Genomic DNA, 57,473 nt, shown 5'->3' with positions numbered 1-57,473 from the left:
TCTGAATTGGTCGACCAATTTATATTAATTTGTTGATTTTCACAAATTAAAAATTGATAATTAACAAAATTATTGTTAAAAAAATAGAGAATTGATATTTTCAATTATGATTTTTGTTTAGTTAGTATTTATTAAAAATGGTGGTTATTCACCATTAATTTTTGCCATACTAATAAACGAAGAAGGGGGAATGTTTTTTTTGAAAATTGAGATGTTAGAACTACAGTGTACAGAAATAAACGGTGCGCATGGTATTGATGTGAGTCCTATATAAACAGATGCTTTTAAGAAGCTGAATATCCTTTGATTTTTTTGTTTGTTTTGATAAAGTCATTGATTTTGTAATACGTAATTATTTTCGAAACCTATTTTTGGGTAACCAATACATAAACTATAGAACACCTTTTTTATTGTTGTCCATTTATCAAAATCATTCATTGCGTACTATTTAATTTTTAATACTTTTTTTTGCCATATTCGTATTAATGCTAATTTTTACATAATAATTCACTGTGGTACAAAGTTTTTACTTAATATTGCAGTATTAGTTAACGAAAGGGGCTACGGCCGACGATTTAGAGTTACTATTATGAAAACGGCAACATTTATTTATTCGGAAGTTAAAGTTCAATCTTTGAACACATTAGGTAATATTTCAATTACTCCTGTACGCCGTTTCCGTCGCCCCTTGGGGGTTTAATTTTCTTCTGAAGTAGGTGCGCCCTACTTCCCCGAGAGACATCCAACTTGATTTTAGAACTGTAACAAAGGCTATATGCAATTATTAGTTTTTTGCACTTTTCTTTATCACTTCCTGGATACCAAAAATAAAATCAAAACTAATTATCAAACTTTTGATAAACGCAGCTTACGTTTATGCAAGAAGTACACATTACAATAGCAGACGAAAGTCATTTTCTATACGCTGAAGAAATTTGCAGTGTAATATCGGATTCCGCCAAGGTAAGAGGAACGGGTATCGCTAAGCGAACACCAGAGTATGTGCAAACCAAAATGAAAAATGGCGATGCAATCATTGCATTATGCGATGATCGTTTTGCCGGTTTTTGTTACATAGAAAGTTGGGGCCATGGCGAGTATGTTGCACATTCAGGTTTAATTGTGCATCCGGACTTTAGAAACCGCGGATTGGCAAAAAAGATTAAAGAATTTACGTTTAATCATTCCTTAAAAAAATACCCAACAGCCAAAGTATTCGGAATCACTACAGGTTTGGCAGTGATGAAAATTAATTCTGAATTGGGATATAAGCCGGTAACGTTCTCAGAATTAACGGATGATCCAAAGTTTTGGTCGGGTTGTAAGACATGTACAAACTATGAGATTTTGACTTCAAAGGATCATAAAATGTGTTTATGTACCGGAATGCTGTACGATCCGCTTCGAAAAAAGAAAAAGAAAGAGAAGTGGTTCAATCAAAAAGTATTAAAAAGATTAAAAAAGATCAAGCAAACCATGCTTGCAAATAATAAACCATTGTTATTATGGAAAAAGTAGTATTGGCATATAGTGGGGGACTAGATACCTCTTATTGTGTAAAATATTTAATTCATGAGAAAAATCTTGAAGTGCATACCATTTTGGTAAATACTGGAGGATTTTCGGAAACAGAATTAGAAGAAACCGGAAAAAGAGCTTACGAACTTGGAAGTTCATCTCATATCAATAAGACCATTGTTGAAGAATTTTACCAAAAAGCAATCAAATATTTGATTTATGGTAATGTCCTAAAAAACAATACCTATCCTTTGTCTGTAAGTGCAGAAAGAATCTTCCAGGCGATAGAGGTGATCAATTATGCAAAGCAAATTGGTGCAAAATATATAGCTCATGGAAGTACAGGAGCAGGGAATGACCAGATAAGATTTGATGTGATTTTTCAAACCCTGGCACCAGAAATTGAAATCATAACACCGATTAGAGATCTTAAACTTTCAAGACAAGAAGAGGTCGCTTACCTTCAAAGTCATGGAGTGCAGTACAGTTGGGAAAAGGCCCAATATTCCATCAATAAAGGGATTTGGGGAACTAGTGTAGGAGGTAAAGAAACGCTAACTTCTCAAAACCCGTTACCAGATGAAGCGTTCCCAAGCCAACTCCAAAAAGACAAAGAAGAAACCATTACGCTCAATTTTGAGAAAGGAGAACTCGTTGGTTTGGATGGCATAAAAGATACTCCAGTAAATAATATACTAAAGCTTGAAGAGCTGGCAAGCGCCTTTGCTATTGGTAGAGATATTCATGTAGGAGATACCATTATCGGAATAAAAGGAAGAGTTGGATTTGAAGCAGCGGCACCCATTGTGATTATAAAAGCACATCATCTGTTAGAAAAACATGTACTGACCAAATGGCAACAGTATTGGAAAGAACAATTGGCCAATTGGTATGGCATGCTATTACATGAAGGGAATTACCTGGATCCGGTAATGCGAAATATAGAGGTGTTTTTGGAAGATTCACAAAAATCAGTTACAGGAGAAGTAAAGGTGAAATTAAAACCGTATCACTTTATGTTAGAAGGAGTAGAATCAGATTTTGATATGATGAAATCCGATTTCGGACAGTATGGAGAGATGAATAATTCCTGGACTGCAGATGACGCCAAAGGTTTTATTAAGATTTATGGCAATGCCAATAAAATATATCACAACGTAAACCCAGATCAATCATGATAAAAGTTGGAATAATAGGAGGGTCAGGATATACTGCCGGAGAATTACTTAGGCTTTTGATACATCATCCAAAAGTGCAACTGGATTTTGTGTACAGTACTACCAATGCTGGAGTTTCAATACATAAGCAACACCCTGATCTGGTCGGAGAAATTGATTTAGAATTTACTGATACCGTAAACCCAAATGTGGATGTAGTGTTTTTGTGTTTAGGTCATGGGCGATCTCAAGCTTTTCTGAATGAACATAGTTTTTCTGAAACGACCAAAGTGATTGATCTTGGAAATGATTTCAGGTTGAACAAAGATAAAAGCTACCAAAACAGGGATTTTGTATATGGATTGCCTGAATTGCAAAAGGAAAAAATAGTAAAAGCAACAAACATTGCTAATCCGGGTTGTTTTGCTACAGCTATCCAATTGGCATTGTTACCATTGGCATCCATTGATCAATTGAATAGTGCTGTACATATCAACGCAACCACTGGAAGCACAGGAGCTGGTGTAATACCCGGTAGTACTACTCATTTTAGTTGGAGAGATAATAATTTTTCCAGTTATAAGGTATTTACCCATCAGCATCTAGACGAGATCCAGGAAAGTTTGGTGCAGTTACAACCCAATTTTGATAGTCCGTTGTTCTTTATTCCTAATCGAGGAAATTTCAGCAAGGGAATATACGTAACTCTTTATACCGAATTTGCTGGAAGTGAGGAAGAAGCCGTTCAACTGTATAAGGATTTTTATAAAGAAGCTCAGTTTACCGTAGTTTCAGATCAGGAAATTCACTTAAAACAAGTGGTCAATACCAACAAATGCATCCTTCATATTAGCAAGAAGAAAGGGATGTTACTCATTACATCTGTAATAGATAATTTGATCAAAGGAGCATCTGGGCAAGCTATTCATAACATGAATTTAATGTTTGGAATTGAAGAGAAAACAGGTTTAGAATTAAAAGCAAGTGCATTTTAGACATGAATAAGATAACCATTATAGGAGGAGGAAACTTAGGGAAATCCATTATTTCAGGATTGGCCAATAGCGACCTTTTTGAAGCAAAACATATTACGGTAGTCGATAAGTCAGAACATAATTTGACTGAAGTAAAAGAGAAATTGGGAGTGTCAACCTCTCAAAATATTGCAGAGGCTATTTCTGACGTGAAATGGGTGATCTTGTGTGTGCAACCCAGACAGTTGGATGCAGTTCTGGAAGAAATAAAAGAAGAACTCACCACCGATCAGATATTGATCTCGACCGTCACGGGAACGTCAATTGAAGAGATCAATGAAGTGGTTCCTCAAAACAAGGTGATTCGTGTAATGCCAAATACTGGAGCGTCAAAAAAATTATCGATGACCTGTATTTCTGCAAACGAGGACGTAAAAGAAGAGTTAACCTTTGTTCAAAAGATGTTTGATACTATCGGAAAAACGTTGATCATCGAAGAGCGACTTATGCAGGCAGCTACCGTATTAGGGGCAAGTGGGATTGCATTCTTTTTGAGGTTTCTTAGAGCAATGATTCAAGGAGGAATACAAATGGGATTTCACCCTCATGAGGCACAGATTATTGCAGTGCAAACAGCTATGGGGGCTGCAACTTTGGTTGCAAAAAATGGAACACATCCAGAACGTGAAATTGATAAGGTAACGACACCTCAGGGATGTACTATCGAAGGTCTAAATGAGATGGAACATCAAGGTCTTAGTTCTTCGGTCATAAAAGGGGTGATGGCCTCTTATGAAAAGATAAATACAATAAAATAAGGAGCACTAAAAAGAATATGAGTATGAAATTGTTTGATGTATATCCACTATATAATGTAGAACCAGTAAAGGCATTCAATAGCACCGTTATTGATAAAAATGGAGTAGAATATTTAGATTTGTACGGAGGTCACGGAGTAATTTCCATAGGGCATTCGCATCCTCACTATACCAAAAAAATAAAAGAGCAGATTGATAACATAGGATTTTATTCCAATGCGGTACAGAACAGTATGCAAACCGAATTGGCACAAAAGCTGGGAGCATTATCAGGATATGATACCTATCAATTGTTTTTGTGTAATTCTGGCGCAGAAGCCAATGAAAATGCGCTGAAACTAGCCTCTTTTCATACCGGTAAATCTCGTGTGATTGCTTTTGATAATGCATTTCATGGTAGAACGTCGGCAGCAGTTGCAGTAACAGATAATGCCAAAATTAACGCTCCGCTCAATAAGCAGCAAGAAGTAACTTTTCTGCCTTTGAATGATATTGATGCTGTGACCCAAGAATTAGAGAAAGGAGATGTATGCGCTGTAATCATTGAACCCATTCAAGGAGTAGGAGGTCTTGATCAACCGACCACTGGATTTTTTCAGGAATTACAATTGCTTTGCAAACAGAATAATGTGGTATTGATTGCCGACGAAATTCAATCTGGATATGGAAGAAGTGGAAAGTTCTTTGCGCATCAGCATCATGGCATTACCCCTGATATTATTTCTGTTGCCAAAGGGATGGGGAATGGTTTTCCTATCGGAGGTATACTAATAGCTCCACATATTCAACCTAGTTATGGATTGCTAGGAACTACGTTTGGAGGTAATCATTTAGCTTGTGCAGCAGCTCTTGCAGTACTTGAGGTAATTGAGACCGAAAATTTGGTAGATAATGCAGCGTCAATTGGGGAGTATTTCTTAACTAAAATTAAAGAACTACCAGGAATTAAAAAATGTAAAGGTAGAGGGCTCATGGTTGGTTTAGAATTTGACTACGAAGTAGGAGAATTACGTAAAAAGTTGATTTATGATGCGCATATTTTTACTGGTGGATCTATGAATAAAAAACTGTTAAGAATACTACCACCTCTTACAATCGATAAAAAAGAAATAGATCAGTTTGTAATGGCATTACAAAATATCTTAATCGCAGAAAAAGTGTAGCTATGGAAGCAGTACTGAACATAGAACAACGAAATGCAGTTTTGCTAAAGATGGCGGAGTTGATTGCTAAAAATAAGGAAACTTTGATCACGGCCAATCAAAAGGATCTGAACAGTTACTCTGGAGAGGATAAAGCAATGTACGACCGATTGAAGGTTGATAAGGCTAAAGTACAGGGGATGATTGATGCATTAGAACAATTGGCAAATCTAGAGGATCCTTTAGGAGTAGAACGTTTTCAATTTGAACACGAAAATGGAATGCATGTTTTTAATAAAACAGCTCCTTTTGGTACGGTACTTATCATCTACGAATCAAGACCAGATGTGACCGTCGAGGCTGCTGGAATTGCGTTCAAATCTGGAAATAAAATTTTACTAAAAGGAGGTAAGGAATCTCTAAACTCTAATCTGGAAATAGTGAAGTTATGGCATGAGGCACTAGCAAGTGTTGAAGCTACTATAGATTGGATTGCCTACTTGAATTATGATCGAGAGAAAACCCAGGAGTTTTTGGAACATCCAACGCAAAGAGTAGATCTTATTGTCCCTAGAGGAGGAGAAAAACTGATCGCATTTGTAAAGCAACATGCTACCTGCCCAGTGATCGTTAGTGGTCGAGGAAACAATTTTGTATATGTTCATGATGAAGCGGATAGCGCTCTGGCGCTGGATAATATCATCAACGGTAAAACCGATAAAATCTCTGCGTGTAATGCGGTTGATAAGGTTTTGATTGATAAAAACTTACCCAATAAAGAGGATTTTGTAAGAAACCTGATTACAGCACTCAAAGATTATGATGTAGAAATTATTGGAGATTCGTCTTTGGCTAAATATGAGGAGGTAAAGACCATCGAGAATGATAAGATCTGGTTTGAAGAGTTTTTGGATTACAAAATTGTAATTGGTGAAACCACGAATAACAAAGAAGCAATTGATAAGATTAATGAATATAGTGGAGGACATTCTGCGGCAATCATTACTAGAAATCAGCAGATTGCAGATCAGTTTATGATGTCGGTTGATTGTGCAGCAGTATATCATAATGCTTCCACTCGATTTACAGATGGGTTTCAGTTGGGATTAGGAGGAGAGCTGGCAATCAGTACAGATAAATTACATCAAAGAGGACCAATTGGTTTACAACATTTGGTAACCAACAAATGGTATATACATGGAGAAGGGCAGATCAGATAAGAAAAGAATTGTACTCAAAATAGGATCCAATACCTTGACCAAAGAAACGGATCAGATTTCGAGAGGAAAAATCGAAGATATCGGTAGGCAGATTGTAGCTCTACAGGATGGCTATGAGTTTGTGATTGTAAGCTCTGGTGCTATAGCTGTAGCCAAACAATTTGTGAATTTGGAGAGTAATGGTAAGGAAATCAATGTAAAACAAGCATTGGCATCCATTGGCCAGCCACACTTAATGCGAATTTTTCAAGAGAGTTTTAGAGATCTTGGTTTGTTGACATCTCAGTGTTTGTTGTCTTATTCGGATTTTGAAAGAGAGGAATCAAAACAAAATATTGTGAATACTATTAATGTGTTGGTTGCTAATAACTATATCCCGATCATCAATGAAAATGACACTGTGGCTACAGACGAAATCCAATTTGGAGATAATGATAAGTTAGCGGGGTTAACAGCAGTGTTGTTAGATGCAGATTTACTTGTCGTTGCTACCAATACCAATGGAATTTGTACAAAAGCATCCATTCAAAATAAGACCTACCAAACGATTACCGATGTAGTAGATGTAGAAGAGTTGGAACAAGAGATCGTGAGTGCAGTGTCTTCTCATGGTACTGGTGGGATGCGTTCAAAAATTGAAGCAGCAAAAATTGCCCAGGCTGCTGAGATAGAAACATGGATTGTAAATGGGCTTAACGATAATTTTATTACCGATGTAATTGAGGACAAGGTCCCTTTTACAAGAATAACAAAAGCAGTATATAATGAATAATTACTTTTCAATAGCAGATATAGATAATGTTGAAGATTGGGTGGATCAAGCTATAGCGTTAAAAAAGGAACCACTACAGGATAAAAAACTGGGAGAGGACAAAACCATAGGGTTGTTGTTTTTTAATCCCAGTCTACGTACTCGATTAAGCACACAAAAGGCTGCACTTAATCTGGGGATGAATGTGATGGTGATGAATTTTACAGGAGAAGGCTGGTCTTTAGAATATGGTGACGGTACCATCATGGATCAGGGAAATTCTGAACATGTTAAGGAAGCAGCACAAGTGGTTTCACAATATTGTGATATACTGGCCATTCGAGCATTTGCACATTTAAAAGATAAAGAAGAGGATTACAGCGAAAAGGTGTTAAAAAGCTTTATGGAATACGCGACCATTCCAGTAGTGAATATGGAAAGCGCTACAGGTCATCCATTACAAGCACTTACAGATGCAATTACTATTACCGAACATAAAAAAGAAGAAACCAAAGGTTGTATTATCATGGGCACCGCATCCAAAAGCTTTGCCCCAGGCTGTTGCCAACTCTTTTGTAGAGATGATGCAACGAATGGACGCGCATTTTGTAATTACCCATCCAAAGGGATATGAGTTAGCCAGTCAGATTACTAAAGAGGTGCCCATTGATTACAACCAGGAGAATGCGTTTAAAGATGCAGATTTTATTTACGTCAAAAACTGGAGTGCTTACCAGGACTACGGAAAAGTGCTATCAACCGATACTACTTGGAAAATTACTGAAGATAAAAATGAAGCTGACCAACCAGGCCAAATTTATGCATTGTTTACCAGTAAGACGAAATGTAGTCGTAGATGATGCAGTGATTGAAAGTAAAGATGCAATTGTAATTCAGCAGGCCAACAATAGAACCTATGCAGCACAATTGGTATTGAAAAAAATATTGAAAGGATTGAAGGGATCATGAAGCAGTTATTAGTAGCAAAAATAGGAGGCAATATTATTGAAGACAAAGATGCGCTAAATCAATTTTTGATGGACTTTTCAAAAATAGAAGGGCCTAAAATTTTGATTCATGGAGGCGGAAAGTCAGCAACACAGCTTTCAAAAAAACTTGGGATCAAAACCGAAATGATCGACGGCAGAAGAATAACCTCGGCAGCAAATTTGGATGTTGTTGTGATGACTTATGCTGGGTTAATCAATAAAAATATTGTTGCTGGGCTGCAAAAACATGGTAGTCCGGCACTAGGATTAACCGGTGCAGATGCAAATACAATTATGGCAACCAAAAGACCTGCACAATTTGTGAATTACGGTTTTGTAGGCGATGTAGAGAAGGTAAATGATAAGATGATAAAAGGGGTATTGGATATGGGGATCATTCCTGTGTTTTGTGCAATCACTCATGATGGAAATGGGCAATTGTTAAATACCAATGCCGATACGATAGCCTCAGAGATTGCCTCTGCAATGAGCGCTCATTTTGAAGTGTCCCTGTTCTACTGTTTTGAACTGAAAGGTGTTTTGGAAGATATCAATAATAAGGATTCTGTTATAGAACATATTAATTTAGAAAAATATGCAAAGCTTAGAGATGATGAGGTAATAGCCGATGGAATGCTCCCAAAATTACAGAATTGTTTTGATGCATTGCAAAAGAATGTAGCTAGCGTACATATTGCAAACACCGAATTTATAAAAGATAAAACCATAAAACATACTACCTTGAGTTTATAAATCAAGATAGATAAAAAAACATTCAATCATAAAATGAGTACTAGTCTACATAAAGAAGGGTTTACGGGTTTCGAGATTTCGACGCTTACAGATAATGCCATTGAGTTATTAAAAAAACTAATAGAAACCCCTTCTTTTTCTTCAGAAGAAGAGAACACTGCTTTGTTAATTGAAGAGTGGTTCGATACGCGTAAAATTCCTTTTGAAAGAGAGAATAACAATATATGGGCGTACAACATGCACTTTGATGCTGCAAAACCCACTATTCTTCTGAATTCTCATCACGATACTGTAAAACCAAATGGAAATTACACCAATGATCCTTTTCAAGCATTTGTTGAAGATGGAAAATTATTTGGTCTAGGAAGTAATGATGCTGGAGGTTGTCTGGTTTCGTTGCTGGCAACATTTACGTATTTCTATCATAAAGAAAACCTGGCCTACAATTTGGTAGTAGTTGCATCTGCCGAAGAAGAAAGTAGTGGTCCATTGGGTCTGAAAAGTGTGCTGAAACACCTTAAGAATGTTGAGTTTGCTGTGGTAGGAGAACCTACGCTCCTGCAATTGGCAGTAGCCGAAAAAGGATTGTTAGTTCTGGATGTTTCTGTGCAGGGAACATCAAGTCACGCTGCGCATCCCAATGATGATAATTCCATTTATAAGACCTTAGAAGTATTGCAATGGTTTAAAGATTTTACCTTCGAAAAAGAGTCAGAAACTCTAGGTAAAGTTAAAATGACTGTTACCCAAGTAAGTGCAGGGAACCAGCATAATGTGGTTCCTTCTCATTGTGATCTGGTAGTAGACATCCGGGTCAATGATAAATATAAGAACGAAGAAATTTTAGCAATGGTAAAAGAAAACATGCCACCTCATGTTACGGTAACACCAAGATCATTACACCTGGGATCTTCTTCCATACCCATGGATCATCCTATTGTAAAATCTGGGATTGCTCTGGGAAGAACAACTTATGGATCACCAACGCTATCTGATCAATCGGTATTGAGCTGTCCCTCGTTAAAGCTGGGCCCAGGCGATTCTACGCGATCGCATTCGGCAAATGAGTTTATTTATGTGGATGAGATAAAAGAAGGCGTAGCCTTGTATGTGAAAATTTTAGAGGGAATAATTTAAAGAAAAGAGAGAGATGAAATAAGCCATAACAAAAAAGTGAGATGCTCATTGATATGATGATATGGCTATTCCATCTGACAATTAAAAAACAATAAGTATAAACAGATGAAACTTTGGGACAAGGGATTACCCACAGACGAAAAAATAGATAGATTTACCGTAGGTAATGACAGGCAATTGGATTTAGTTATTGCCAAATATGATATACGTGCAACGTTGGCTCATGGTAAAATGTTACACAAGATCGGATTACTTTCAGAAACAGAAATTTCAAGTATAGAAAACGTATTGAATGAACTCAACAAACAAATAGATGAAGGATCCTTTACTATCGAAAATCAGTTTGAAGATGTGCATTCAAAAATAGAATACGAATTAACGCATCAGATAGGAGAAGCAGGTAAAAAAATACATACTGCACGATCTAGAAATGATCAGGTTTTGGTAGCTATGCATTTATACCTTAAAGATGAGTTACAACAAATAAAAAGTCAGGTCAAAGAACTTTCAAAAGTACTACTATCCAGAGCAAATGAGTTCAAGAATGTATTGCTTCCAGGATATACGCATTTACAGATTGCAATGCCTTCTTCTTTTGGATTGTGGTTCTCTGCCTATGCAGAGAGTTTTGTAGATGATTTGTTTTTTGTGAATGCTGCGTTACAAGTGGTGGATCAAAATCCGTTAGGGAGTGCTGCAGGTTATGGGAGCTCATTTCCGATCGATAGGGAGTTTACAACACAAGAGCTAGATTTTGCAAGCTTGAAATACAATGTAGTAGCTGCTCAAATGAGTAGAGGAAAATCAGAAAAGTCCGTTTCTTTTGCGATTAGTAGTGTAGCGGCAACATTGTCAAAGTTAGCGATGGATGTGTGTCTGTATATGAGTCAGAACTTTGATTTTATGAGCATCCCTTCAGAGTTAACTACGGGATCCAGTATTATGCCTCATAAAAAGAATCCGGATGTTTTTGAGTTGATTAGAGGGAAGTGTAATAAGATACAGGGACTTCCGTATGAGCTCACGTTACTAACGGCAAACCTTCCAAGTGGTTATCATAGAGATCTTCAATTACTAAAAGAGGGAATAGTTCCTGCTATTCAGGATCTAAAAGCTTCGCTGGAGATGTCTGTATATGCATTACAACAAGTAACGGTAAACGAAGGTATTTTGAAAGATCCAAAATATGATTACCTCTTTAGTGTAGATACCTTAAATGCATTGGTTATGCAGGGTATGACCTTTAGAGAGGCTTATGTGAAAATCGGAAAGGATATAGAAGAAGGGAATTATCATCCCGAAAAAAATACCACACATACTCATGTGGGTAGTATTAATAATTTATGTTTAAACCAAATAGAAGAGAAACTGGAGCGTGTTTAATTGAGTGTAAGTTGAGTTAGTTTAATTTTTTAGCTTCAGTCTAGACCCCCAAGGAGTTGTTAACCTATGGGGGTTGTTTTTTTGGTATACCAGTCTAAAAAAATTACCTTTAGAAAAGAAAATTCACACAAGTTTTCCTGATATGAGTAAGTTATTTTTTTGGTCTCTTACTGCGGCATTGGCTGGTTTTTTATTTGGATTTGATACGGTAGTGATTTCTGGGGCGGATCAAAGCTTACAGGAGTTATGGAGTACATCAGATGCATTTCATGGTTCTGTGGTAATGGCTATGGCTTTATGGGGAACGGTAATAGGAGCTATTTTTGGTGGGATCCCTACCAATCAATTGGGAAGAAAAAAGACCTTACTTTGGATAGGAGTATTTTATTTGATATCGGCAACAGGATCGGCATTGGTAAATGATCCTTGGACTTTTGCATTGTTTAGATTTTTGGGAGGGTTAGGTGTTGGAGCATCAACAATTGCTGGTCCAGCATACATTTCAGAAATGGCCCCAGCAAAAGATAGAGGTCGATTAGTAGCCTTATATCAGTTCAATATTGTAATGGGTATACTATTGGCTTTTGCCTCCAATTATTTTTTAAGTGCTATAGAAGAATCTGCCTGGCGTTGGATGTTGGGAGTAGAGGCAATACCAGCTTTGCTATACACACTTTTGGCATTTAAAATTCCTAAAAGCCCAAGATGGTTGATTTCAAAGGGAAAGATCAATGAAGCTCAGGAAACACTTCGCATTATTGACCCAGAAACCGATATAACATCCTTGATGGATGAATTGCAAATGAGTACTAAGCAAGTAATCTCTGAAGAACATATTTTTTGAAGAAATATCGTTTTCCGCTGCTATTGGCTTTTTTGATCGCGTTTTTTAATCAGTTTTCGGGGATTAATGCCTTTTTGTACTATGCTCCCAGGATTTTTGAAGAAGCAGGATTAGGAAAAAGTACAGCGTTATTGAGTAGCATTGGTATCGGGGTAACTAATTTGATTTTTACCCTTATCGGTGTGGTTCTTATTGATCGTTTGGGTAGAAAATCACTGATGTATATAGGATCTGCAGGATACATTATATCGTTGAGTTTGGTATCTATGGCCTTTTTCCTCGATTGGGGAGGGATGGCAGTTCCAATATTTTTGTTTGTTTTTATCGCATCGCATGCCATTGGGCAGGGAGCAGTTATTTGGGTATTTATTGCCGAAATTTTTCCAAATCATTTAAGAGCTTCAGGCCAGGCATTTGGCAGCTCTGTGCATTGGATACTAGCAGCAATTATTCCCTCATTAGTACCACTGCTATTTTCTACGATAGGTTCAGGGATGGTGTTTATGATTTTTGCTGTTATGATGATATTTCAGCTGCTGTTTGTGATCTTTTTAATGCCGGAAACTAAAGGAATTTCATTAGAAAATGTGAGTCAACAACTAATCAAAGAAAACTAATTACTTATGAAAATAACCTGTTTTGGAGAAGTATTATGGGATATATTTCCTACCCATCGAAAAATAGGTGGCGCTCCACTTAATGTAGCTTTACGATTGCATACTATGGGAATCAACACTTCCTTAATCACCAGAATAGGAAATGATGATTTGGGAAGCGATATCGTAGCGTATGTAGAAAAACAAGGTATGCGTAACAATATCTTTCAAGAAGATATTAAACATATTACTGGCGAAGTGCTAGTTACTTTGGATAGTGGTGGTACAGCATCTTACGAGATTAGTAAACCTGTAGCCTGGGATTTTATTGAATATACTCATGAGATGGAACAATTAGTAGTAAGTTCAGACGCCTTTGTGTTTGGTAGTCTTGCTAGTAGAAGTGAAGAAAGTAGAAATACCCTTCTGAAATTGTTGGAAAGAGCGCAGTACAAAGTGTTGGATGTGAATCTTAGACCTCCTCATTATGATGCTTCCCTATTGTCACAACTAATGAACCAAGCTGATTTTATCAAGTTAAACGATGAAGAATTGGAAAAAATTTGTGAACACCTAAACATCCAGGAGAGTACGTTAGAAAACCAAGTGAAAGCACTCGCTAAAGAAACAAAAACTGATCAAATTTGTATTACAAAAGGTGGAAAAGGAGCAGCTCTGTTTTTTGATAATGAGTTTTATAACAACTCTGGATATAAAATAAAGGTCGTGGATACCGTAGGAGCGGGAGATTCTTTTTTGGCGATGCTGATTTCCAAATTATTGACAAAATCCCAGCCACAAGAAGCCATCGATCGTGCTTGTGCAGTAGGTGCAATGGTTGCAGGTAGCAAGGGGGCAAATCCTGTATTTAGTAAAGAAGAAATCGAAATATTTATGCATGAAAATGCTAAGTAGTTGTATATACCTGTATCATTAAAATAATTCTGAAAATGAGTAAGTCAAAAGTAAGTCGAAGACAAGTGATAAAAAACATATCACTAGGAATTGGAGCAGCAGGTATGGGTATGCCGCTTATAGTGGGTGAACCAGAAAAAAATTGGGTAACACCAAGTCGACTCAATCAAAGCTGAATAGGAATATTAACCATTCGGCTTGTAGATGGTGTTATCAGAATATTCCTTTAGAAGAATTCGCAGAAAAGGGGAAGGATTTAGGATTAGTAGGAATTGATCTTTTAAAACCTGATGAATGGAAAGTGGTTAAGGATAAGGGAGTTAGTTGCTCGTTGGCAACAGACTCTTTTGCAAACATTATTCATGGATTCAACAATCCTAAAAATCATAAAGCATTACAGCAACAATATATGGAGTTGATTTCTAAGGCGGCGAATGCTGGGATACAACAAGTTATTGTCTTTTCTGGGAACCGTCATGGAATATCCAACGAATTGGGGTTAGAAAATTGCGCTCAAGGCTTAGATACATTAGTAAAACATGCAGAAAAGAATAATGTTACTTTGGTTATGGAATTGCTTAATAGTAAAGTAGATCATGCAGATTATCAATGTGATCACACCCCTTGGGGAATTCGTTTGGTAGATAAGATAGGATCTGATAATTTTAAATTGTTGTACGATATCTACCATATGCAAATTATGGAAGGTGATATTATCGCTACTATTACGAAGTATCATAAGTATATCAATCATTATCATACAGGAGGCGTTCCTGGAAGAAATGAAATTAATGACAAACAAGAACTGAATTACCCTGCAATAATGCGGGCTATTTTGAGTACAGGTTATAACGGATATGTTGCCCAGGAGTTTATTCCTACCTACGAAGATAAATTGCAAGCGTTGAAGGAAGCAATTTTAATATGTGATATATAATGATTAAGGTAATATCGTTTTTAAATCCTTCAGAACGTCGATATTATGCCTTAAACTAGCATACAATACGAACAAGATAAAAACAGCCACTGCAAAGCCAAATAAGGTTCCATTTTTACTAGTAGACATTTTTTTGGAAGTGTCTAGATAAACCTTAGAAAATTTCTTGGTGTATTTGGTAACCAACGCAAAAGTTGGAGCGAAAATAAGTACAACGATAGCCATATCGATAAGTACCAATAGATACCCTTGTTGATCCACATGTTTTTTTACATACTTAATGATGTGTTCATTGATTAACGCAGCACACAAAACAGCAACGGCGTATATAGCATATTTGGTTAGGTTTTTGTTTTTCATGGGGCATTTGTTGTTTGAGGGAGAAAAGCTACTAAATCTATCGTATTAAATCAAAATTTAATAAAGAGAAACTACAGATTTACAGTTTTAGTATGTTTTTAATGTTGGTGATTACTTATTGTTTTAAGATTTAAATTGAGATTTTGATATGAAATCGAGAGGTATTTTGTGATTTTATTGCTAAATTAATATATTTATGCTAAATAAATATATATGAAAATTGAATCCTGTCCTAATTGTGGTTCTGAAGACTATATCAAGAGTGGAGTAGTTAATGATCGTCAACGGTTTAAATGTAAATCTTGTGGCTACTTTTTCTCCGTAAATAAGATAGGTAAGAAAATAGATGATTACTATGTCAATAAGGCTTTACAGTTGTATTTGGAGGGGCTCACCTATCGAGAAATTGAGCGTATTTTAGGGATTTCACACGTAAGTATTATGAACTGGGTTAAAAAATACAATATCAAGCGACCTTACAATTCTAATTATCATCCTACTTACAAAATTCTAAATGCTTCAGAGCTTGCTATTTATTTTAATGATGTACAAAATTTATCAGGAGCGGGGGTAGTAGTAACCGAACTTGGTGATAAGTTTATGTTGATTAAATGGGAACGTTTTAGAGATTAACTATATTAAATTAACGAATAACTATATTAGTTTTTTCTTAACTGATGGTTTTTTGGAGATTAGTATCGCGCACAAAATCAATTTATTACTAATCTAATCTTTAAAACTCTATGAGAAAACAGCTAATCATATTGGTAGGTATGCTTCTTCTTACTTGCCACTATACATACTCTCAGGGATCGCCGGATTATACAGGCGGACTTAAGGTGAAATTAAACGAGGACGGTTCAAAATATTTCAGGATTATATCCTGGGCACAATTCTGGGCAAGATACCAGGATGAGGTTCCCGACGACGTAAGTAATACAAGCATGAGTATTCGAAGAGCTCGTATTCTTACTTATTCGCAGATAAACAAAGACTTTTTGATTCTTACACATTTTGGTCTTAATAGTTTGAATGCAAATAATCAAAGTCCCTTGGGCCGAGGGGAAGAATCTCAACTCTTTTTTCATGACGTATGGGGACAATATAACTTAAATGCCAACCATGCTATTGGAGCCGGTTTGCACTATTGGAATGGAATCTCCCGACTCAATAATCAAAGTACCCTTAACATCATGACGTTAGATAATAACCGACAGTCCTGGGCAACGATAGGGCTATCCGATCAGTTTGCCAGACATATTGGGATTTATGCCAAAGGTAATTTTGGTAAGCTTCAATATCGGGTATCCATCAATGAATCGGGGACCAACAATCTTCAGGAAGGAACAGATCCTGTTGCAGATGGTCCTGCAGTATATGCAGGGAGAAGGTTACTAGGGTCCAAAGATGCGGGAAAGAACTTTGCAGGATATTTTGATTTCAATTTTTTTGATCAGGAATCTAATTTTCTTCCTTACAAAGTAGGAACTTATCTGGGAGGTAAGAAAGTATTTAATGTTGGAGCAGGGTTTTTCTTTCACCCCAAAGGTAGTGTGGTTGCAAATACAGCAGGAGATCTTGAAGGTGAAGATGTGGCCATTTTCGCTGTAGATGCTTTCTATGATGCACCAATAGGAGAAAATGGTTCTGCAATTACAGCCTATGCCACTTATCAGAATAATGATTACGGAGAAAACTTTACCTTAGGGCAAACTTATGAAACAGGTTCGATGATCTATGGTCATGTTGGATATGTTATTCCTAACGATAACAAGAAAACCAAGTTTCAGCCTTATGCTTCTTTTAATACAAGATCGATAGATGCGATAGATGATAATGCCACAACTTTTGGAGTAGGAGCTAATGCGTATTTCAGCGGGCATCATTCTAAAATAACTTTAGAATATTTAAATACAAAATATGGGGATAACGATGCGCAAAGCTTTGTTACCCTGCAAGCAATGATATATTTATAAAAATCTATAATTATGACAGATAAAGAAAAAGCGGTGGCTTACTGGAAACAGAACCTAAAGTATTTGGTTATTCTTCTCATTATTTGGTTTCTGGTTTCTTATGGAGCAGGAATTCTTTTCAAAGACGCACTCAACAATATACGGCTAGGAGGATTCAAACTAGGATTTTGGTTTGCACAACAGGGGTCGATTTACACCTTTGTGATTCTGATTTTCGTATATGTTCGATTGATGAATAAACTAGATAAAAAATATGGTTACGACGAGTAATCTTAATACTAACCAAAAAAATATAGCATTATGAGCGTTCAAGTATGGACATGGATTTTAGTAGGGATTACTTTTACCCTTTATTTTGGGATCGCTATTTGGGCCAGAGCAGGCTCTACCAAAGATTTTTACGTAGCCGGAGGAGGAGTTTCACCATTGGCTAATGGGATGGCTACAGCTGCCGATTGGATGAGCGCAGCCTCATTTATTTCTATGGCAGGATTAATCTCTTTCATGGGATATGATGGTTCTGTTTTCCTTATGGGATGGACCGGTGGTTATGTGTTGTTAGCACTTTTGCTAGCACCGTATCTACGGAAATTTGGAAAGTTTACTGTCCCAGATTTTATAGGAGATCGATATTATTCGAATACCGCAAGAACCGTTGCTGTTATTTGTGCTTTGATTGTTTCTTTCACTTACGTAGCAGGACAAATGCGAGGAGTTGGGATTGTGTTTTCTCAATTCTTGCAAGTAGATATTAATTTAGGAGTTATTATCGGGATGGCAGTAGTTCTGGTATTTGCTTTTCTTGGTGGAATGAAAGGAATCACCTATACACAGGTCGCGCAATACTGTGTTTTGATTTTCGCATTTATGGTTCCTGCATTTTTTATCTCGATGCAAATGACAGGAAATATCATCCCACAAATAGGAATGGGAGGTACTGTAGAAGATGGAACATACCTCTTAGAAAAACTGGATACCTTACATACGCAATTAGGTTTTAATGAATATACAGATGGTTCAAAATCTACCTGGGATGTATTTGCGATTACTTTGGCACTTATGGTAGGTACCGCCGGATTACCTCACGTAATCGTACGCTTTTTTACCGTTCCTAAGGTAAAAGATGCACGTAAATCAGCAGGGTTAGCATTGTTGTTTATAGCTATTTTATATACCACTGCACCTGCAATTGCGGTTTTTGCAAGAACCAATTTGATTGAAACTGTAAGTGATAATTCCTATAAAGAAGTGCCAGAATGGTTTAAAAATTGGGAAAATACTGGGCTAATTGCCTGGTCTGATAAAAATGGAGATGGAAAAATACAATATGTAAACGGGAGTGCTACTGAAGGAAAACCAAAGTATACCGGAGAACGTGGAGTAAATGGAGAACGATTGGTGGCTAATGCAAGTAGTGCAGAGAATGAACTATATGTGGATAGAGATATTATGGTGTTGGCCAATCCAGAGATTGCCAAATTACCAAACTGGGTAGTTGCATTGGTAGCGGCAGGAGGATTGGCTGCGGCATTATCAACTGCAGCAGGATTACTTTTGGTGATATCCACTTCTATTTCTCATGATCTAATCAAAAAGCAAATTAAGCCCGATATTTCCGAAAAAGGAGAGTTATGGGCGGCCCGTATTAGTATTTTGTTTGCTATTATCGTTGCAGGGTTGTTTGGGATTTACCCACCAGGATTTGTCGCCGCCGTCGTCGCACTTGCATTTGGTCTGGCCGCCGCCTCGTTCTTTCCGGCGATTATCCTTGGGATTTTTGACAAACGGATGAACAGGCAAGGGGCAGTGGCCGGCATGATTGTCGGGATTACCTTGATGCTAGTATATATGATCGTTTACAAAACCGGGCTTATAGGAGTAATGGAACCGCGACCAAAAGAAGAGTGGTGGTTTGGGACATCTCCAGAAGGTTTTGGTACGATTGCTATGATCGTAAATGTTGTTGTATCTGTTATTGTCTCCAGAATGACTTCGGCACCACCAAGTGAAGTTCAAGATATCGTAGAAGATATCAGAATCCCCAGTGGAGCAGGAGAAGCTACTGGACATTAATTTTTAATTTAGTTGAATACGGTACTATAGTTGGCGATATAGTGCCGTTTTTTCTAAATTTATAGGATGAGTTCAAAAATGAAAAAAAGACATCAGCAAAAACTTATAGTACTATCATTTGTGCTGTTTTTACTATGGAATGTTCCTTTGGTATTGATTTTTGATCAGTCTGGCGAAATTTTTGGTTTCCCGATGATCTATTTCTTTATTTTCCTGATATGGATACTGGCAATTTTCATTTCATATATCATTTTGCATAGACACTATGAATAATTATCTATTGATATCTATCATTATTGTCTATTTGACCTTTTTGTTTTTGGTAGCCTTTTGGGCCGAAAAAATTCAAAAAGCAAATGGGTGAATAACCCATATATCTATGTGTTGTCGTTGGCAGTGTACTGTTCGGCCTGGACCTATTACGGAAGTGTTGGAATTGCCTCCCAATCAGGGATAAGTTTTCTTACGATCTATTTGGGACCAGTAATCTCGATTCCTCTGTGGATATTGGTAATGCGAAGAATTATCCGAATATCCAAACAGCATAAAGTATCGAGTATTGCAGACTTTATATCGTTGCGATATGGTAACAATCGTTTTTTGGGAGCTTTGGTTACCATTATCTGTGTGTTTGCTATCGTTCCTTATATTTCTTTACAGCTAAAGGCAATTTCGGAGACTTTTGAGATCATTACAGATGAAACAAGTTATAACTCTACATTGATTGTAGATGATTCTACATTTTATATAGCTGTATTACTCGCAGTTTTTGTTGCTTTTTTTGGAACTCAAGCTGCAGATGCTTCTCAACATCGTAAAGGAATAATGACCACAGTAGCTGTAGAATCCATTCTAAAACTGGCCTTTTTCCTGGTGATAGGAATATACGTCACTTTTTTTATGTTTGATGGAACGGGTGACATTTACCAACAGGCTTCTATGCTTGAAAATTTCAAAAAAATAACCTCCTTCAATGGGTTAGAATCTGGTTTTAATTGGATGTTTACCATCATGCTTTCCTTTTTTGCCATTTTTCTATTACCTCGACAGTTTCATGTGGCAGTCGTAGAAAATGATCGAGAACGCTATTTGAAAAAAGCCATTTGGATGTTCCCACTATACCTTTTGTTATTCAATCTCTTTGTGATTTTTATTGCTTGGGCAGGAAACCTAAAGGTTTTAGGAGATGTAAACCATGACTATTACACCTTATTGCTTCCCTTACAAGAAGGCAACATCTTCCTCGCTCTATTGGTTTTTCTTGGGGGATTTTCAGCAGTAATCTCAATGGTGGTGGTTTCAACCTTAGCACTTTCCACAATGGTGAGTAATAACTTGATTATTCCATATGGATTTTTGGACAAGTTTATTAAAGGAAACCCCGAAAAGAATGCCAAGTATATCAAAAACATAAGACGCATTTCCATTTTTACGTTGATTATTGCAGCATATTTTTTCTATATCAACTTTTCTTATGAGTTATCCCTGTTTTCTATTGGTTTAATTTCATTTGCAGTTATCGCCCAATTGGCTCCTTCCTTTTTTATTGGCCTTTTCTGGAATCGAGGTTCTGCCAAAGCAGTAAAAGTAGGAATGATCGTTGGAGTTTCGGTAGTGATTTACACATTGATTTTGCCTCTTATTGTTAATGTGCTTACCGGTAATAATTTGTTTGTAGAAAAAGGATTATTCGGGATAGCATTATTAAAACCGTATGCACTGTTTGGATTGGACTTTTTGGGACCAGAAGCACACTCATTCTTCTGGAGTATGTTTTTTAATACGCTAAGTTTTTTGATCATTTCGTTACTTTCTAAAGGAAATTATCGAGAGCGTAATTATGCCGAAATGTTTGTGAATAGCAGTAATTATGCAAATCTGCAGGATGGAGCATTTGTATGGAAAGGAGAAGCCTTTATTTCTGATATTAGAGAGGTGTTAAACCGATTCCTAGGAGAGGAGCGAACAGAAAAAGCGCTGAATACGTTTCATTTGAAATATGGAATTTCTAAGGAGGAGCAAATGGCTGATGCCAGGTTAATCAAGTTTTCCGAAAAATTACTTACAGGGAGCATAGGTACGGCTTCTGCTAGAATACTGATCAGTAGTGTAGCAAAAGAGGAACCAGTAAGTCTTCTTGAAGTTTTGAAGATATTAGAAGAATCCAAAGAAACCATAGCGGTCAATAAAGCCTTGCAAGAAAAATCCCAAGAACTTACTCAGCTAACAGAGAAACTGAAAACTGCAAATACAGAATTACTAGAGCAAGATCGATTAAAGGATGAATTTTTGGACACCATTGCGCATGAACTTAAGACACCTGTGACCTCTATACGAGCCGCTTCAGAAGTGCTAACAGATGAAGACGATATGCCGGAGGATTTAAAAAGAAAGTTCTTGGAGAATATTGTAATGGATTCCAATCGATTAACACGATTAATTCATAATATTCTGGATCTAGAAAAGCTTTCCATGGGTCAGGAACATTTGGAAATGGAGCATAGAGAAATAGGCCAAACTATTGATAAAGCAATTCATGGTATAGAACAAATAGCTAAGAATAAAGGGGTTCAATTAGTTCATGAAAATGATTATCAAATAAAGGCGAATTATGACGAAGATCGAATCATCCAGGTGCTCACCAATCTATTGTCAAATGCACTGAAGTTTTCTAGTGAAAACACCGGAAAAATCAAAGTACAGGTTCGACAAAAAAGGCAAATGGTAGAAATTCTTGTAGAGGATAACGGAAAAGGTATCCCAAAAGAGGAAATGAGCTATATTTTTGATAAATTTTACCAATCAAAAAACCAGAACACCAAAAAACCAATAGGTAGTGGATTAGGTTTGGCGATTAGTAAAAAGATTGTAGAAAGTCATAATGGGAAGATCTGGGTGGATAAAAAATATAAAGAAGGAGCACGTTTTCTGTTTACTATCCCCAAATAAGATAACCTCGAGTCAATGCTAAAAACGTATGAAGAAAATATTAATTGTAGATGATGAACCTAATATTGTAATGTCGTTAGAATATACCTTCAAAAAGAAAAATTTTGAAGTATATATTGCTAGAGATGGTAGCGAAGCATTGCAGATAGCAAAAGAAAAGATTCCTGATCTGGTGCTTTTAGATATTATGATGCCTAATGTTGATGGATACGAAACACTGAAAGAAATAAAAAATGATAAAAGCCTTGAGCATACTAAAGTAGTATTTCTTTCGGCTAAAAATAAAGCCACAGACATCGAAAAAGGATTGAAGCTAGGAGCAGATAAATACTTAACTAAACCTTTTTCTGTGAAAAAGCTAGTGGCAGAAATTAATGAATTATTGAATTAACTTTTGATGTTGTGCGCAAACAACGATAGTGTAATTTATAAATAGATAACCATGAAATTATCTTTAAAACCTTTAATATCAGATATCTTTATTGGGGTATATGTTATCGCCTCTTTATATCTGAGGTTTTTATTCGAAACACAAATGCAGATAAGTGCTATAAATTCTATAGTTATCGGATTGTGTTTTGTCGTGATCCTTTGGGTTTTGATAAAATTGAAATTCCTTAATCCAAATTGGTTTGGGCTTTTTAAACCAAAAAAACAAAATAAATAAGAATATAAAATAGACCAACAATGAGTAATTATCACATAAAACATCTTGAAGAATATTATCAGGTATACCGAAAATCGGTGAGAGACCCAGAAACCTTTTGGGCAGAAGTGGCAGAAGAACACTTTATGTGGCGAGAGAAATGGAAAAATGTATTGAGCTGGGATTTTACAAAACCAGAGGTTACCTGGTTTGAAGGAGCAAAACTAAATATTACAGAGAATTGTATTGATAGACACCTTCGTCATCGCGGACATAAAACAGCTATTCTTTTTGAGCCCAATGATCCGAATGAAGATGCACAGCACATAACATATAAACAATTACATGAACGAGTGTGTAAGTTTGCAAATGTGCTGAAGAAAAAAGGAATTCAAAAAGGAGATCGTGTTTGTATCTATCTCCCTATGATTCCTGAGTTGGCTATTTCAGTTTTGGCTTGTGCACGAATAGGAGCAGTACATTCGGTGGTATTTGCAGGTTTTTCTGCAACAGCATTATCTACCAGGATTAATGATTGCGATGCAAAAATGGTGATCACTTCTGATGGATCTTTCCGAGGAGCCAAAACGATAGACCTTAAAGGAATTGTAGACGATGCATTAGACAGTTGTCCTGGAGTGGAAACTGTTTTGGTAGCTAAACGCATCGATTCTGATATTGAAATGAAAGCCGATCGTGATTATTGGTTACAACCCTTGTTAGAAGAAGCGGATAAAGAATGTGTTCCTGAAGTTATGGATGCCGAAGATCCTCTTTTTATTTTATATACTTCGGGATCGACTGGGATGCCAAAGGGAATGCTGCACACTACTGCGGGATATATGGTGTATACTGCGTATACATTTAAAAATGTATTTCAATACAAAGAGGATGATATTTATTGGTGTACTGCTGATATAGGGTGGATCACAGGTCATTCTTATATTGTATATGGTCCATTGGCAAATGGTGCAACTACAGTTATGTTTGAAGGGGTGCCTTCGTATCCGGACTTTGGTAGATTTTGGGATATTGTCCAAAAACACAAAATAACGCAGTTTTATACCGCGCCAACTGCCATACGTGCTTTGGCAAAAGAAAACTTGGATTATGTTACCCAGAGAGATCTATCTAGTATTAAGGTTTTGGGAACAGTAGGAGAACCTATTAATGAAGAAGCCTGGCATTGGTATAACGATCATGTAGGGCAGAAGAAAAGCCCTATTGTAGATACTTGGTGGCAGACAGAAACAGGAGGTATTATGATTTCCCCAATTCCATTTTCGACACCTACAAAACCCACTTACGCGACCTTACCATTACCGGGTATACAACCTACATTGATGGATGAGAATAGTCAGGAAATTAAAGGAAATCAGGTGGATGGTCGATTGTGTATTAAATTTCCATGGCCATCTATGGCTAGAACGATTTGGGGTAATCATCAACGATATAAAGAAACTTATTTTTCTGCTTTTGAAAACAAATACTTTACAGGAGATGGGGCCTTTAGAGATGAGGTTGGATACTATCGAATTACTGGAAGGGTAGATGATGTTATTATTGTTTCTGGACACAATTTGGGTACTGCGCCTATCGAAGATGCTATCAATGAGCACCCGGCAGTAGCAGAATCTGCCATTGTAGGGTTTCCACATGATATCAAAGGAAATGCATTATACGGGTATATCATTTTGAAAGAAACGGGAGAAACCAGAGATCGAAATAACCTGAGTAAAGAAGTAAATCAACAAATCACGGAACGCATCGGGCCTATTGCCAAATTGGATAAAATACAATTTGTTCCAGGATTGCCAAAAACCAGAAGTGGTAAGATTATGAGACGTATCTTACGTAAAATAGCATCAAAAGACACTAGTAATCTTGGAGATACAAGTACACTGTTAAATCCTGAAGTTGTTGAAGAAATCATGGAAAAAGCCCTGTGATGGATTGTTGTTTTATGTTGAACCCTCTTATTTTTAAAGGAAATAGCTTTTGAAAGAAGAATCTGTTACGTTAAGGCCTTTGGTATCGGCTGATGTTAAGCATTTGACCGCATTGGCGAACAATAAAAAAGTATGGGATAACCTTCGGGATTATTTTCCATATCCTTATACAGAAAAGGATGCAATAGCATTTATAGATATGGTGTCTAAGAAGGAACCAATCGGAAGTTTTGGTATCATTTATAATTCAGAGTTATGCGGAGTGATCAGCTTAATCTTTCAAGATGATGTGTATACGAATTCTGCTGAAATTGGATATTGGATAGGAGAACCATTTTGGGGTAAGGGTATTGCAACAAAGGCTATTGCCTTAATCACTAAGTACGGGTTTGAAAACTTAGGTTTAAGACGAATATTTGCCGGGGTTTTTGAATTCAATGTAGTTTCCATGAAGGTTTTGGAGAAGAACGGATATCAAAAAGAGGGGATCTTCAAAAAATCAGTTATAAAAAATGACCGTATTTGGGATGAACATCGGTATTACAGAGTACACCCAGATATAGCATAAAAAATAAGTAATAATCTTAATAAACCTATATCGCTTTCCCAAGCAATATAGGTTTGTCGTTTTAGGGTAATTAAAATACTGTTGTATTTTGATTACTGTTAGGAAAATAAAACGTTCTCTGAGCCTTGTGCTGCTTTTGATTTGATGTAATCATCCACTTGATCATGTGGTATTTCTTTTACATCCACAACAAAATTACCGTTTGATGCAGAAATCACAACTTTGGGTAGATACTCTCCTTCAAAAGAGTGTTTAACTTTATATGGAGTTGTGCCTTTTCCCAGTGGTCCGGTCCAACCCATAACATCAATTTTTAAACCACCAACAAAGTGCGCATCACGTACCAGGCTAAATCCGGTGGAATAATTGGGTGCGTCTCCTTCAACAGATACGATAAATATACCTGGAGTTCTTAACCCTGTCCACAAATAGATGACACTACACTTTTCTGGTGTTACTGGTTCTTTTCCGTAAAATCCCATAATATTCAAGTTTTGATTCCTACTCTATTATGATAGGCTTTTCAGATACCGCCTTTAATAAATTGTATACTTCAAAATTAGTGGTATGGTGGTTCTGATAGAAGAGTAGAATTACCGCTTTTTAGGAAATCAGTACAATTACTGATTCAAGTTATTATCCCTGAAAACTAATGTAAATGTATAAGCACTTTGTTGAGAACGTTAAACAAAACAGCACATAAAATCTCACAAAATCATGAAAATTGAAAAACAATATGTACGGTCAAGTATTCTGTAGGAATTTTTTTGACTTGTTTTAAATGAAAAATAAGGGTAATAGTGCTGATTTTATGACTCATACGTTAACATTTGGCCATTTAAAGGTGTTAATTTTGTTAAAATAAAGTTAATTAACAGTCAAAATATGTTAATCGCTCACTTAAATTTTTCATGATTATTTCTATGCATTTTAACAGTATGTTATTTCTTGTTTAACTCTTTGAAATTCAGTAATGCAACACTTTTGCATTACTGAATGTTGAGCGATTTTTTTTACAACTTAGAAACAAGTAAACCAAATTTAACCTTTATTCTACTACGTTTTTGCCGTATTTGTGTGTAAGAATTAATCTCTACTTTTAATCCGCTAATTATGAGATCTCAACTATTTCAACTTTAATTAATTATTTAACACAAATCAAAAATCAATGAAAACTCAACTTAGAATTTTAGGTGTACTTACAGCTTTTTCTTTTCTTTTTTACAGTTGTGAAAAGGATGCTGAAGTTACAGATTTAGAAACGGGAATTGAAACCGACTCTTTCGAAAATATAGGTGCAGATCAAGCAGTACCTAATCAATATATTGTAGTATACAAGGGAGATCAATCTTTGAATGGCGAAAAAGCCCAAATACAAGCGAAATCTCAACAAACATTATCAAAATACTCAATTTCAGAAAGCAATTTAAAGCAGGTTTACAGTACTGCACTTCAGGGTTTTACAGTATCTAATATTTCTGCAAAACAAGCAGAATTACTTAGCAATGATCCTGCTGTAGCATTTGTAGAGCCAGATTATATCCATAAACTAGATATGGATATGGGTAAACCTGTGAGTTCACTTCCTGCAACTGCAGACGAAAAAGGAGCTACTAAAGATGTTGGACTTCCAAATGGAGAATTTTTACCATGGGGTGTACAACTAGTGGGAAGAGCTAATGGTAGCGGGAGAACTTGCTGGATTATCGATAGTGGTATTGCACCACATAGTGACTTAAATATCAACACTAGCAGAAGTAGAAGTTTTGTTGGTGGATCTTGGCAAGATCAAAACGGACATGGGACTCACGTAGCCGGGACTGTTGCAGCAAGAAACAATGGTTCAGGAGTTATTGGTGTTGCCTATGGAGCTACTGTAGTTTCTGTTAGAGTATTAAATGCTCAAGGTAGTGGTGCTACTTCAGGGATTCTTTCTGGTGTAGATTATGTAGCTAATAATGCAGGAAACGGAGACACTTGGAATTACAGTGTTGGTTTCCGTAACAGAGCTACTTCTCAGGCTATCGATAATGCTTTCAGAAACCTTGAAAACAGAGCAATTGGAGCAATGGCAGCAGGAAATAGTAACGATGATACACAATTTTACTCACCACAAAGATTACGTACAAGTAACTCTTGGAATGTGGGTAACATGACTCGTTCAAGAACTGCAGCTGGTACTTCAAACTTTGGAAGAAGTGTAGATCGTTGGGCTCCTGGTACGGCGGTATGGTCTACTTGGTTAAACGGTCAATTTAATAGAATTTCTGGTACTTCAATGGCATCGCCGCACGTAGCAGGAATCTTATTAATGAGAGGTAACCGTACAGGTACAAACGGATCTGTAAGAAAAGGAGGATACACTGCTCCTGTGGCTACCTTAAACTAAGAAAAAAGAGAACATCTCATAAAATTTGCAATAAAGAGGTTGGAGTATTCTAGCCTCTTTTTTGGTTAACAACAAAATGAGCGTTATTTTGATGTTAGGGAATGAAAAGAGAGAATTATCTAATGTAAATTTTGTACATTCAGGATCACTAATTGACCTGACATAAATGAAAATAGTAGACCTCTCAAAACCTATTCAGTACAATAAGAATGATCCCTGGTTTATGCGCGTAAAGATTAAGCATAAACCTCATAAAAAAGCAAAATGGCTGATTCGAATTTTTGGCCTTCCTTTCAAATTATTTCCAAAGGGATTTGTGGGTTGGGCAGATGATACCATTCAAAAGATGGGTGTTCATGCTACTACACATATAGATGCTCCATGGCATTATTCGCCAACTACCAATGGAGAGAAATCAAAAACCATAGATGAAATTCCACTGGATTGGTGTTATGGAGATGGACTAGTTATCGATATGAAACATAAAGAAGATTTTGATGCGATCACAGTCTCTGATATCGAATCTTTTTTGAAAGCAAACAACCTAGCATTACAACCTAACATGATCGTCTTGATTAAAACAGGGCGTGATAAATTTAATGGCACCAAGGATTTCCATAAAGTAGGGACCGGAATGAGCGCTGAAGCTACATCCTGGCTTATTGATCAGGGTATAAAGGTAATGGGTATAGATTCTTGGGGTTGGGATCTTCCGCTTCCGTATTTGGTTAAAAAAGCTAAAGAAACAAATGACCCAGAATTGTTTTGGGAAGCTCATTTGGTGGGACGGGATAAAGAGTACTGTCATATGGAACAATTGGTAAATTTGGATGCGCTTCCATATACCGGTTTTAAGATAGCCGTGTTTCCATTAAAAATTGTCGGGGCATCGGCTGCTCCGGCTAGAGTAGTTGCAATGCTCGAAGAATAATTGTGTTAGGGATTTTCAAAAACATGTACAATATATGAATGCACCAAAAGTAAGGCTAACCTTAGACCGATTTGACATTATTATAGAAATACTCGGTGTTTTAGCAGTTGTATTATTGATCGCACTGCCTATTTTACATTATAATGATTTACCAGAATCTATTCCCCGTCATTATGGAGTTGATGGTGAACCCGATGGCTTCGGTCAAAAAAATGTAATTTGGACCTTACCTCTTGTGGGGATAGCTTTATATATAGGATTGAGTATTTTAACCCGACATCCTCATTTGTTCAACTACCCAAATGATATCACCGAAGAAAACAAAGTAAGACAATATACAATAGGTGCCAAAATGGTACGAATGCTAAAAACCATTATCATTGGTAGTTTTGCGTATATCATTTACATCACCATTCAAAATGCTTTGTACGGCAAACAAGGATTAGGGAATTATTTTTTAATCATATTTCTTGGATTAATTTTTGGGGCAATAGGTTATTTTATTTTTCAATCCATAAAGAAACAATAGACAAGATGAAAACGGCACATCATCTAGCCAGACATTTTAAAGAGGGATTTTATGGCCCAAATATGACAGGTAGTAACCTTTATCAACAACTCGAAGGGATGACCTGGCAACAAGCGACTACCCAATTATATGATTTAAATACTATTGCTGTATTAGTATATCATATTGGATATTATGTAGGAGGAGTGCTTGAAGTGTTGAAAGGAGGAGAGCTTACGATACGTGATAAGTATAGTTTTGATTGCCCTGTCATCGACTCTGAAGAAAGCTGGCAATCCTTATTAGAAAAAACTTGGAGAGAAGTAGATGAATTTACAGCGCTTTTACAGGAATTATCCGAAGCACAGTTACAGGAAAGTTTTGTGGATGAAAAGTATGGGAGTTATCATCGTAACATGCTTGGTATTATAGAACATACCCATTATCATCTTGGACAAATTGCACTGATAAAGAAAATAGTATTAAAAGAAGAATCGAAATGAAAGAATCCATAACCTCTACCCAGGTTTCTATGATGATTCGGAAACCTGTTGCTGAAGTATTTGAAGCCTTTATTGATCCGGCGACTACCACAAAATTCTGGTTTACCCGAAGTTCTGGAAAACTGGAAGAAGGTAAAAAACTGATATGGGGCTGGGATATGTACAATGTAGAGGCACCGGTATTGGTTAGAAAAATTTTACCTAATAAAGCCATAGAAATCGAATGGGGAGAAGGACAAGACCATTCTCTGGTGACTTGGGATTTTGATGCAATTACCGAAAAAACACTTATGTGACCATTACTAATGCTGAATTGAAGGGCCAAGGAGATGAGCTGATTCACCTATTGATCGATACAACGGGAGGATTCACGATGGTATTAGCTGGTCTAAAAACCTGGTTGGAGCATGGGATACAACTTCATCTGGTAGGAGACAGGTTTCCTAAAGAACTTAGAGATAGACAAAACTAAAAATTACTCAGTATATAGATTTTGTATGACGTTTGATATCAATAAATCAATAGAAATTTTAGAAAGAACGCCTCTAGTGTTGGAAGTGTTATTAGATGGATTATCGGATGAGTGGACAAAGAACAACGAAGGATCAGAAAGTTGGAGTCCATATGATATCGTAGGCCATTTGATTCATGGTGAAAAGACAGATTGGGTAACAAGAGCAAAGGTGATTTTGTCTGAAAGTGAAAACAAAACATTTACACCTTTTGATCGATTTGCACAACTACAAACCAATCAACAAACTCCTCTTAAAGATTTATTGAAAGCATTCAAGGAATTAAGAGACCAAAACCTGGATGAACTCAAAGCGATGCAAATTGATGCCTCCAAATTAAGGATGAAAGGAGTGCATCCAGAGCTAGGAGAGGCCAATTTAAAAGAGCTATTGTCTACCTGGGTGGTGCATGATTTAGGCCATATTTCTCAGATTACCAGAGTCATGGCCAAACAGTATAAAAGCGAGGTAGGCCCCTGGGAAGCATATTTAGGAATACTTAAAAAGTAAAATCGTATATGAGAAGTAATACATTACATAGAACATGGAGATCCTTTTTGTGGATTGCAATGGTTTTCTTCACCTTCAATCTAGGGTATAGTCAATCGGTAAGTGAAGAGAAAATGGGAAATCTAAGTTTTATGATAGGAGAGTGGATTGGTACATCCAGTATTTTTCAAAAGGATAGTATTATAAAAGTACCTGCATTTGAAAAGGTAGCGTACAAACTGGATAAAAATATCATTACCATTGACTTGAAATCACAGTCACTACAATTACATACCGTAATTCATTATGATGAAAAGGAAGCATCTTACTACTATACACCCTATTCCAAAGGAAGAGGAGGTAAGAAATACAAAGGGGTTTATCAGGATGAAAAATTCATTGTTGCTTTTAGCGAAAGTAGAAGAATCGTTTTTGGATTAACTGAAGAGGGACATTTTATAGAATACGGAGAACAACTCAAAAATGGGGAGTGGCAAAAATATTTTGAAGACATATTGCAAAAAGCACCTTAGCCGTTGTATCTGTTGAACATTGCTAGTATTATAAGTTACAAAAGGATAAGCATTCTAATATGCTTATGCTTTTTTGTATGGTAATCATGGATTAATACATCAATTTTTTCTGTTTCGCCTTGAGTAGTTTATGATTTGTTTTTATAATGCTGTTGATTCCAAAAAGGAGGATCAAGATAATCCCCACGAATATTGGGCCCTTGGGTACGTTAATTATTCCTTCGCTACCTAAAAAGAACTTGTAGGAAATAAAGGTTGTTATCAATCCAAGAATGGAGCAAGCGATAAGTACACTTTTGAAAGATCCTAAAAAGGATGCTTTTTTGAGTTCCCTTTCGGTATCAATACGATGCATCAAATGGTTTAAAAAATCATCAGAGGTTGCTACCGTACTTTTACTGATGATTTTTTTTAGTTCTTCTTCTTTCATAATAAATGTTTTAAATCAGACCCTAATAATTGTTTTAACTCAAATAACATATTTTCTCTACCACGGTGTAAGTCTACTTTAATTTTGGAAGTCTTAAGCCCCGTGATTTTTTCAATTTCTTTGATTTTTAATTCACTTAAATAAAACAAACGCAATAGCAAAGACTCATCTGGTCGTAGTCGTTCTAAAGCAAGGTTAATGTACTTTTTTTGATCTGCTTCGTCAATACTACTTTTATCGACTATTGGTATTTCTGCGGTTCGTTCATCCAGTGTAAAAGTGCTTTTCCGCTTTTTTAATTCGTTATAGCTTGTGTTTACCACAATTCTATATAACCAGGTAGTAAAGGAAGATTTAAATTTAAAGGTATGTATTTTATGATACACCTTTACAAATACGTCTTGTAAGACGTCCTCTGCCAAATTGTGATCTTTCAGAATTGAAATAGCAAGAGATAGTGATACATCTTTATGCAAATAAACAAGTTGTCTAAATGCCGATGCATCACCATCATTAATTTTACGGATTAACTCGTAATCTCTTTGTATTGGGCTATTTTTCAAGTCGCTTTCTGATAAAATGTGCCAATACCAATCCACCTGCTGCGAATACCAAAATAGTACCCCATACCAATAAATCCATAGTGTCTTCGGTGATCTTCATCGTGGTAAAGATAGACGAGGTAAGTAGTCCAATGCCAAGTCCAAATACAATACAACCAATATCAAGGTATTTGAATTTACTATTTTGTTGTTCTTGATAGATACCATGCTCCATCATAGTTTTTTTGATAAGGTATGTATATCGGGCTATGATAAATATTACAAGGATAAGAGCTACTACGATCGATAGGATAGCCAAAAGTTCATTTAAACTGTTCATATTTTTGATTTTTTAGTTTTTAAAAGTGTTCTCCTAATAGTTGTTCTATACTTTCTAATAGAGGGAATAAATTATTAGAATTCCCAAAGATTACAAAACCATATTCTTGTTTTGGTATGAACATGGCATATGCTTGAAAATCCTGATTATTCCCTGTATGCAAATGCATCAATCCGTTTGGAGTTGGTTTTTGCGCAAACCCAAGACCCCAACCCGTTTGTCCGGTTTCTTTTAATAATTTGTTATCCGCTTTAAAATGATTGTGCTCCTTCAGCATTTCGTCTCGGGTAGATGTTTGGATGTGTTTAGGATTCATCATTTCGATTAGAAATAAGGCGTAATCATGTGCAGTTGAGTGTAGGCTAAACCCTGGACCTACTTTTTTGAATCTATTGATCTCTGGATTGACTTTGCCGTCAATGTGTCCAATAGCCATATCTTTTTCGTAAATGGTGTCCCAAGTGTACAAGCTATGTAGCATTCCGATAGGTTTTGCGGCTTCCTTGATGAAAAGGCTATCCAGTTTTTTACCCCATCCAAGTCCTAATTTGGTACCAAAAGCAGCTCCCAGGTGTTGATACGCCTCACCAGAGTATGAAAACCCAGTTCCAGGTTCAAATGCAATTTTGATGGGTTTACCCTTTACCCAATTAGGGATTCCTGTTCCGTGAGATAGCACAATGCGCGGCGTTAGTTTTGCATAAGCTTCCATAGACTCGGGTGCAACAACACCTTCAGGAAAAATTGCTTTTAGGTATGGGTAAAAGGGTTCGTCTAGATCTAATCGTTCTGTTTCTGTCATTTGCATCAAAAAATAAGCAAATAGAGGTTTAGACAAAGAAGCTGCTTCAAATACGGTGTTTTTGGTTACGGGCACCTTCGTTTTCAAGCTAGTAACTCCAAATGCTTTGTTGTATACAATTTGATTTTGATTCACAATCGCGATAGAAATACCAGGTATTCCAATAGAATCCATAGCTTTCTGTAGTTGCTGATCTAATTGTTGTGCTTCGATTTTTCTTCCGTCCGGTACCTTAAATGAAGTCCATTCTGATTGCCCAAAAGAGGAGCAATAATAGAGTACAAAGAGCACTAGCGTATATATTTTAAAAATATTCATGATGTCAAATTTTAATGTGATTGAAAAGTTCTTTGTGAATTCACGATCATTGGACAAAACGGAGTTAAAAAAGGTTACAAAATAATTATTTACAATAAGGTTTTCGAGGGTAATTTATTGTTTTTCAATGGATAAGGTGTTGATGGGAAATATAATGGATCAGGTTTTAGTAGGATGTTCTGTTTTATATATTTCGATTTTAATTACCTTTATAACACAAGGGAATTCGGTACTACCGAAATTCAACAACCGAAACCATCAATTGTGATCCAACAATCATATGAACAGGGATTTTATTCATATCAATGATTTTGTCATTTTAGTAGAAGAAGCGAGATCTAAGGTCACTACCGTAGATGCGTGTTATTTTGATGAACCTATAATTGCAGTGGCGTTTTATGGATCGGGTAATGTTGATCTATCGGTTACTTTTAAAGAAAACCAAAAGGATTTTGTGTATACCAAAGGGTTGGCACTTTCTTTCTATGCGGATAAATTCGTAGAATTTAAACATACGGTTTCGGCGAACAAAAATTTAGAATGCATCGTGGTTGCCACAGCATTACGTCATCTTGAAAATTTACCAAATCAAGAAGGTGAAATTTTTACCGAGCTTCTTCAGGAATTGGTTCAACCCAAAGATCATTATGTCGAAGGACCAAGTTTCTTTATGACTCCAGAAATGGAACGTATCGTAGATGCTTTTTTTACGAATACCTATACGGGTAAAACAAAAATGATGTTTTATCGAAGTCAGATCACCGCTTTACTTTCTCATTTTTTTGGTCAGCTGGCTTTACTAAAGGATAAAGAAGCAAAACCCAATCATCGGGATAAATTAAATCAGGTAAGAGATATTTTACGTTCTGACCTAGAGAATCCACCTACACTTACCGAATTATCTAAGCAAATTGGGATCAATACTACCAAACTCAAAAAAGAGTTCAAAGCTGTCTTTGGGGTTCCAGTCTTTAAATATCTTCAAAATGAACGATTAGATGCTGCTCACAAATTAATCAATGATAAAAAAGCTACGGTACAAGAAGCCGCTTGGCAGGTGGGATATGATAGCTTAAGTTCTTTCTCTAATGCTTTTGCTAAAAAATTTGGGTATCGCCCGAGTCAAATCAAGTAATTCACTTTTGGAACAAATCTTACTTCTTTTGGGATAAATAATCCCAGCACTTTCTTCAGAATTTTGCTTCATCGAATCACAAAAACTGTAAACGATGATAGCCGTACTCAAATATTTTCTAGGAACCATCACCTTACTCATGCCTTCTTTAGTTGAGGTTGAAGGCAACGCAACCGTTCAATCTTTTAGTCAGGGTAATTTACAAGTTATTACTATTTCCAAAGTGGAAGGAATGTTTAGGTCAATTCCCGGAGAATACTTGACCGTAATCAAGTATAAAAACATCTAATTCAACAACAGCAAAATCTATTCTTATGGACATCACATTCAAATCTATAGTAGTACTCTTAAGTATTTTAGGTGTTGGATTAACGGCGGGTCTTTGTTTTACCTGGTCCAATGCAATAACTCCGGGTATTGGTCGATTGGATAATCTTTCATTTTTACAATCCTTTCAAGCCATAAACAGAGCCATTATCAACCCAAGTTTTTTATTGGTCTTTTTTGCTCCTTCGTTACTCCTTTTTCTGAATGTCTATCTCCATAGAGACATGAATTCAAACACATTTTGGTCTTTTCTTATGGCAGCCTTATTGTTTTTTGCAGGAGTAGGCTTGGTTACCATATTTAAGAACGTACCCCTAAACGAAATGCTTGACAAAACTATTTTACATCAAGCTTCAACAAATCAATTAACAGATTTACGAACTGCTTTCGAAAAACCATGGAATCGATGGCATATGATTCGTACTGTGAGCTCATTTACGGCATTCGCCCTATTGCTCACAGGTATTTTATTTCATAAACAGTAATAATTAAAAACAAAAAAAATGAAAACAGAAAACATTTTAGTTATCGGAGGAACCGGAAAAACAGGAAGAAGAATAGTAAGCCTGTTAGAAAAGTTAGGTCACAATGTACGCATTGGTTCTCGGTCGGCAAATCCTTCTTTTGATTGGCATCAACCTGATAATTGGGCACAGGCATTACAAGGAATTGAAAAGGTGTATATCACTTATCAGCCTGATTTGGCCGTGCCTGGAGCATTAAAAGCGATAGAACAATTGGTTATTGAAGCTAAAAAGGCATCCGTAAAAAAATTGGTGCTTTTGTCAGGTAAAGGAGAACGAGAGGCAGAGTTGTGTGAGCAAGTGGTTATCCATTCTGGATTAGATTATACCATTGTTAGAGCGAGCTGGTTCAATCAAAATTTTAGTGAGAATTTTATATTAGAGCCTATTTTAGACGGGTTTGTTGCACTACCACAAGCTGAAGTTAAAATTCCTTTTGTAGATGCAGATGATATCGCTGAGGTAGCCGTAAAAGCACTTTTGGATAATATTCATAATGGAAGTATTTATCAACTTACCGGATCTGAAACTCTTACTTTTAAAGAGGCGATTGCTATGATTTCCAAAACGATTAATCGCCCGATAACTTTTGTTCCGATTACCGTTCAGGAGTATGGTGATGGAATGCGTAAAGCCAATTTACCAGAAGACTTTGTTTGGTTGATCGAATATTTGTTTACCGAAGTATTAGGTAATCCAAAAAATGCTGAAATCACTAATGATGTTGAAAAAGTATTGGGAAGAAAACCAATACGTTTTGAAGAGTATGTGGCAAATGCTGCAGCTACAAATGTGTGGAGTGTAGGAGAACGTGTGGAATAGAACGGATACTAAAATCGGGGATAACTTGTACTAAAGCTATCCCCGATTTGATATGGTGATAAAGTTCTAAATAATCTTTATTTAATATTTATAGAATTACAAAGGAATATTCCCATGTTTTCTTTTGGGTTGATCTACCTCTTTGTTCTCAAGCATACTAAACGCTTTGATTAACTTTCTACGTGTATCTTTTGGTAGAATAACTTCGTCAATAAATCCACGTTGTGCTGCTCTGTAGGGATTGGCAAATTTATCTGCATATTCTGCTTCTTTTTCTGCCAATTTAGCCTCAGGATCATCTGCCGCCTGGATTTCTTTTCTGAAAATAATTTCACTGGCACCTTTGGCACCCATTACCGCAATCTCTGCGGTTGGCCAAGCAAAGTTAAGGTCAGCTCCAATATGCTTCGAGTTCATCACATCATAAGCACCACCATATGCTTTTCTGGTAATTACAGTAACTCTTGGAACTGTAGCTTCACTAAGTGCATATAGCAACTTGGCTCCGTGAACGATAATTCCATTCCATTCCTGATCTGTACCTGGCAAGAATCCAGGAACATCTTCCAATACCAAAAGAGGAATATTAAAACAGTCACAAAAACGAGTAAATCTAGCCGCTTTTTTCGAACTATTTACATCCAATACTCCTGCAAGGAATAAGGGTTGGTTAGCTATAATCCCTATGCTTTTTCCACCGAGACGTGCAAAACCAACAATGATATTTTCAGCATAATCCTTGTGGATTTCATAAAATGAGTCTTCATCAATAATTCCTTGAATGACATCATGCATGTCATAAGGTTTGTTCGGGTTGTCAGGTACAATAGTACTCAACTCCTCGCGAATCTCTTCTCCCGGTGTAAAAGGTAGTGCTTCTGGAAACTCAGCATTACTCTGTGGGAGATAGCTTAAAAGCTTCTTCACATCTTCGAGACATTCGATGTCGTTGGCAGAAGTCACGTGCGCTACTCCAGATTTGGTGGAGTGTGTGCTTGCACCCCCAAGTTCTTCAGAAGTAACCTCTTCATTAGTAACTGTTTTTACGACGTTGGGTCCGGTTACAAACATATAACTGGTGTCTTCTACCATCATTGTAAAATCTGTCATGGCGGGAGAATAAACCGCTCCACCTGCGCAAGGTCCCATAATGGCAGAGATTTGAGGAATTACTCCAGACGCTTGTACATTGCGATAAAATATATCTGCATATCCACCCAGAGATCTTACTCCTTCTTGGATTCTTGCTCCACCAGAATCATTCAAACCTATCATAGGTGCTCCTACTTTTACAGCAAGATCCATGATTTTACATATTTTTTCAGCATGAGTTTCAGACAGAGCTCCACCAAAAACGGTAAAATCCTGTGCAAAAACATAAACCAATCTACCGTTTACCGTTCCGTATCCAGTCACCACACCGTCTCCATAATAGATTTCTTTTTCCATTCCGAAATCTGTGGTTCTATGGGTAACCAGAATGCCAATTTCTTCAAAAGATCCTTCATCTAGTAGATAGGCGATACGTTCTCGAGCGGTTAACTTTTTCTTTGCGTGTTGCTTATCGATACGTTGTTCGCCTCCACCTAGTTTTGCCAGAGCAACTTTTTCTTGTAATGTTTTAATCTTGTCGTCCATAAATTAATGCGTTGGGATACGTAACGTTTTTTGATCTTTAATATATTGTTTCATGGCTACGATAGCCGCAATTTTAGCTTCTTGTGCTGCCGCAGCTTCAATCTTATCCGCAGCATAGTATTTTTTTACAAAGTGGGTGTCGAAGTTACCAGAAGTAAAAGCTTCGTGTTGGCAAACAAACTTTCCAAAAGGAAGGGTAGTTTGTACACCTTCTACTTTGTATTCATCAATGGCTTTGATCATTAATTGTATGGCTTCTTCTCGGGTATTGCCATAGGTGATCAATTTTGCCAGCATAGGGTCGTAGTAAATAGGAATGTCCATGCCTTCTTCAAAACCGTTATCCACTCGGATACCTTCTCCCACAGGGATTTGATATACATCCAGATGTCCTACACTCGGTAAAAAGTCGTTTAGCGGATCTTCGGCGTATACTCTTAGCTCCAGTGCATGCCCTGTAATAGTTAGATCTTCTTGGGTGATAGGAAGCTGTTCTCCACGAGCAACTTTAATCTGTAGTTCTACCAGATCAACACCAGTGATCAACTCGGTTACCGGGTGCTCTACCTGAAGACGAGTATTCATTTCCAGGAAATAGAAGTTATGATTTTCATCTAGTAAAAACTCTACAGTTCCTGCTCCCAAATAATCACAAGCTTTGGCCACACGTACAGCTGCTTCTCCCATTTGAGTTCTTAACTCTGGACTAAGTACTGCAGATGGAGCTTCTTCTACCACCTTTTGGTGACGGCGCTGTACACTACATTCTCTTTCGAATAAGTGAATAACATTACCGTGGCTATCTGCCATTACTTGTATTTCTATATGTCGAGGAGATCCTACGTATTTTTCGATAAAAACTGAACCATCTCCAAATGCAGATGTCGCTTCACTAATAGCTCGCTCCATTTGCGATTCCAGATCTTCTTCTTTTTCTACAACGCGCATTCCTTTTCCTCCACCTCCGGCAGACGCTTTGATCAGGATTGGAAACCCAATATCTTTGGCGATAGCTTTTGCTTTTTCAACATCGGTTATGGCTTCTTCAATACCAGGTACCATTGGGATATCGTATGCTTTTACCGCTTCTTTGGCAGCAAGCTTACTTCCCATCACCTGTATGGCTTTGGATTTTGGTCCAATAAAGATCAGCCCATTCTTTTCAACTTCTTCGGCAAAATCTGCATTTTCACTCAAGAACCCATAACCTGGGTGTATGGCGTCTACATTAAGTTCTTTGGCAACTTCAATAATTTTAGATCCTAATAGGTACGATTGGTTAGACGGAGCTTCACCAACACATACCGCTTGATCTGCAAATCTCACATGAGGAGCATTTCTATCTACAGTAGAGTAAACAGCAACGGTTTTGATCCCCATTTTTTTTGCGGTTTTCATCACTCGTAAAGCGATTTCACCTCTATTTGCAACTAGTATTTTTTTCATAAGTTTATTCGAATTCAACTAATAATTGTCCTTTGTCTACAGCATCTCCTTTTTGAATAGCTATAGATTTGATAGTACCTTCTCTAGGAGAAAGAATCACGTTTTCCATTTTCATGGCTTCCAAAATTAAAAGAGGATCATCTTCTTTTACTTCTTGTCCAGGTTCAACATGGATATCCAGTAACAAGCCTGGCATTGGTGCTTTAATAGCATTTACCTGTTTTGAAGATCCTAATGAGAACCCCATTGCTGCTATTTGCATATCCAAAGCGTCTGCAATGTTTATCTGGTAATCGGTATGATTCACTCTAACCGTATATGTTTTACGATTAAAATCAGATCCAATAACTTCAGTATGATAAGAAGTGTGATTGTCAATTACATGAAATTTGTTTTCTGTAGAAGACAAGGCATCGGTTGCATCGATGTCTTTTTTGGTAAACTCGAACTCATGGGTTTGGTTCACCTTAACTTTATAAGTATCGCTCATATAAGGTTTCTTTTTCGGCGTTAAATATAGGTATTTAAAAGAACCATTTCTTAGAACGAATGCAAAATTATTCTCAATTTATTAGGGATATCATAATAAACCCTTTCGATTAGACCTAAAGAATAGGTCTTTGATAAAAAAATGCCTTTTTCGCATCAAATGAGATACGATTTTTAAAAATAGGATTCCGGTAATATAAGCATCTCCTGCAGCGGTATGTCTATCCTGTTTTTTAATATTAAAAATGGCACTCAATTCGTCGAGCGAATAATGTTTGTTTCTATCTGAACATATTGTAGTTTTTTTGAATAAATCACCTGTGTCCAATACTTTGTTTTTTAACTTGGGTAAATCTAGTCTTTTCAAGCAGGTATTAATCATACTGATGTCAAAAGCCGCATGATGAGCAACCAAAATAGCGTCTTCAATAAACTCTAAAAAAAGCACTATGGCTTGTTTCTCTTCCACCTTTATCATATTTCCTTCTTTTAGAATCCCATGAATTTCTGCTGTTTTTGAATTGTAAACATCTTGTTTTACATATAGTTCGAGGGTGTCACCAACATTCATGATTTGCGAAGTAACACCAATTGCTCCAATAGATAAAATGCGATCATTTTTGATGTGCAGTCCTGTTGTTTCGGTATCAAAAATTACAAATCGTGTAGTCTGCAAATGAAGTTTCTTTTTCGTGCGAAAATGATTGGCATAGTTCATCCAAAAATCGGGTAAAGATTTTTTCTTGGTCCAAGAAAACATGATTATAATATTTGAGATAGATTAAATCGCACTTGTATGAGTTGTTGTATTTCTTTTATGGCCGTAAAACATCGTTTTAGTTTTAGCTTATCTTCTTTTGTGATAGATTTCAAATCAATAAATCGTCCAGAAGTATTTTGTTGAAGACCATGAAGAGTTCTAAATTTTGTCAATACTTGAAAAGCAGTAATACAAGATAGATACAAAGTCTTATTTTGAGGCTCTATTTGCGCAAGCTTTTGGTACCTGAGTACGGTATTGTTATGCTCTTTAAAATTATGGGATAAGACCAATAATCGAGCAGCATCCACCAATGGCATGATTGCTCTGGATTTAATGTCAAATTGATCCTTGTGCTCTCCGCTGGACTCCACCAGAAATTGTCTAAAAAAACTTAGTGGAGGAGGGTTTTTTAATGCATCTAATCCGAGGAAATTCAGAAAGATATTATAGTTTTTGATAGATTCGAAAATACTTTCAGAAAGTTCATCGATCAATTGATGATCTCCATACACAAAATCATAATCAAAAAAATCGTGCATAACATAATTTGATCCTTGTCGGGAGTTGTAATCCAATTGTGAAATTGTTGTTTCCATTGAGATACCGATAAACACCATTTCGGATTATTAGCCATCATTTCTGCTGGACAATACTCAAAACCTATCGTATTTAATTTGTGGTTTATTTTAAAAGCAAGAGTGATGAAATAGTTTTTGGTTTCGGTATACTTTTCTTCGGGAACGTCCTTAAAAATTAATGCGTTGTCCTGATCGGTAAGAAGTAGTTGCTCATTTCTACCTTGACTTCCCAATGCTAGGAATGTAAATTCGACTGGAGGGGAGAATGCATTTCTGCTAAAGAAAGTAAAACTGCTTTTTCTATAATAGCTTTGTTTAGCACAGCAATGATTTTTAAAATGAAGGGAATAGGAATCTGTTGTTGCATGTATCCAAGAAGTAATTCTTGTATACCTTGGCGGATGTACTTTAGTTCTTGATCGGTACTACTGCGTTCTATCGCTTTGATGAGTACGGTAGGAGTATTACTTTGTAAAACCACGATATCATGCTCTGATAAGATACCAAGAAGCTTAGAATTAGCCGTACCATCTTCTGTGATGCATAAATGCGAAATTTTGTGCTGTAACATTGCGATTTGAGCTTCTGCTACGGTGATGTCTTTAGCAAATGCAATGACCGGCGAAGACATAATTTGATCAACATTGTCATCTATAGAAAAAGCCCCTGTAGCAACCTTAGTTCGTAAATCTTTATCCGTTACAATACCTAAAGGTTTTTCAGCATCAGTTATAATAATAGAACCAATCTTTTTTGAGCTCATCACCTGAGCCGCTAATTTTATGGTCACATTTGGCAAACACGTTACGGGATCTTTGGAATATGACACAGAATGAAGTTCGGTAAAATGTGTTTTGCTCTGCTGAATGTTCTCTACCTGATTTTCCAGAAAATCACTGTTCTCATGAGCATAAGGATTCCGAATATTGGAGACAAAGCTTGCTAACAAATATTTATTGGCCTTTGCATTGATGGTGATGTTATTTTCGAGAAGTTCTGAAGAAATACAATATATAATGCTTTCTTCTATTGCCTCTGCATTCAATATATAATTCCCCTTTCGTATGAGTGCACGAAGTCCAAAAATATCACCTTCATCACATTGATCTACCAAGGCCTTATCTTGATCCCTAAAAATACCAATAGCGCCATCTTTTACTACATAAAAATGATCGTGGACTTGCTCGTCGGCGGTAAAAACATTTTCATTCTTTGGGATATATCGTATGGTTATATTTCTAGATATAATTTCCAAATCTCTGCTTTCAAGACAATCAAAAGGTGGAAAATCCTTTAAAAAATCGAAAACTCTTTCAGCTATTGTGTTTTTCATGTCATGAATGTATCCAAAATACAAGTGTCTTTTTATGAGGATTATCATGTTTTGAAGGATAGTTGATCTTACTTCTAATTTCTTGACTCACTGAATTTTGAAAAAGAAAGACTTTAATATTTATATTTACAGATTGTAAATTGTGATTTTATAACTCATGTCAATTCTAGAAGGTTACGTAATCGGTTTGGGAATGGTGATCTTTATAGGTCCTGTTTTCTTTTTGTTACTGAATAGTAGTCTTCAGTCGGGAATGAAAGCAGGCGTGGCAGTTGCCTTGGGGATCATAGTAAGTGATATCATCTGCGTTGCATTGTGTTATTATGGCCTTTCTTCGGTTATTACTATTGAAAAGAATCAATTCTGGATAGGAGTTGTAGGAAGTATCATTATTCTAATTTTGGGGATAAGCTATTTGCTGAAGAAGGCAGAGATTACTTCTGAAATGACGGCTAGCTCAATGAATCTTAGAGCTTTTTTCTTAAAAGGATTTAGTGTTAATTTCTTCAATCCTTTCGTTTTTGTGGTTTGGATTAGCGCTTTTAATTATGGGAAACACAAATATCCAGAGCACTATTCTTTACTATTGTTTATGACTTTTATTTTGTTGGGGATTTTAACTACTGATTTATTAAAAGTTTTTTTATCCAAAAAAGTAAAGCGATTTATTTCGCTCAAAAGACTCACTATCTTTTTTAGAGTCACTGGTGTTATTCTTATTTTGTTCTCTATCAGATTGCTATACCTGGTTTGGTAAATGGGTACAAATTAGATTTACTTATATTTGAGTAACAACATTTAATACTAATCAATATGGAATTTAATTTTCTGATTACCGCTTTGGCGGCTCTGATCCCCATGATTTTAGGATTTATATGGTATAATCCCAAAGTATTCGGAACAGCATGGATGAATGCATGCGGATTTACCGAAGAAGATTTGAAAGGAGGAAATATGGCTCTTATTTTTATCCTTAGTTATGTATTTAGTTTTTTCCTGGCGTCAATACTTTCAGGAATGGTAATACATCAATATAGTTTTTTCTCTAGTCTAATGGCAGATCCTACATGGAATGAAGCAGGTTCCGAAACTTATAAGTTTTCACAAACTTATATGGAAAACTACGGACAAAATCACAGGAGTTTTGGCCATGGAGTATTGCATGGTGTAATTGTAGGACTGTTCTTTGTATTACCAGTTTTAGGAACCAATGCGATGTTTGAAAGAAAAGGTTTTAAATACATAGCAGTGAACGTCGGCTATTGGACAGTATGTTTGGCTATTATGGGTGGCGTTATTTGCCAGTTTGCTTAAAATACATCCAACATAAAAATATAAGCCTGAATTTTCAGGCTTTTTTTATGATTTGTTTCCAAGGACTCTATCCCATAGTTTACTTAATAATGGAGAGGCTTCTTCAACTTCCCGAGCTCGTTCTTTTGCTTGCAAGTTACCTTCTTCATCATAATAGAGTTCGTAACTAAAAACAAAACGCTCGGCCTGATCACCAATACCCAAGGTTCCAAATCGCAGATCGTTGAAGTAGGTTTTGTCATCTTTCTTTTCAATAGTATACCAACCTTCAGAAAGTTTAATCAATCTTGGGATAAGAGGATCGTTTTTCATTTCACCAAGTAGATGATGGTTCTTTGGGAATTCTGAAAAGTCAATAATATCATCTTCATCCAATAGTGAATGATAGCCTATCAAAAACGAATCCTGAGTTTCAATATTAGCCGTCCATAAAATGGTGTTGAGTGGGGTAGGACGTGTCTGAATTTCGTTATACTGAATATGTTGATTTTGAAGACTATTCGAAAAATTGGCCCTTGCATTTTGCTGAAGCACAAGCGTAGTGAGCATATAGAAACTACTGAGGTACAGTCCCAAATTATTATACCTTTTTCGTTTGGGATGTGTTCTTTTGTAGAACATCGCTATGATCACACAGATTAAAAAAGGGACAGTATATAAGGGATCAGCAACAAAGATATTGTTGAAGGCTACTTTATAATCAAAAGGCCAAAAGAGTTGTGTGCCCCAGGTGGTAAACGCATCTAGGATAGGGTGGGTAAGCAATCCCCAGAACATGAGTTTACTCCAATCTTTCCAATCGGCTTCTTTGTTTTTGTATAGTTTAGCAATGATCCACCCAAAAATAGGGGCCATTAGGATACTGAAAAGAATAGAATGCGAGAATCCACGGTGTAATTCATTAGCAGTCACATTATCCACAAAAAAGTTGGCGATCACATCCAAATCTGGAATGGTTCCCGCAACCGCTCCCCAAAACATGGCTTTGTTCCCTACTTTTTTACCCAGTGTTGCTTCACCAACAGCTGCGCCCAATACAATTTGAGTTAAAGAATCCATAGTTGGGTTAATCTAATAGAAGTTGTTTAAAAGGATTACGGATTTCGTACTCACTAGGAGAAATTAACTCTACCAAAGGTTTTAGCAATGTGTTAGAAATGGAGTTTCCATGTCTTACATATAATTTCATCTCCACCGGCTTTGCGCCAACACAACTTTTGATGATTTCTGCTGTTCTTCCTAATCGAAGTTCCTTTGCCTTGTTCTTTATTGCCAAATCCACATAATCATATAACATTTTTTGATAGATGTCGTACTCTTTGTTGTATGTATAGTCAATACCTATATGATTAGCATCAAGGACATTTCCAAGTACAAAGGAAGAGGTGAATCCAACTAATTTTTCATTCAGAAAATACCCTCTAAAAATAAATGCATCTTTTAAATTCTGCTTTAGTTGCTTAAAGGTAGATGCGTTTAATTTTCCAATCTTAAAATCTGCCTTTTCGATTACCGATAAATAGAGGCGGTCGATTTCTTTTTGAAACTGTTCAATATCTTCACTACCAAAATCCCGAATAACAATGTTCTCAGATTTTTTGAACACCTTTTTTGCCCGGGTTCTGAATTTGGTGCGCATACTGGATAGATAATCGTCAAATGTATTCCAACTATCTTCTATATGAACTACCATGTTCACATCGATTTTGAATTCCCTAAAATCATGTTCTTTGATATAATCACTTTCGGCAAAGGATTGTGGCCAAAACTCTTTAAGCAAAATAAACGAAGGCTTTTCTGTGTTTTCAGACTTTCTTATTTCTCTTAATGCATTCGATAAGCTTTCAAAAGCTTGTTTTGCTGTAACCTTGTTGGAGTCGTATAGAAAACCATGCTCTCCGCAAGAAAAAAGATTACCACAGACTAACACCTTTACCTCCAAATTTTTGAATAAAGTGTTTTTAATGGCTTCATTAATCTTACATGGGAATTCTTGAAACTTCAATTCGGCAGAGTTAAATTTTATCAACTGCACTGCAGCTATTCCCACGGCTGTAGGACCTTCGTAAAATAAGATATATCTAAACTTTATATTTTCTAATAGTGTGTCTTCAAGTGTTTGAAGATATGCTAAGGATAAAAAGGTATTGTTTTTTTTGTTAACCGAATTCCAATCTTCAATAGGTACATCTTCAATACGATCATAGTAATCATATTTTAACACATTGACCTCACATATATTTTTCAACTTTTCTATCATATATCCCTTACAAAAATTCTCTAGTAAGAATCTCGTTTATTTCAAAATTACGTTTATTTTCCTATTACCTTCTGTTAAAGGTTTATCAAAATGAGACGATTATGTCATTATTTTGTTACTGTGTTAATAGCTTTAATTTTGCAAAGTATAATTTCTTCTTGTTCATTTAATCGTAAAAATCAATGGTTTAGACGAAAACTATCTCATAAAATTTAGTTTTATGATGGAAAATTGGAATAAGTTTTTTTCCTTTGAGCGTAATTGGAAAGTTTTATGGGTAAATCTGTTAATTGCGTTTTGTTAGTAGACGATGATAAAGCTACTAATTTTTTTAACGAGCGAGTAGTTACCAGACACAATGGTTTTGATCAAGTAAACACAGTTCAAAGTGGTTTGGCTGCTCTAGAATATTTATCTGCCGTCGAAAAGGATGAGGCTACAAAACCAGATCTTATTTTTCTAGATATCAATATGCCCGCCATGAACGGATGGGAGTTTTTGGTAGAATTTGAAAAGTTAGATCATAGCTTCACCAAAGGGATCAAGGTAATTCTTTTGTCTACTTCCTCTAATCCTGATGACGTGTTGGCATCTGCCAAAAATCACAATGTAGAAGACTTCATAAATAAGCCTTTATCTCCAGATTTATTAGATAGCGTATTGAGAAATCATTTTTGATGATGGGAAAATTGAAACAAGTTCTTCTGGTCGATGACAGTAAGGCAACCAATTTTTTTAATAAAACAATTATTGAAAAGTTGAATTACGCTGAAGAAGTGGTTACGGTTCAAAATGGAGAAGAAGCGTTGAAATGGATACAGTCCAGCTCAATACATCCTGAACTTATTTTTTTAGATATTAATATGCCCGTTATGGATGGTTGGGAGTTTCTTTCCGAATATCAGAAATTGGAAGATAAGGATGAAAAAACGGTCATCGTTTTGATGATCGGAGCTGCTTTGAGTAAGGAAGAATTAATAAAAGCCAACAGCATCTCTGAAATCAAAGAGTTTAGCGAGAAGATGCTTTCCAAGATTACTGTAGGCAAAATAATCAACCAATATTTTGACGATATAGATATCGAATCCAATTCTTCAGAAAATAACAGAGTTTTATAAATACGTGGGTTGATATTCTCAAAAATATTTGCAATTTTTATCTTCATGTATTAGTTTTATTTACCCCTAACACGCAAATTATCAAATTCGAAATCAATAAATATTCAAACTTCATTGTTTTTAATTCTAATCCTATGTTAAAGAAAAGATATTCGCTATATCTTTTGGTGTTTTTGGTGTGTTTTGGGTTAGGTGAAATACATGCTCAATCAAGAGCAGTTATATCCGGTAATGTCTCAGATCAGTTTGGTAATTTACCCGGAGCGAGAATTACGATCGAAGGAACCGAAAAGAGTATCACCACCGATGTAAATGGTAATTATTCATTTAATGTAGAAGAAGGAGAATATGTAGTTAGCGCAGGTTTTGTGATGTATACGACAATATCCAAGTCTGTAGTGGTGAAGGTAGGAGATACTGCAGTAGTTGATTTTGTATTAGAAACTGGATTTTCTATGGATCAACCTATTTCTTTAGGGTCTCGGGCCAAACCAACTTCTCTATTACAAAATACAGCTGCCGTTGATATTATTTCTCCTCAACAATTGAGCAATTCGTCGCAAATAGAATTAAGTCATATTTTACATTATTTAATTCCGTCTTTTCATTCTACGCACCAAACGATTGCCGATGGAACAGATCATATTGATCCTGCTACTTTGAGAGGGCTGGGACCAGATCAGGTACTTGTTTTGGTCAATGGAAAAAGAAGACATAGTAGTTCTTTGTTGAATGTAAATGGAACTATCGGAAGAGGTTCTGTAGGAACTGATTTTAATGCAATCCCTATTGCTTCTATAGAACGAATAGAAGTACTGAGAGATGGAGCCACCTCGCAATATGGGTCAGATGCTATTGCCGGGGTGATCAATATTATTCTGAAAAAACAAACCGAAATTATTCAGGTGGATAATAGAGCCGGAATCACCACCGAAGGAGATGGGCTAAGTGTATATTCTTCCGCAAATTTTGGATTGAAAATAGGAGATGAAGGTTATATTAATGTGACTGCAGAGTATCGAGATCGAGAATCGGTAAATAGAGCAGGAGACTACACGGGGACTGTGTATAATGATGATCCCGCTATTGATAATGTATTGATTGAACAAAATAACTTTTTCGGACAAACAGGATATTCTGGAAGAAGAGTGATGGAAATTGGTAGTGCAGAGACTCAAAATCTAACGCTATCCTTTAATGGGGAGATCAAAATGTCGGATAAGGCTACCTTCTATATGCATGGAGGTAGAAACTATCGCGAAGGGCGATCCAAAGGTTTTTACCGTTTTCCCAAAGATCAGGAAAGAGTAGTTCTAGAATTATTTCCCAACGGTTTCTCTCCGGAAATTTTAACAGATATTCAAGATGATGCGGTTACAGGTGGTATCCGAGGGGTAAAAAATGAATGGGATGTCGATTTCAGTCATTCTATAGGAATCAATAGATTAGATTATACCGTAAATAACTCTAATAATGCATCCTTAGGAATTGCTTCTCCCAGAACTTTTTACGCGGGTGGTTTTATCTATAAGCAAAACACGACAAACTTAGACATTTCCCGAACTTTTGATTGGTTAAGTGGTGTAAACATAGCTTTTGGAGCGGAGTTACGGGTAGAAAACTACCAAATAGTTGCCGGAGAAGAAGCTTCTTATATCGATGGGGGGAGTACTTTCTTTAATGATTTAGGGGAAGAAGTACCCAGAGTAGCAGGAGCACAGGTCTTTCCAGGGTTTCCTCCAGAAAGCGAGTTAAACAGATTTAGAACCAATACCTCTGGATATTTGGATGTCGAAGCGAATCTTACAGATCAATTATTGGTACGAGGTGCATTGCGCTATGAATCCTATAATGATTTTGGAGAGCAGTTGATCGGGAAGTTATCTGGTAGATACAGAATCAATGATGATATTAGTGTTAGGGCAGGATTTTCTACGGGATTTAGAGCTCCATCATTACATCAAGTGTATTTCCAGAATATAAGTACGCAATTTATTAACGGGGAAAGCCTTCAGGTAGGAACGTTTAATAATGAAAGTGCAATTGTTACTGAGGCATTTCAAATAGGAAATCTAAAACCAGAATTATCAAGTCATTTCAGTGCGGGTATCAGTGGTAAGTTTAGCGATGATTTTACATTTAGTGTAGATTACTATCAGATAGATATTGATGATAGAATTGTACTCTCTGGTAGATTTGCTGAAGGTTATGAAGCGATTTTAGAACCATTTGATGTAGGTGCCGCCCAGTTTTTTACCAATGCAATAGATTCTAAAACAACAGGGGCAGATGCGGTGTTGTTTTATAAAACACCATTGGCAGAAGGGGAGTTTAATGCATCTTTGGGAGCCAATATTACTAGAACACAGGTCAAAGGACCTATCAAAGTTTCACCAGCATTAGTGGGACAAGAAGAGGTGCTTTTTAATAGAGAAGAGATAGCTCGGGTAGAGTATGGGCAACCTAGATACAAATTAAATTCGCTACTATCTTATGAAATAGATAAATTTCGATTTCAATTAGTGAATACATTGTTTGGAGAAGTGAAGTTTATACACCCCAATGATGGAGACCAGGCCAATTGGGTGTTAAATGAGTTTACTGGAAATATAGAAACCAGAGATCAAACTTTTTCTCCAAAATTAGTGACTGATGCCACGATTTCCTATCAAATAAATGATTATGTTCGATGTACTATTGGGGGAAATAATATCTTTAATGTTTTTCCTGATAAGCATACGCATTCTGCAAATACAGATGATGGAAATTTTATTTATAGTAGAAGAGTACAACAATTTGGGGTGAATGGAGCTAATTATTTTGCTAGAGTTTTATTAAGGCTATGATGCAAATATCACTTAGAAGTAGAGAAAGTATAGGGAGTCTTTTGATTGGGCTCTGCTTATGCTTTTTTTCCTTTTCAAAATCTGCGGCTCAGGAGTTAGGTAACGAAGAAGTGAAGCGTCTGCAGCGCGCTATTTTTGTGTTCAATTTTGCACAGCAGGTGGGTTGGCCGAATCTTGAAGATCAAGATAGCTTTAAGATTGGTGTTCTTGGCCCGGATAGAACGACCATTGATTTGAGTGCACTAGCGCAGAAACGTAAGATTTTTAATAAACCTGTCGAAATTATTCGATTTCAGCAGGTAAAGGATATTAAAGGGATCCATCTACTTTATGTAAATAACAAATACAACTACGAGATCTATTATATCCTAAGCAAGATTAGAGATAAGAATATACTTTTGGTTACCGAAGATTATAACTTCAATGCTTCTATGATCAATATGGTCAATGTGGGAGATTCGTTTGAGTATGAAATTAACCTAAGTAGAATCCAAAATGAAGGTTTTACGGTTGCACCCAGTCTACGACGATATGCCATTACCTCTTCAGAAAAATGGAAACGTCTCTATAAGAAAACCGAAAAATCACTGACCGAAGTTCAAGAAGAAAATAAAGAAAAAGAATCTCAATTAGAGGATAAAGATCGTGAAATACAAAGCCAAAAAGATAAGATTAACAATCAACTTGATGAATTAGATACTAAAAAACGTGAAATAAGTACTCAAAACAGGGCGATTAGGGATTTGTATACCGAAAGTCAAATACAGCAAAAGAAATTCGAAGAAAAGGTATTGATAGAAGAAGAACTGGAAAAAAATATTCAGGATCAAATTGATTACATTCAGAATCAGGAAAAACAAATCAATAACAGCCATCAAGAGATTCTAGAGCAAAATAAAGTACTCGAAGAACAAAAAAGACAAATAGAGGATCAGAATAAGATCTTAGAAGAGCAAACTTCTGAGATCGATACCCAAAAGAAAATCAACATACTTTTAATAAGTCTGGTTGCGCTTTTTGTAGTAGCTGGTTTAATTATTTACAGAGGATACCTGGCCAAGAAACGATTCAATAAAGAATTACAGGCCAAAAACCTTGCTATTTACGAACAGTCCCTGGAGTTGGAAGCCAAAAATAAAGAACTGGAACAGTTTGCTTATATCGCTAGTCATGATTTACAGGAACCCTTAAATACTATCTCGAGCTTTATAGGTCTTATTGCCGAAGATTATGGAGAAAGTTTTGATGATGTTGGGAAAGAAAGTTTATTCTTCATCAAAGATGCAAGTATACGCATGAAGAAACTGATCGATGCGCTGTTAGAGTATTCACGCTTAGGCAGAAATAGGGATTATGTTGAAATAGATTGTAATAAAGTTCTGGAAGAGCTAAAAGAGGACCTGGGAACTAGAATTAAAACATCCGGAGCTAAAATTATTGCGGATAAACTACCTGTTTTAAAAGGTTCTGAGATTGAATTTAGATTATTATTACAAAACTTAATAAGCAATGGTATTAAGTTTAGGGGTAAGGATACAACTCCCGAAATAAAGATAGAATGTACCAAGATTACAGATCTTAGTGAAGGACAAAAGGACTTATGGAAGTTTTCTGTACAAGACAATGGGATAGGGATACCCGAAGAACACAAAGAACGGATTTTTGCTATTTTCCAACGATTACACTCTCGAGAAGAGTACCAAGGTACAGGAATTGGTTTAGCCCATTGTAAGAAGATAGTAGAATCTCACGGAGGTAAGATTTGGCTAAATTCTGAAGTAGGTAAGGGGAGTACATTTTACTTTACCCTACCAGCTTAGCGTGCCTTCTTTTCAAAAACCATATAAGCCATAAAAAATAGGTGTTTTTTCAAATTAAAAAAACACCTATTTTTTATTACCGAACAAGATTAGTAGTCTATTCTAATAGATATAGTGTTACTTGTATAAGGGTTATTAATCACACTTATTTCTCCTTCAAAATAAGAACGATCATTATCTGAACTAAAAAAGAAATCATCTCCTTTGTTTGTAGGGATGTTAATTACAAATTCAGTGCCCGCATCATTAAGGGTAATTAGATTTTCATCTTCGATTCCAGCAAATATGGCACCAGAACCTCCTCCATCATCAAAAAGGACACCTCCAGAAAGTGAAAAATATCGAAGTAGAAAAGGAGAAGCATCGATATTGCTAAAATCCGGAACATAGCTAAAATTTTTTCCTGTGATAATCATTTGTTCTCCACCCATAAAACTATTTTTATTGATCGAGGTTATTTCCGGAAGTTGTTCCTTAAGTATAATAATATCTTTTTCAAAATAGGTATTGATCAAGTTGTTATACTGTACAGAAAGATAATAGATTCCTTGAGGTACAGAATTAGGAATGGTAAATTGTACTTTACCAGTATTTTGTTGAAGATCAAAGCCTATATCAATGGTTTCAAAAGTAGTTTTGTTTTCCAATCTAACCGAAGAGATCCCCGTATTATTTATTGTATTTTCAATAGTGTTTACTATGTTAGGATAATAGAAATAATCTTGCGTACGTTCTGTTTCATTGATAAGGTTGTACTGTGATATATAGTCGTAATTTATCGTGTTAAAGGTGCCACTCTTAACCAAGAAAATATCTTTATAAGTTTGATTCGTAGTTTTATTTTTAATAGTTAAAGTGTAAGTGCCTTCTCCAAAAGGGGGTAAATTTAAAGTTACCCTTTGTATAAATAATTCTTCCGGAATTGTGATGCCATAAGGAGTATCAACAATACTTCTGATAGAAACAGGGATATCTTGATTGTCTTGATTTTGAAGTGAAACCTCCCAATTGTCTATGTTTGGATCAAATTTACCAGCCAAGAAAGTAAAACTTCGATCGTTTACTGCAGGTAAGATGACATCTTTTTCAAATTCTAGAAATTCAAATTGAGGGGAAATCCCAGGTCCATCATCCTCGGAACAAGAAACTGTAAGAATTAATGATAGGAATAGGGCGAAAAGGAAATTTATTTTCATAATAGATAGTTAGGGTAATTTTTAAAAGTGGCAAATATAATGTTTTTAACATAAAGTTAAAATTTTCTTAAAAACACATTATTCGCTAACAAAATCTATCTAATGAAGATATGGTTTACTTAAAAAACGTTTGTTAACTTAGAAGGACAAAAACAGAGTCAATTATACTCTAAGTCAAATGTGATGGTAGTAGGGATAAATGTATATTACAACTCTCTTATCCAAATATTACGATATTGAACAGGATTACTATGATCTTGTAGTTTGATAGGGCCTTTACCATGAGCCGGATTTTTGGGAGGACCGATGTACTCAGTAGTACCTAAAATCTCTACGTGATCCTGTACCAATACTCCGTTGTGGATAATGGTAAATGTGCCGGATTTTGTTTTTTTACCTTGGTCGTCAAACTCAGGAGCATGAAAAATAATATCATAGGTCTGCCATTGATCTGGAGCTTTGGTAGCATTTACCAGAGGAATATGTTGTTTATAGACCGATGTTGCTTGTCCGTTGCTGTAGGTTCGGTTTTGATAACTATCCAAAATTTGAACTTCGTATTTGCTTTGAAAAAAACACCACTATTTCCTCTTCCTTGCCCTTCGCCTTCGATAACATCTGGAGCACTCCATTCCAAATGTAATTGTACACTCCCAAACGATTGTTTGGTTTGTATATCTCCGGTACCAGGTTTTACAGTCATAGTTTTGTCTGCATTAATAGTCCAACCAGCCTTAGAAACAGAGTCTTTTGCAGAAACCCATTGTTCTAGATTGTTGCCGTCAAACAACACGATGGCGTCAGAAGGCACATTGTTTTCATTAAACGATACCACTTTTGGTTCTGGCTCCCATATTTCAGTAGCTTTTGGATCCGTAATTTCTTGTTCAGGGACTTCAGGTTTGGTCTCTTCTTCCTGTTTGATTTCCTCGACCTGTTCGGTAACAGTAGTTTTTTCTTTGCATGAGTAGATAAGCCCTATTAGAGACAAAAGTAGAATCGCTTTTTTCATTGTAGTACCGTTGTTTATAGGTTTATAATCCTAATATTTTTTTCAGATGTTCTTTATCAATATCTGCTCCGGCAAAATCATCAAATGCCTTTTGAGTAGCTTCTATGATATGACTTTGGATAAAAGGAGCTCCCTCTTTTGCTCCTTGCTCAGGAGATTTGATACAGCATTCCCACTCCATTACTGCCCAAACATCACATCCGTATTGAGTAAGTTTTGAAAATATGGTTTTAAAATCAACCTGACCATCACCAGGTGAACGATATCGACCCGCTCTGTCAATCCAATCACTATAACCGCCAAAAGCACCTTTTTTACCATTTGGGTTAAACTCAGAGTCTTTTACATGGAAGGCTTTGATAAATTCGTGATAATGATCTATATATTCAATATAATCCAATTGCTGCAATACAAAATGACTAGGGTCATACAGTATGTTTACTCTTTTATGATTTCCTGTAGCTTCTAGAAAGCGTTCAAAAGTAACCCCATCATGAAGATCTTCTCCAGGGTGAATCTCGTAACAAACATCTACACCTTCGTCTTCAAAATGATTAAGTATAGGAAGCCATCGATCTGCAAGTTCTTTAAACCCCATTTCTACCAAACCAGCTGGGCGTTGCGGCCAGGGGTGCATCGTATGCCAAAGTAAAGCACCAGAAAAAGTAGCATGGACATTAAGTCCTAATCTTCTACTTGCTGTAGCGGCATTTTTTACCTGTTGTACGGCCCATTTGGTTCGCTCCTTAGGATTGTTTTTATATGAGTCGGGAGCAAAGTTATCAAACATAATATCATAAGCGGGATGCACTGCCATCAACTGACCTTGTAAATGGGTAGAAAGCTCGGTAATCTCTAATCCATATGATGCTATTTTACCTTTTAGCTCATCGCAATAGGTTTGACTTTGTGCGGCTTGTTCCAAATCGATTAATCGGGTTTCCCAGGTAGGGATTTGTATGCCTTTATATCCTAGTTCTGAAGCCCATTTGCATAACCCATTAAGGGAATTAAACGGAGCAGAATCATCCATAAATTGGGCAAGAAATATAGCAGGTCCTTTGATCGTTTTCATGTGATTAGATTTTTGTCCAAGAAGCATTATTGTTACTACTCTCTACAGCTGCGTAGATAAATTTCATTCCACGTACGCCGTCCTTTACGGTAGGAAAATCTGGAGAAGCTGATTGCGATTGGTTATTTTTTACGTTGAGTAACTCTTGCGCAAAGCTTCTGTACATTGTGGCAAAACCTTCTAGATATCCTTCTGGATGTCCTGCTGGTATGCGCACATAATCCGAGGATTCAGGATACCCTCCATTACCTCCCGGAGTGAATACTTGTTTGGTATTTTCTAACCAACGCACAGTAAGTTCATTTGGATTTTCCTGGGACCATTCGATACTTCCTTTGGTACCATATACTTTTACTCCTAAATTATTTTCTTCACCAGTAGCGATTTGAGAAAAGGTCATTATTCCTTTAGCGCCATTATCAAATCGTAATAAGATATTACCATCATCATCTAGTGTTCTGCCTTCTCCAAATGCAGAGAGATCGGCGGCTAATTCTTCAATTTGTAGTCCTGTAATATATTCAACTAGATTTTCAGCATGTGTACCAATATCACCCAGAGCGCCTCCAATTCCAGATCTTTTGGGATCCACTCTCCAGGCCGCTTGTTTCTGACCTGTTTTTTCTACAGAGGTAGCTAACCAGCCCTGTAGGTATTGTGCACAAACTTTACGGATATCACCAAGATCTCCTTTGGCAATCATCGCTTTGGCCTGCTTTACCATCGGATAGCCGGTATAGTTATGTGTAAGTGCAAAAACTTTTCCTGAAGAATGAACTATTTTCTCTAGTTCCAAAGCTTCCTCCAAAGTTAGTGTCATTGGTTTATCACAAATCACATGGAAACCATGTTCTAGTGCCATTTTTGCAGGTGGAAAATGCATATGGTTTGGAGTTACAATAGAGACAAAATCCATTCGTTCTTCCTCCGGAAGTTTGGCTTCTTCAAGAATCATCTCTTCAAAACTACCGTAAGCACGTTCTTTTGGGATTCCCAAAGCCTCGGCAGAAGCTAGGCTTTTTTCAGTACTACTAGAAAAAGCTCCGCACACAAGATTGATCATTCCATCAATACTAGCAGCTTTACGATGCACATCTCCTATAAATGAACCAATGCCACCGCCTACCATTCCCATTTTGAGTCGGGTCATATTACTACTCTTTATATTCTATTTTTTCATTTTTAAAAAATACGGCAAATAATACCAATACTACGGCTGCAAATATTGCAGGGAATGTCCAAATACTACTCCAGTCATGTTGGCCATCACCGATAACATTGGCATCGGTTATTTTTCCTGCTACATAAAAACCTACCAGCATTCCTACTCCGTATGTAGCCAGGGTTATTAGTCCTTGCGCAGCACTTTTTACTTTCTCGCCGGCTTTACTATCCGTATAGATTTGTCCAGAAACAAAGAAAAAATCATAACAAATACCGTGCATTGCGATTCCTATAATCAACATAAAAGCCAATTCTCCTGAATTACCATATGCAAATAATAAATATCGAATACCCCAAGCGAGCATTCCTACCAAAAGTGTCTTTTTAAAACCAAACCGCTTAAAGAAAAAAGGTAGTAATAACATAAATAATACCTCTGATGCCTGTCCAATGGTCATTTTACCTGTTGGATTCGGCACTTTGATCTCACTTAAAAACTGATTAGTATGTTGGTAATAAAATGCCAAAGGAATACAAATCAGAACAGATGATAGGAAAAAGATTAGGAAATTGCGATCCTTGAGTAGTTTAAGTGCGTCTAGTCCTAAAATTTCGGATAGAGTTACTTTTTGATCCTTACTTACTTTTGGTGGAGTTTTAG

The 57,473-nt window shown here is 36.4% G+C and carries 61 protein-coding genes and 2 pseudogenes (1 of these 63 running past the window's edge); 43 read left to right on the top strand and 20 right to left on the bottom strand.

What is annotated here, in order from left to right; genetic code table 11:
• Positions 1-876: 876 nt before the first annotated feature.
• The 16 genes and pseudogenes from AC0L3Q_RS15920 to AC0L3Q_RS15845 all read left to right on the top strand — a co-directional run bounded on the left by AC0L3Q_RS15920 (position 877) and on the right by AC0L3Q_RS15845 (position 15,134).
• Entirely contained in the window at positions 877-1,518 is a 642-nt protein-coding gene (locus AC0L3Q_RS15920; protein ID WP_473280918.1) for a GNAT family N-acetyltransferase, read from the top strand.
• On the top strand, positions 1,506-2,696 hold the full coding sequence (locus tag AC0L3Q_RS15915) for an argininosuccinate synthase (protein WP_473280916.1): 1,191 nt from the start codon (positions 1,506-1,508) through the stop codon (positions 2,694-2,696). The genes AC0L3Q_RS15920 and AC0L3Q_RS15915 overlap by 13 nt, the downstream gene beginning before the upstream one ends.
• Positions 2,693-3,670, top strand: a complete 978-nt coding sequence (argC, locus tag AC0L3Q_RS15910; protein ID WP_473280914.1) for an N-acetyl-gamma-glutamyl-phosphate reductase — start codon at positions 2,693-2,695, stop codon at positions 3,668-3,670. Before AC0L3Q_RS15915 ends, argC begins: the two co-directional genes overlap by 4 nt.
• 2 nt (positions 3,671-3,672) lie before the next feature.
• Positions 3,673-4,467 carry a pyrroline-5-carboxylate reductase gene (gene proC, locus AC0L3Q_RS15905; protein WP_473280912.1) on the top strand — a complete coding sequence of 265 codons (795 nt, stop codon included), beginning with the start codon at positions 3,673-3,675 and terminating at the stop codon, positions 4,465-4,467.
• 23 nt (positions 4,468-4,490) lie between these two features.
• Complete coding sequence (locus tag AC0L3Q_RS15900; RefSeq protein WP_473280910.1) at positions 4,491-5,630, top strand: aspartate aminotransferase family protein; 1,140 nt, start codon at positions 4,491-4,493, stop codon at positions 5,628-5,630.
• A 2-nt stretch (positions 5,631-5,632) separates the two neighbouring features.
• A complete protein-coding gene (locus AC0L3Q_RS15895; RefSeq protein WP_473280908.1) occupies positions 5,633-6,829 on the top strand; it encodes a glutamate-5-semialdehyde dehydrogenase in 1,197 nt (398 codons plus the stop codon).
• Complete coding sequence (proB, locus tag AC0L3Q_RS15890; RefSeq protein ID WP_473280906.1) at positions 6,807-7,601, top strand: glutamate 5-kinase; 795 nt, start codon at positions 6,807-6,809, stop codon at positions 7,599-7,601. The genes AC0L3Q_RS15895 and proB overlap by 23 nt, the downstream gene beginning before the upstream one ends.
• A pseudogene (locus AC0L3Q_RS15885) lies at positions 7,594-8,549 on the top strand (N-acetylornithine carbamoyltransferase). The gene proB and the pseudogene AC0L3Q_RS15885 overlap by 8 nt, the downstream one beginning before the upstream one ends.
• Entirely contained in the window at positions 8,546-9,322 is a 777-nt protein-coding gene (gene argB / locus AC0L3Q_RS15880) for an acetylglutamate kinase (RefSeq protein ID WP_473280904.1), read from the top strand. The pseudogene AC0L3Q_RS15885 and the gene argB overlap by 4 nt, the downstream one beginning before the upstream one ends.
• A gap of 33 nt (positions 9,323-9,355) precedes the next feature.
• The gene (locus tag AC0L3Q_RS15875) at positions 9,356-10,459 is read left to right on the top strand and encodes a M20 family metallo-hydrolase (protein WP_473280902.1); all 1,104 of its coding nucleotides are present in this window, start codon (positions 9,356-9,358) and stop codon (positions 10,457-10,459) included.
• A 105-nt stretch (positions 10,460-10,564) separates the two neighbouring features.
• The gene (gene argH, locus AC0L3Q_RS15870) at positions 10,565-11,842 is read left to right on the top strand and encodes an argininosuccinate lyase (protein WP_473280900.1); all 1,278 of its coding nucleotides are present in this window, start codon (positions 10,565-10,567) and stop codon (positions 11,840-11,842) included.
• A gap of 142 nt (positions 11,843-11,984) precedes the next feature.
• Positions 11,985-12,686: an MFS transporter gene (locus tag AC0L3Q_RS15865; protein WP_473280898.1), complete on the top strand. Its 702-nt coding sequence runs from the start codon at positions 11,985-11,987 to the stop codon at positions 12,684-12,686.
• The gene (locus AC0L3Q_RS15860; protein WP_473280896.1) at positions 12,683-13,303 is read left to right on the top strand and encodes an MFS transporter; all 621 of its coding nucleotides are present in this window, start codon (positions 12,683-12,685) and stop codon (positions 13,301-13,303) included. Before AC0L3Q_RS15865 ends, AC0L3Q_RS15860 begins: the two co-directional genes overlap by 4 nt.
• Before the next feature lie 6 nt (positions 13,304-13,309).
• The gene (locus AC0L3Q_RS15855) at positions 13,310-14,197 is read left to right on the top strand and encodes a carbohydrate kinase family protein (RefSeq protein WP_473280894.1); all 888 of its coding nucleotides are present in this window, start codon (positions 13,310-13,312) and stop codon (positions 14,195-14,197) included.
• Positions 14,198-14,232: 35 nt separating this feature from the next.
• Complete coding sequence (locus AC0L3Q_RS15850) at positions 14,233-14,373, top strand: hypothetical protein (RefSeq protein ID WP_473280892.1); 141 nt, start codon at positions 14,233-14,235, stop codon at positions 14,371-14,373.
• Positions 14,340-15,134: a hydroxypyruvate isomerase family protein gene (locus tag AC0L3Q_RS15845; RefSeq protein WP_473280890.1), complete on the top strand. Its 795-nt coding sequence runs from the start codon at positions 14,340-14,342 to the stop codon at positions 15,132-15,134. The genes AC0L3Q_RS15850 and AC0L3Q_RS15845 overlap by 34 nt, the downstream gene beginning before the upstream one ends.
• Positions 15,135-15,137: 3 nt before the next feature.
• Here the strand turns inward: AC0L3Q_RS15845 and AC0L3Q_RS15840 are convergent, their stop codons facing one another.
• A complete protein-coding gene (locus tag AC0L3Q_RS15840) occupies positions 15,138-15,494 on the bottom strand; it encodes a hypothetical protein (protein ID WP_073316404.1) in 357 nt (118 codons plus the stop codon).
• A 213-nt stretch (positions 15,495-15,707) separates the two neighbouring features.
• On the opposite strand from AC0L3Q_RS15840, the gene AC0L3Q_RS15835 reads away from it, so the two are divergent.
• The 9 genes from AC0L3Q_RS15835 to AC0L3Q_RS15795 all read left to right on the top strand — a co-directional run bounded on the left by AC0L3Q_RS15835 (position 15,708) and on the right by AC0L3Q_RS15795 (position 25,655).
• The gene (locus AC0L3Q_RS15835; protein WP_473280888.1) at positions 15,708-16,127 is read left to right on the top strand and encodes a transposase; all 420 of its coding nucleotides are present in this window, start codon (positions 15,708-15,710) and stop codon (positions 16,125-16,127) included.
• A 110-nt stretch (positions 16,128-16,237) separates the two neighbouring features.
• Positions 16,238-17,470 carry a hypothetical protein gene (locus tag AC0L3Q_RS15830; RefSeq protein WP_473280886.1) on the top strand — a complete coding sequence of 411 codons (1,233 nt, stop codon included), beginning with the start codon at positions 16,238-16,240 and terminating at the stop codon, positions 17,468-17,470.
• A 12-nt stretch (positions 17,471-17,482) separates the two neighbouring features.
• Complete coding sequence (locus AC0L3Q_RS15825) at positions 17,483-17,740, top strand: DUF4212 domain-containing protein (RefSeq protein ID WP_073316407.1); 258 nt, start codon at positions 17,483-17,485, stop codon at positions 17,738-17,740.
• 30 nt (positions 17,741-17,770) lie between these two features.
• Positions 17,771-19,543 carry a sodium:solute symporter family protein gene (locus AC0L3Q_RS15820; RefSeq protein ID WP_473280884.1) on the top strand — a complete coding sequence of 591 codons (1,773 nt, stop codon included), beginning with the start codon at positions 17,771-17,773 and terminating at the stop codon, positions 19,541-19,543.
• Positions 19,544-19,621: 78 nt separating this feature from the next.
• Positions 19,622-19,816 carry a hypothetical protein gene (locus AC0L3Q_RS15815; protein ID WP_073316409.1) on the top strand — a complete coding sequence of 65 codons (195 nt, stop codon included), beginning with the start codon at positions 19,622-19,624 and terminating at the stop codon, positions 19,814-19,816.
• Positions 19,817-19,903: 87 nt separating this feature from the next.
• Positions 19,904-22,492 carry an ATP-binding protein gene (locus AC0L3Q_RS15810; RefSeq protein ID WP_473280882.1) on the top strand — a complete coding sequence of 863 codons (2,589 nt, stop codon included), beginning with the start codon at positions 19,904-19,906 and terminating at the stop codon, positions 22,490-22,492.
• 28 nt (positions 22,493-22,520) lie between these two features.
• Positions 22,521-22,883 carry a response regulator transcription factor gene (locus AC0L3Q_RS15805; protein WP_473280880.1) on the top strand — a complete coding sequence of 121 codons (363 nt, stop codon included), beginning with the start codon at positions 22,521-22,523 and terminating at the stop codon, positions 22,881-22,883.
• 296 nt (positions 22,884-23,179) lie between these two features.
• Positions 23,180-25,087 carry an acetate--CoA ligase gene (gene acs / locus AC0L3Q_RS15800; RefSeq protein ID WP_473280878.1) on the top strand — a complete coding sequence of 636 codons (1,908 nt, stop codon included), beginning with the start codon at positions 23,180-23,182 and terminating at the stop codon, positions 25,085-25,087.
• Between the two features lie 49 nt (positions 25,088-25,136).
• Positions 25,137-25,655, top strand: a complete 519-nt coding sequence (locus AC0L3Q_RS15795) for a GNAT family N-acetyltransferase (RefSeq protein ID WP_473280876.1) — start codon at positions 25,137-25,139, stop codon at positions 25,653-25,655.
• A gap of 98 nt (positions 25,656-25,753) precedes the next feature.
• Here the strand turns inward: AC0L3Q_RS15795 and AC0L3Q_RS15790 are convergent, their stop codons facing one another.
• The gene (locus tag AC0L3Q_RS15790) at positions 25,754-26,137 is read right to left on the bottom strand and encodes a hypothetical protein (protein ID WP_473280874.1); all 384 of its coding nucleotides are present in this window, start codon (positions 26,135-26,137) and stop codon (positions 25,754-25,756) included.
• 686 nt (positions 26,138-26,823) lie between these two features.
• Here AC0L3Q_RS15790 and AC0L3Q_RS15785 point away from each other — a divergent pair.
• The 8 genes from AC0L3Q_RS15785 (at position 26,824) to AC0L3Q_RS15750 (ending at position 31,520) form a co-directional block, all read left to right on the top strand.
• Positions 26,824-28,044, top strand: coding sequence for a S8 family serine peptidase (locus AC0L3Q_RS15785; protein ID WP_473280872.1), 1,221 nt, complete (start codon positions 26,824-26,826; stop codon positions 28,042-28,044).
• 166 nt (positions 28,045-28,210) lie between these two features.
• Complete coding sequence (locus AC0L3Q_RS15780; protein WP_473280870.1) at positions 28,211-28,975, top strand: cyclase family protein; 765 nt, start codon at positions 28,211-28,213, stop codon at positions 28,973-28,975.
• A 34-nt stretch (positions 28,976-29,009) separates the two neighbouring features.
• Complete coding sequence (locus AC0L3Q_RS15775) at positions 29,010-29,504, top strand: DUF1648 domain-containing protein (protein WP_473280868.1); 495 nt, start codon at positions 29,010-29,012, stop codon at positions 29,502-29,504.
• 5 nt (positions 29,505-29,509) lie between these two features.
• Positions 29,510-29,986, top strand: a complete 477-nt coding sequence (locus AC0L3Q_RS15770; RefSeq protein WP_473280866.1) for a DinB family protein — start codon at positions 29,510-29,512, stop codon at positions 29,984-29,986.
• On the top strand, positions 29,983-30,282 hold the full coding sequence (locus AC0L3Q_RS15765) for an SRPBCC domain-containing protein (RefSeq protein WP_473280864.1): 300 nt from the start codon (positions 29,983-29,985) through the stop codon (positions 30,280-30,282). The genes AC0L3Q_RS15770 and AC0L3Q_RS15765 overlap by 4 nt, the downstream gene beginning before the upstream one ends.
• Positions 30,279-30,458 carry a hypothetical protein gene (locus AC0L3Q_RS15760; protein ID WP_473280862.1) on the top strand — a complete coding sequence of 60 codons (180 nt, stop codon included), beginning with the start codon at positions 30,279-30,281 and terminating at the stop codon, positions 30,456-30,458. Before AC0L3Q_RS15765 ends, AC0L3Q_RS15760 begins: the two co-directional genes overlap by 4 nt.
• A 25-nt stretch (positions 30,459-30,483) precedes the next feature.
• Positions 30,484-31,008 (top strand): DinB family protein, encoded by a 525-nt coding sequence (locus tag AC0L3Q_RS15755; RefSeq protein WP_473280860.1) that lies wholly within the window; start codon positions 30,484-30,486, stop codon positions 31,006-31,008.
• 8 nt (positions 31,009-31,016) lie between these two features.
• Positions 31,017-31,520, top strand: a complete 504-nt coding sequence (locus AC0L3Q_RS15750) for a hypothetical protein (protein ID WP_473280858.1) — start codon at positions 31,017-31,019, stop codon at positions 31,518-31,520.
• Positions 31,521-31,611: 91 nt separating this feature from the next.
• Here AC0L3Q_RS15750 and AC0L3Q_RS15745 read toward each other — a convergent pair whose 3' ends face one another.
• The 4 genes from AC0L3Q_RS15745 to AC0L3Q_RS15730 are packed head-to-tail and all read right to left on the bottom strand — an operon-like array spanning position 31,612 to position 33,952.
• A complete protein-coding gene (locus AC0L3Q_RS15745; protein WP_473280856.1) occupies positions 31,612-31,950 on the bottom strand; it encodes a hypothetical protein in 339 nt (112 codons plus the stop codon).
• Positions 31,947-32,513: an RNA polymerase sigma factor gene (locus tag AC0L3Q_RS15740; protein WP_473280854.1), complete on the bottom strand. Its 567-nt coding sequence runs from the start codon at positions 32,511-32,513 to the stop codon at positions 31,947-31,949. The genes AC0L3Q_RS15745 and AC0L3Q_RS15740 overlap by 4 nt, the downstream gene beginning before the upstream one ends.
• The gene (locus AC0L3Q_RS15735; protein WP_473280852.1) at positions 32,503-32,832 is read right to left on the bottom strand and encodes a hypothetical protein; all 330 of its coding nucleotides are present in this window, start codon (positions 32,830-32,832) and stop codon (positions 32,503-32,505) included. The genes AC0L3Q_RS15740 and AC0L3Q_RS15735 overlap by 11 nt, the downstream gene beginning before the upstream one ends.
• Positions 32,833-32,851: 19 nt before the next feature.
• Positions 32,852-33,952, bottom strand: a complete 1,101-nt coding sequence (locus tag AC0L3Q_RS15730; protein ID WP_473280850.1) for a serine hydrolase domain-containing protein — start codon at positions 33,950-33,952, stop codon at positions 32,852-32,854.
• 280 nt (positions 33,953-34,232) lie between these two features.
• On the opposite strand from AC0L3Q_RS15730, the gene AC0L3Q_RS15725 reads away from it, so the two are divergent.
• The 4 genes from AC0L3Q_RS15725 (at position 34,233) to AC0L3Q_RS15710 (ending at position 36,760) form a co-directional block, all read left to right on the top strand.
• A complete protein-coding gene (locus AC0L3Q_RS15725) occupies positions 34,233-35,087 on the top strand; it encodes a helix-turn-helix domain-containing protein (protein WP_473280848.1) in 855 nt (284 codons plus the stop codon).
• A 94-nt stretch (positions 35,088-35,181) separates the two neighbouring features.
• A complete protein-coding gene (locus tag AC0L3Q_RS15720) occupies positions 35,182-35,376 on the top strand; it encodes a hypothetical protein (protein WP_473280846.1) in 195 nt (64 codons plus the stop codon).
• A 25-nt stretch (positions 35,377-35,401) separates the two neighbouring features.
• Entirely contained in the window at positions 35,402-35,899 is a 498-nt protein-coding gene (locus AC0L3Q_RS15715) for an anthrone oxygenase family protein (RefSeq protein ID WP_473280844.1), read from the top strand.
• A gap of 18 nt (positions 35,900-35,917) precedes the next feature.
• A complete protein-coding gene (locus AC0L3Q_RS15710) occupies positions 35,918-36,760 on the top strand; it encodes an NmrA family NAD(P)-binding protein (protein WP_473280842.1) in 843 nt (280 codons plus the stop codon).
• 96 nt (positions 36,761-36,856) lie between these two features.
• Here AC0L3Q_RS15710 and AC0L3Q_RS15705 read toward each other — a convergent pair whose 3' ends face one another.
• The 7 genes from AC0L3Q_RS15705 to AC0L3Q_RS15675 all read right to left on the bottom strand — a co-directional run bounded on the left by AC0L3Q_RS15705 (position 36,857) and on the right by AC0L3Q_RS15675 (position 43,007).
• Positions 36,857-38,398 (bottom strand): acyl-CoA carboxylase subunit beta, encoded by a 1,542-nt coding sequence (locus tag AC0L3Q_RS15705; protein ID WP_473280840.1) that lies wholly within the window; start codon positions 38,396-38,398, stop codon positions 36,857-36,859.
• A gap of 3 nt (positions 38,399-38,401) precedes the next feature.
• Complete coding sequence (gene accC / locus AC0L3Q_RS15700) at positions 38,402-39,844, bottom strand: acetyl-CoA carboxylase biotin carboxylase subunit (RefSeq protein WP_473280839.1); 1,443 nt, start codon at positions 39,842-39,844, stop codon at positions 38,402-38,404.
• A 4-nt stretch (positions 39,845-39,848) separates the two neighbouring features.
• The gene (locus tag AC0L3Q_RS15695) at positions 39,849-40,334 is read right to left on the bottom strand and encodes an acyl-CoA carboxylase biotin carboxyl carrier protein subunit (protein WP_473280837.1); all 486 of its coding nucleotides are present in this window, start codon (positions 40,332-40,334) and stop codon (positions 39,849-39,851) included.
• Positions 40,335-40,424: 90 nt separating this feature from the next.
• Entirely contained in the window at positions 40,425-41,093 is a 669-nt protein-coding gene (locus AC0L3Q_RS15690) for a 3'-5' exonuclease (RefSeq protein WP_473280835.1), read from the bottom strand.
• Between the two features lie 2 nt (positions 41,094-41,095).
• Positions 41,096-41,635, bottom strand: a complete 540-nt coding sequence (locus AC0L3Q_RS15685; protein ID WP_473280833.1) for a putative nucleotidyltransferase substrate binding domain-containing protein — start codon at positions 41,633-41,635, stop codon at positions 41,096-41,098.
• The gene (locus AC0L3Q_RS15680; RefSeq protein ID WP_473280831.1) at positions 41,587-41,907 is read right to left on the bottom strand and encodes a DUF294 nucleotidyltransferase-like domain-containing protein; all 321 of its coding nucleotides are present in this window, start codon (positions 41,905-41,907) and stop codon (positions 41,587-41,589) included. Before AC0L3Q_RS15680 ends, AC0L3Q_RS15685 begins: the two co-directional genes overlap by 49 nt.
• Before the next feature lie 2 nt (positions 41,908-41,909).
• Positions 41,910-43,007 carry a CBS domain-containing protein gene (locus AC0L3Q_RS15675; protein WP_473280829.1) on the bottom strand — a complete coding sequence of 366 codons (1,098 nt, stop codon included), beginning with the start codon at positions 43,005-43,007 and terminating at the stop codon, positions 41,910-41,912.
• A 157-nt stretch (positions 43,008-43,164) separates the two neighbouring features.
• Between AC0L3Q_RS15675 and AC0L3Q_RS15670 the strand changes: the two genes are divergently transcribed.
• Both AC0L3Q_RS15670 and AC0L3Q_RS15665 read left to right on the top strand, forming a co-directional pair.
• Positions 43,165-43,764 carry a LysE family translocator gene (locus AC0L3Q_RS15670; protein WP_473280827.1) on the top strand — a complete coding sequence of 200 codons (600 nt, stop codon included), beginning with the start codon at positions 43,165-43,167 and terminating at the stop codon, positions 43,762-43,764.
• A 56-nt stretch (positions 43,765-43,820) separates the two neighbouring features.
• Positions 43,821-44,321, top strand: a complete 501-nt coding sequence (locus tag AC0L3Q_RS15665; RefSeq protein WP_073316435.1) for a DUF1761 domain-containing protein — start codon at positions 43,821-43,823, stop codon at positions 44,319-44,321.
• A gap of 45 nt (positions 44,322-44,366) precedes the next feature.
• On the opposite strand, the gene AC0L3Q_RS15660 is transcribed toward AC0L3Q_RS15665, so the two are convergent.
• Both AC0L3Q_RS15660 and AC0L3Q_RS15655 read right to left on the bottom strand, forming a co-directional pair.
• Positions 44,367-45,380 carry a metal-dependent hydrolase gene (locus tag AC0L3Q_RS15660; RefSeq protein ID WP_473280825.1) on the bottom strand — a complete coding sequence of 338 codons (1,014 nt, stop codon included), beginning with the start codon at positions 45,378-45,380 and terminating at the stop codon, positions 44,367-44,369.
• A 7-nt stretch (positions 45,381-45,387) separates the two neighbouring features.
• Complete coding sequence (locus AC0L3Q_RS15655; RefSeq protein ID WP_473280822.1) at positions 45,388-46,569, bottom strand: hypothetical protein; 1,182 nt, start codon at positions 46,567-46,569, stop codon at positions 45,388-45,390.
• A 285-nt stretch (positions 46,570-46,854) separates the two neighbouring features.
• Between AC0L3Q_RS15655 and AC0L3Q_RS15650 the strand changes: the two genes are divergently transcribed.
• From AC0L3Q_RS15650 to AC0L3Q_RS15635, 4 genes are all read left to right on the top strand, one after another.
• Entirely contained in the window at positions 46,855-47,259 is a 405-nt protein-coding gene (locus AC0L3Q_RS15650) for a response regulator (RefSeq protein ID WP_073316438.1), read from the top strand.
• Positions 47,259-47,699: a response regulator gene (locus AC0L3Q_RS15645; protein ID WP_473280819.1), complete on the top strand. Its 441-nt coding sequence runs from the start codon at positions 47,259-47,261 to the stop codon at positions 47,697-47,699. Before AC0L3Q_RS15650 ends, AC0L3Q_RS15645 begins: the two co-directional genes overlap by 1 nt.
• Positions 47,700-47,833: 134 nt before the next feature.
• Positions 47,834-50,545, top strand: a complete 2,712-nt coding sequence (locus AC0L3Q_RS15640; protein ID WP_473280816.1) for a TonB-dependent receptor — start codon at positions 47,834-47,836, stop codon at positions 50,543-50,545.
• The gene (locus AC0L3Q_RS15635) at positions 50,542-52,365 is read left to right on the top strand and encodes a YfiR/HmsC family protein (protein ID WP_473280813.1); all 1,824 of its coding nucleotides are present in this window, start codon (positions 50,542-50,544) and stop codon (positions 52,363-52,365) included. Before AC0L3Q_RS15640 ends, AC0L3Q_RS15635 begins: the two co-directional genes overlap by 4 nt.
• Positions 52,366-52,454: 89 nt before the next feature.
• On the opposite strand, the gene AC0L3Q_RS15630 is transcribed toward AC0L3Q_RS15635, so the two are convergent.
• From AC0L3Q_RS15630 to AC0L3Q_RS15610, 5 genes and pseudogenes are all read right to left on the bottom strand, one after another.
• Entirely contained in the window at positions 52,455-53,561 is a 1,107-nt protein-coding gene (locus AC0L3Q_RS15630; protein WP_473280812.1) for a hypothetical protein, read from the bottom strand.
• A 206-nt stretch (positions 53,562-53,767) separates the two neighbouring features.
• A pseudogene (locus AC0L3Q_RS15625) lies at positions 53,768-54,573 on the bottom strand (3-keto-disaccharide hydrolase).
• A gap of 22 nt (positions 54,574-54,595) precedes the next feature.
• Entirely contained in the window at positions 54,596-55,648 is a 1,053-nt protein-coding gene (locus AC0L3Q_RS15620; protein WP_473280810.1) for a sugar phosphate isomerase/epimerase family protein, read from the bottom strand.
• Between the two features lie 4 nt (positions 55,649-55,652).
• A complete protein-coding gene (locus tag AC0L3Q_RS15615; RefSeq protein ID WP_473280807.1) occupies positions 55,653-56,798 on the bottom strand; it encodes a Gfo/Idh/MocA family protein in 1,146 nt (381 codons plus the stop codon).
• Between the two features lie 4 nt (positions 56,799-56,802).
• Positions 56,803-57,473: the 3' portion of a nucleoside permease gene (locus tag AC0L3Q_RS15610; protein WP_473280804.1), read on the bottom strand. 559 nt of this gene lie beyond the right edge of the window; the window shows 671 of its 1,230 coding nt (coding positions 560-1,230); its start codon lies beyond the right edge, outside the window; it ends in the stop codon at positions 56,803-56,805.

This window comes from Aquimarina sp. KJ22-3 (genome assembly GCF_055808215.1).
This window is presented reverse-complemented; position numbering and strand designations above follow the sequence as displayed.

Excerpts from the sequence above, each read along its gene's own strand:
- AC0L3Q_RS15920 (WP_473280918.1), top strand. The coding sequence starts at position 877 with ATGCAAGAAGTACACATTACAATAGCAGACGAAAGTCATTTTCTATAC.
- AC0L3Q_RS15915 (WP_473280916.1), top strand. The coding sequence starts at position 1,506 with ATGGAAAAAGTAGTATTGGCATATAGTGGGGGACTAGATACCTCTTAT.
- argC (WP_473280914.1), top strand. The coding sequence starts at position 2,693 with ATGATAAAAGTTGGAATAATAGGAGGGTCAGGATATACTGCCGGAGAA.
- proC (WP_473280912.1), top strand. The coding sequence starts at position 3,673 with ATGAATAAGATAACCATTATAGGAGGAGGAAACTTAGGGAAATCCATT.
- AC0L3Q_RS15900 (WP_473280910.1), top strand. The coding sequence starts at position 4,491 with ATGAAATTGTTTGATGTATATCCACTATATAATGTAGAACCAGTAAAG.
- AC0L3Q_RS15895 (WP_473280908.1), top strand. The coding sequence starts at position 5,633 with ATGGAAGCAGTACTGAACATAGAACAACGAAATGCAGTTTTGCTAAAG.
- proB (WP_473280906.1), top strand. The coding sequence starts at position 6,807 with ATGGAGAAGGGCAGATCAGATAAGAAAAGAATTGTACTCAAAATAGGA.
- argB (WP_473280904.1), top strand. The coding sequence starts at position 8,546 with ATGAAGCAGTTATTAGTAGCAAAAATAGGAGGCAATATTATTGAAGAC.
- AC0L3Q_RS15875 (WP_473280902.1), top strand. The coding sequence starts at position 9,356 with ATGAGTACTAGTCTACATAAAGAAGGGTTTACGGGTTTCGAGATTTCG.
- argH (WP_473280900.1), top strand. The coding sequence starts at position 10,565 with ATGAAACTTTGGGACAAGGGATTACCCACAGACGAAAAAATAGATAGA.
- AC0L3Q_RS15865 (WP_473280898.1), top strand. The coding sequence starts at position 11,985 with ATGAGTAAGTTATTTTTTTGGTCTCTTACTGCGGCATTGGCTGGTTTT.
- AC0L3Q_RS15855 (WP_473280894.1), top strand. The coding sequence starts at position 13,310 with ATGAAAATAACCTGTTTTGGAGAAGTATTATGGGATATATTTCCTACC.
- AC0L3Q_RS15850 (WP_473280892.1), top strand. The coding sequence starts at position 14,233 with ATGAGTAAGTCAAAAGTAAGTCGAAGACAAGTGATAAAAAACATATCA.
- AC0L3Q_RS15840 (WP_073316404.1), bottom strand. The coding sequence starts at position 15,494 with ATGAAAAACAAAAACCTAACCAAATATGCTATATACGCCGTTGCTGTT.
- AC0L3Q_RS15835 (WP_473280888.1), top strand. The coding sequence starts at position 15,708 with ATGAAAATTGAATCCTGTCCTAATTGTGGTTCTGAAGACTATATCAAG.
- AC0L3Q_RS15830 (WP_473280886.1), top strand. The coding sequence starts at position 16,238 with ATGAGAAAACAGCTAATCATATTGGTAGGTATGCTTCTTCTTACTTGC.
- AC0L3Q_RS15825 (WP_073316407.1), top strand. The coding sequence starts at position 17,483 with ATGACAGATAAAGAAAAAGCGGTGGCTTACTGGAAACAGAACCTAAAG.
- AC0L3Q_RS15820 (WP_473280884.1), top strand. The coding sequence starts at position 17,771 with ATGAGCGTTCAAGTATGGACATGGATTTTAGTAGGGATTACTTTTACC.
- AC0L3Q_RS15815 (WP_073316409.1), top strand. The coding sequence starts at position 19,622 with ATGAAAAAAAGACATCAGCAAAAACTTATAGTACTATCATTTGTGCTG.
- AC0L3Q_RS15805 (WP_473280880.1), top strand. The coding sequence starts at position 22,521 with ATGAAGAAAATATTAATTGTAGATGATGAACCTAATATTGTAATGTCG.
- acs (WP_473280878.1), top strand. The coding sequence starts at position 23,180 with ATGAGTAATTATCACATAAAACATCTTGAAGAATATTATCAGGTATAC.
- AC0L3Q_RS15790 (WP_473280874.1), bottom strand. The coding sequence starts at position 26,137 with ATGGGATTTTACGGAAAAGAACCAGTAACACCAGAAAAGTGTAGTGTC.
- AC0L3Q_RS15785 (WP_473280872.1), top strand. The coding sequence starts at position 26,824 with ATGAAAACTCAACTTAGAATTTTAGGTGTACTTACAGCTTTTTCTTTT.
- AC0L3Q_RS15780 (WP_473280870.1), top strand. The coding sequence starts at position 28,211 with ATGAAAATAGTAGACCTCTCAAAACCTATTCAGTACAATAAGAATGAT.
- AC0L3Q_RS15775 (WP_473280868.1), top strand. The coding sequence starts at position 29,010 with ATGAATGCACCAAAAGTAAGGCTAACCTTAGACCGATTTGACATTATT.
- AC0L3Q_RS15770 (WP_473280866.1), top strand. The coding sequence starts at position 29,510 with ATGAAAACGGCACATCATCTAGCCAGACATTTTAAAGAGGGATTTTAT.
- AC0L3Q_RS15765 (WP_473280864.1), top strand. The coding sequence starts at position 29,983 with ATGAAAGAATCCATAACCTCTACCCAGGTTTCTATGATGATTCGGAAA.
- AC0L3Q_RS15755 (WP_473280860.1), top strand. The coding sequence starts at position 30,484 with ATGACGTTTGATATCAATAAATCAATAGAAATTTTAGAAAGAACGCCT.
- AC0L3Q_RS15750 (WP_473280858.1), top strand. The coding sequence starts at position 31,017 with ATGAGAAGTAATACATTACATAGAACATGGAGATCCTTTTTGTGGATT.
- AC0L3Q_RS15745 (WP_473280856.1), bottom strand. The coding sequence starts at position 31,950 with ATGAAAGAAGAAGAACTAAAAAAAATCATCAGTAAAAGTACGGTAGCA.
- AC0L3Q_RS15735 (WP_473280852.1), bottom strand. The coding sequence starts at position 32,832 with ATGAACAGTTTAAATGAACTTTTGGCTATCCTATCGATCGTAGTAGCT.
- AC0L3Q_RS15730 (WP_473280850.1), bottom strand. The coding sequence starts at position 33,952 with ATGAATATTTTTAAAATATATACGCTAGTGCTCTTTGTACTCTATTAT.
- AC0L3Q_RS15725 (WP_473280848.1), top strand. The coding sequence starts at position 34,233 with ATGAACAGGGATTTTATTCATATCAATGATTTTGTCATTTTAGTAGAA.
- AC0L3Q_RS15720 (WP_473280846.1), top strand. The coding sequence starts at position 35,182 with ATGATAGCCGTACTCAAATATTTTCTAGGAACCATCACCTTACTCATG.
- AC0L3Q_RS15715 (WP_473280844.1), top strand. The coding sequence starts at position 35,402 with ATGGACATCACATTCAAATCTATAGTAGTACTCTTAAGTATTTTAGGT.
- AC0L3Q_RS15710 (WP_473280842.1), top strand. The coding sequence starts at position 35,918 with ATGAAAACAGAAAACATTTTAGTTATCGGAGGAACCGGAAAAACAGGA.
- AC0L3Q_RS15705 (WP_473280840.1), bottom strand. The coding sequence starts at position 38,398 with ATGGACGACAAGATTAAAACATTACAAGAAAAAGTTGCTCTGGCAAAA.
- accC (WP_473280839.1), bottom strand. The coding sequence starts at position 39,844 with ATGAAAAAAATACTAGTTGCAAATAGAGGTGAAATCGCTTTACGAGTG.
- AC0L3Q_RS15695 (WP_473280837.1), bottom strand. The coding sequence starts at position 40,334 with ATGAGCGATACTTATAAAGTTAAGGTGAACCAAACCCATGAGTTCGAG.
- AC0L3Q_RS15690 (WP_473280835.1), bottom strand. The coding sequence starts at position 41,093 with ATGTTTTCTTGGACCAAGAAAAAATCTTTACCCGATTTTTGGATGAAC.
- AC0L3Q_RS15685 (WP_473280833.1), bottom strand. The coding sequence starts at position 41,635 with ATGCACGATTTTTTTGATTATGATTTTGTGTATGGAGATCATCAATTG.
- AC0L3Q_RS15675 (WP_473280829.1), bottom strand. The coding sequence starts at position 43,007 with ATGAAAAACACAATAGCTGAAAGAGTTTTCGATTTTTTAAAGGATTTT.
- AC0L3Q_RS15670 (WP_473280827.1), top strand. The coding sequence starts at position 43,165 with ATGTCAATTCTAGAAGGTTACGTAATCGGTTTGGGAATGGTGATCTTT.
- AC0L3Q_RS15665 (WP_073316435.1), top strand. The coding sequence starts at position 43,821 with ATGGAATTTAATTTTCTGATTACCGCTTTGGCGGCTCTGATCCCCATG.
- AC0L3Q_RS15660 (WP_473280825.1), bottom strand. The coding sequence starts at position 45,380 with ATGGATTCTTTAACTCAAATTGTATTGGGCGCAGCTGTTGGTGAAGCA.
- AC0L3Q_RS15650 (WP_073316438.1), top strand. The coding sequence starts at position 46,855 with ATGGGTAAATCTGTTAATTGCGTTTTGTTAGTAGACGATGATAAAGCT.
- AC0L3Q_RS15645 (WP_473280819.1), top strand. The coding sequence starts at position 47,259 with ATGATGGGAAAATTGAAACAAGTTCTTCTGGTCGATGACAGTAAGGCA.
- AC0L3Q_RS15640 (WP_473280816.1), top strand. The coding sequence starts at position 47,834 with ATGTTAAAGAAAAGATATTCGCTATATCTTTTGGTGTTTTTGGTGTGT.
- AC0L3Q_RS15635 (WP_473280813.1), top strand. The coding sequence starts at position 50,542 with ATGATGCAAATATCACTTAGAAGTAGAGAAAGTATAGGGAGTCTTTTG.
- AC0L3Q_RS15630 (WP_473280812.1), bottom strand. The coding sequence starts at position 53,561 with ATGAAAATAAATTTCCTTTTCGCCCTATTCCTATCATTAATTCTTACA.
- AC0L3Q_RS15620 (WP_473280810.1), bottom strand. The coding sequence starts at position 55,648 with ATGAAAACGATCAAAGGACCTGCTATATTTCTTGCCCAATTTATGGAT.
- AC0L3Q_RS15615 (WP_473280807.1), bottom strand. The coding sequence starts at position 56,798 with ATGACCCGACTCAAAATGGGAATGGTAGGCGGTGGCATTGGTTCATTT.